This is a genomic window from Ruegeria sp. SATB045, assembly GCF_059613525.1.
This window is the reverse complement of the sequence record NZ_JBXWSR010000039.1, coordinates 54375-97177: the sequence shown is the minus strand read 5'-3', so window position 1 is coordinate 97177 and position 42803 is coordinate 54375. Positions and strand designations below refer to the sequence as shown.

General features: G+C 55.3%; 31 protein-coding genes. 19 read left to right on the top strand and 12 right to left on the bottom strand.

Translation table 11 applies throughout. The annotated features are described in order from the left end of the window. The first annotated feature begins 276 nt into the window (after positions 1–276). Genes iadA through AC2FNR_RS22500 form a run of 4 tightly spaced genes read left to right on the top strand, consistent with a single transcriptional unit; the run spans position 277 to position 6962 of the window. A complete protein-coding gene (iadA, locus tag AC2FNR_RS22515) occupies positions 277–1443 on the top strand; it encodes a beta-aspartyl-peptidase (protein ID WP_170411834.1) in 1167 nt (388 codons plus the stop codon). A gap of 55 nt (positions 1444–1498) precedes the next feature. Then, positions 1499–2389, top strand: a complete 891-nt coding sequence (locus AC2FNR_RS22510) for a cyanophycinase (RefSeq protein ID WP_170353282.1) — start codon at positions 1499–1501, stop codon at positions 2387–2389. A gap of 20 nt (positions 2390–2409) precedes the next feature. Continuing rightward, positions 2410–5211, top strand: coding sequence for a cyanophycin synthetase (gene cphA, locus AC2FNR_RS22505; protein WP_171175831.1), 2802 nt, complete (start codon positions 2410–2412; stop codon positions 5209–5211). A gap of 14 nt (positions 5212–5225) precedes the next feature. Further along, entirely contained in the window at positions 5226–6962 is a 1737-nt protein-coding gene (locus AC2FNR_RS22500) for a Mur ligase family protein (RefSeq protein ID WP_170353284.1), read from the top strand. Positions 6963–7225: 263 nt separating this feature from the next. Here AC2FNR_RS22500 and AC2FNR_RS22495 read toward each other — a convergent pair whose 3' ends face one another. From AC2FNR_RS22495 to AC2FNR_RS22485, 3 genes are all read right to left on the bottom strand, one after another. Further along, positions 7226–7933: an SDR family oxidoreductase gene (locus tag AC2FNR_RS22495; protein ID WP_496851599.1), complete on the bottom strand. Its 708-nt coding sequence runs from the start codon at positions 7931–7933 to the stop codon at positions 7226–7228. Between the two features lie 103 nt (positions 7934–8036). After that, entirely contained in the window at positions 8037–8255 is a 219-nt protein-coding gene (locus AC2FNR_RS22490; protein ID WP_083828990.1) for a GDCCVxC domain-containing (seleno)protein, read from the bottom strand. A gap of 4 nt (positions 8256–8259) precedes the next feature. After that, a complete protein-coding gene (locus AC2FNR_RS22485) occupies positions 8260–8583 on the bottom strand; it encodes a hypothetical protein (RefSeq protein ID WP_480714488.1) in 324 nt (107 codons plus the stop codon). A gap of 89 nt (positions 8584–8672) precedes the next feature. On the opposite strand from AC2FNR_RS22485, the gene AC2FNR_RS22480 reads away from it, so the two are divergent. Further along, positions 8673–9062, top strand: coding sequence for a MerR family transcriptional regulator (locus tag AC2FNR_RS22480; RefSeq protein WP_496748825.1), 390 nt, complete (start codon positions 8673–8675; stop codon positions 9060–9062). Positions 9063–9310: 248 nt separating this feature from the next. Here the strand turns inward: AC2FNR_RS22480 and AC2FNR_RS22475 are convergent, their stop codons facing one another. The 4 genes from AC2FNR_RS22475 to AC2FNR_RS22460 all read right to left on the bottom strand — a co-directional run bounded on the left by AC2FNR_RS22475 (position 9311) and on the right by AC2FNR_RS22460 (position 13039). Continuing rightward, the gene (locus tag AC2FNR_RS22475) at positions 9311–9979 is read right to left on the bottom strand and encodes a hypothetical protein (protein WP_496851597.1); all 669 of its coding nucleotides are present in this window, start codon (positions 9977–9979) and stop codon (positions 9311–9313) included. 354 nt (positions 9980–10333) lie between these two features. After that, positions 10334–11314, bottom strand: coding sequence for a CobW family GTP-binding protein (locus AC2FNR_RS22470; protein WP_496851595.1), 981 nt, complete (start codon positions 11312–11314; stop codon positions 10334–10336). Between the two features lie 14 nt (positions 11315–11328). Continuing rightward, complete coding sequence (gene gntH / locus AC2FNR_RS22465; RefSeq protein WP_496851593.1) at positions 11329–12795, bottom strand: guanitoxin biosynthesis MBL fold metallo-hydrolase GntH; 1467 nt, start codon at positions 12793–12795, stop codon at positions 11329–11331. Between the two features lie 10 nt (positions 12796–12805). Continuing rightward, positions 12806–13039 carry a hypothetical protein gene (locus AC2FNR_RS22460; RefSeq protein ID WP_496851591.1) on the bottom strand — a complete coding sequence of 78 codons (234 nt, stop codon included), beginning with the start codon at positions 13037–13039 and terminating at the stop codon, positions 12806–12808. Positions 13040–13138: 99 nt separating this feature from the next. Between AC2FNR_RS22460 and AC2FNR_RS22455 the strand changes: the two genes are divergently transcribed. Then, on the top strand, positions 13139–14473 hold the full coding sequence (locus AC2FNR_RS22455; RefSeq protein ID WP_496851589.1) for a tetratricopeptide repeat protein: 1335 nt from the start codon (positions 13139–13141) through the stop codon (positions 14471–14473). 546 nt (positions 14474–15019) lie between these two features. On the opposite strand, the gene AC2FNR_RS22450 is transcribed toward AC2FNR_RS22455, so the two are convergent. The 3 genes from AC2FNR_RS22450 to AC2FNR_RS22440 form a co-directional block, all read right to left on the bottom strand. Then, positions 15020–16306: an O-antigen ligase domain-containing protein gene (locus AC2FNR_RS22450; protein ID WP_496851587.1), complete on the bottom strand. Its 1287-nt coding sequence runs from the start codon at positions 16304–16306 to the stop codon at positions 15020–15022. After that, a complete protein-coding gene (locus AC2FNR_RS22445; protein ID WP_496851585.1) occupies positions 16306–17634 on the bottom strand; it encodes a GumC domain-containing protein in 1329 nt (442 codons plus the stop codon). The genes AC2FNR_RS22450 and AC2FNR_RS22445 overlap by 1 nt, the downstream gene beginning before the upstream one ends. A 267-nt stretch (positions 17635–17901) precedes the next feature. Beyond that, the gene (locus tag AC2FNR_RS22440; RefSeq protein ID WP_496851583.1) at positions 17902–18516 is read right to left on the bottom strand and encodes a response regulator; all 615 of its coding nucleotides are present in this window, start codon (positions 18514–18516) and stop codon (positions 17902–17904) included. A gap of 252 nt (positions 18517–18768) precedes the next feature. On the opposite strand from AC2FNR_RS22440, the gene AC2FNR_RS22435 reads away from it, so the two are divergent. The 4 genes from AC2FNR_RS22435 to AC2FNR_RS22420 all read left to right on the top strand — a co-directional run bounded on the left by AC2FNR_RS22435 (position 18769) and on the right by AC2FNR_RS22420 (position 24235). Next, positions 18769–20142: a WecB/TagA/CpsF family glycosyltransferase gene (locus AC2FNR_RS22435; protein WP_496851581.1), complete on the top strand. Its 1374-nt coding sequence runs from the start codon at positions 18769–18771 to the stop codon at positions 20140–20142. Positions 20143–20162: 20 nt separating this feature from the next. Next, entirely contained in the window at positions 20163–21044 is an 882-nt protein-coding gene (locus tag AC2FNR_RS22430; RefSeq protein ID WP_496851580.1) for a UTP--glucose-1-phosphate uridylyltransferase, read from the top strand. A gap of 101 nt (positions 21045–21145) precedes the next feature. Next, a complete protein-coding gene (locus tag AC2FNR_RS22425; protein WP_496851578.1) occupies positions 21146–21652 on the top strand; it encodes a putative pterin-binding protein in 507 nt (168 codons plus the stop codon). A gap of 45 nt (positions 21653–21697) precedes the next feature. After that, positions 21698–24235: a hybrid sensor histidine kinase/response regulator gene (locus AC2FNR_RS22420; RefSeq protein WP_496851576.1), complete on the top strand. Its 2538-nt coding sequence runs from the start codon at positions 21698–21700 to the stop codon at positions 24233–24235. A 1-nt stretch (position 24236) separates the two neighbouring features. Here AC2FNR_RS22420 and AC2FNR_RS22415 read toward each other — a convergent pair whose 3' ends face one another. Next, positions 24237–25466 carry a polysaccharide biosynthesis/export family protein gene (locus AC2FNR_RS22415; protein WP_496851574.1) on the bottom strand — a complete coding sequence of 410 codons (1230 nt, stop codon included), beginning with the start codon at positions 25464–25466 and terminating at the stop codon, positions 24237–24239. A 194-nt stretch (positions 25467–25660) separates the two neighbouring features. Here AC2FNR_RS22415 and AC2FNR_RS22410 point away from each other — a divergent pair, with 194 nt between their 5' ends. The 6 genes from AC2FNR_RS22410 to AC2FNR_RS22385 all read left to right on the top strand — a co-directional run bounded on the left by AC2FNR_RS22410 (position 25661) and on the right by AC2FNR_RS22385 (position 32833). After that, positions 25661–26899, top strand: coding sequence for an oligosaccharide flippase family protein (locus AC2FNR_RS22410; protein WP_496851572.1), 1239 nt, complete (start codon positions 25661–25663; stop codon positions 26897–26899). Continuing rightward, positions 26896–27810, top strand: coding sequence for a glycosyltransferase family 2 protein (locus AC2FNR_RS22405; RefSeq protein WP_496851570.1), 915 nt, complete (start codon positions 26896–26898; stop codon positions 27808–27810). The genes AC2FNR_RS22410 and AC2FNR_RS22405 overlap by 4 nt, the downstream gene beginning before the upstream one ends. Positions 27811–27830: 20 nt before the next feature. Next, complete coding sequence (locus tag AC2FNR_RS22400) at positions 27831–28817, top strand: glycosyltransferase family 2 protein (protein WP_496851568.1); 987 nt, start codon at positions 27831–27833, stop codon at positions 28815–28817. Positions 28818–28830: 13 nt separating this feature from the next. Continuing rightward, entirely contained in the window at positions 28831–29742 is a 912-nt protein-coding gene (locus AC2FNR_RS22395; protein ID WP_496851567.1) for a glycosyltransferase family 4 protein, read from the top strand. A 948-nt stretch (positions 29743–30690) separates the two neighbouring features. Then, on the top strand, positions 30691–32145 hold the full coding sequence (locus AC2FNR_RS22390; RefSeq protein WP_496851565.1) for a metal-dependent hydrolase family protein: 1455 nt from the start codon (positions 30691–30693) through the stop codon (positions 32143–32145). Positions 32146–32260: 115 nt separating this feature from the next. Continuing rightward, a complete protein-coding gene (locus tag AC2FNR_RS22385) occupies positions 32261–32833 on the top strand; it encodes a DUF3124 domain-containing protein (RefSeq protein ID WP_496851563.1) in 573 nt (190 codons plus the stop codon). A gap of 383 nt (positions 32834–33216) precedes the next feature. On the opposite strand, the gene AC2FNR_RS22380 is transcribed toward AC2FNR_RS22385, so the two are convergent. Beyond that, positions 33217–33924 (bottom strand): IS6 family transposase, encoded by a 708-nt coding sequence (locus AC2FNR_RS22380; RefSeq protein WP_496851561.1) that lies wholly within the window; start codon positions 33922–33924, stop codon positions 33217–33219. Positions 33925–34236: 312 nt separating this feature from the next. Here AC2FNR_RS22380 and AC2FNR_RS22375 point away from each other — a divergent pair, with 312 nt between their 5' ends. Genes AC2FNR_RS22375 through AC2FNR_RS22365 form a run of 3 tightly spaced genes read left to right on the top strand, consistent with a single transcriptional unit; the run spans position 34237 to position 42586 of the window. Continuing rightward, on the top strand, positions 34237–41223 hold the full coding sequence (locus tag AC2FNR_RS22375) for a GAF domain-containing protein (protein WP_496851559.1): 6987 nt from the start codon (positions 34237–34239) through the stop codon (positions 41221–41223). A gap of 3 nt (positions 41224–41226) precedes the next feature. Next, positions 41227–41568 (top strand): Hpt domain-containing protein, encoded by a 342-nt coding sequence (locus AC2FNR_RS22370; protein WP_496851557.1) that lies wholly within the window; start codon positions 41227–41229, stop codon positions 41566–41568. Further along, complete coding sequence (locus AC2FNR_RS22365; protein ID WP_496851555.1) at positions 41561–42586, top strand: adenylate/guanylate cyclase domain-containing protein; 1026 nt, start codon at positions 41561–41563, stop codon at positions 42584–42586. Before AC2FNR_RS22370 ends, AC2FNR_RS22365 begins: the two co-directional genes overlap by 8 nt. Positions 42587–42803: the final 217 nt, after the last annotated feature.

Genomic DNA, 42803 nt, shown 5'->3' with positions numbered 1-42803 from the left:
TTCGCAGATCAAGCGAACGCGACCGCAATATCAACGCGTCTCAAAAGCCGACTTCTTCAACACAATCAGCCCAAAGCGGTCATCCGCATTGTTTGCTCGCTCATCAGGTCTTCCAACGTCGGCATTGCGGACAACCTTGCCATCCGCTTCATTTTTCTCATTGTCTGCTAGTGGCGTACGACCGACATCTACGCTTTCCCCGAAAAAGGGGATGGTTCTTCTGCTGCCATTTGGTGCAAAGAAGGACGTCTTCGCTCCTACTGACGGATTTGCAACGTGTTGAAGCTCATCAAGAATGCGCGCCTCTATTCACCTGAACCTGTTGGTTTGGGCCATATTCTCACTGCGGGTGAACGCATCATTTACCTCGGCAGCAATAAACCCGAATTGCCTGACCAGCTTCAGGCAGAGATCATTGACGTCGAAGGCGCAGCGGTTGTTCCGGGTTTTATTGATGGGCATGCGCATATAACTGGCGGTGGCGGTGAAACCGGACCAGCCAGTCGGGTGCCGCCGCTTGTCCTGTCCTCTTTCACGCGTGCCGGTGTCACTTCAGTCGTTGGAGTATTGGGCACGGACGATCTGACCCGCAACACGCAGACGCTGGTGCAACAGGCCTATGGGTTGCGCGAAGAAGGACTTTCAGCCTGGTGTCACACCGGTGGCTATCACGTCCCACTGACCACCCTCACCGGTTCAGCCCGTGGAGACATTGTGTTCCTTGATCCGGTCATCGGTGTTGGGGAACTGGCGATCAGTGATCACCGGTCGAGCCAACCGACATTGGACGAGTTTCTGCGGATCGCAAGCGAAGCGCATGTCGCAGGCCTGATGACTGGCAAGGCGGGGATTGTGCATTGCCATATGGGAGATGGCGAGCGAGGGCTGTCAATGTTGGAACAAGCCATCGCGACCTGCGAAATGCCCGCACGCGTCTTCAATCCAACCCATGTCAATCGCAACAAACCACTCTTCGAACAGGCCGTGGCGCTAGCACGGCACGGATGTTACATCGACGCTACCGCATTCCCCTGCGGACATGTCGAGCCGGGCATCTCTGCTACTGAGGCCTACATTCAGTTTCGCGATTTGGGCGGTCACGCCGACCGGTTCACCATCAGCTCTGACGGTGGTGGATGCCTGCCCGCCTTTGACCATGAAGGCAATCTGACACGGTTTGGTGTGGGTTTGTCGGACACTTTGCCGGACACGCTGCGCGAACTCACCAACAGAGGAGTACCAATGCCCGAAGCGCTGGCTCCGCTGACCTCAAATGTCGCCGACCTGCTGAAGCTGCACCAAAAAGGTCGTCTGAACGTGGGTATGGACGCTGATTTGGTCGTTCTTGACGAAAACACTGCCGTGCGGCATGTGATGGCCCGGGGGGAATGGCATGTACGCGACGGCCAGATAGCCCGACGCGGCATGTATGAACAGGTTTGAGCGTCCGCGCGGTCCCCGGTGGCTGCCCGCTATAGCACCGGAAGGTAGTTAAGATATGTGCCCTGCACCCGTTGATGCAGAAACCCCGCGCGGGTTCATCATTCCGATCGGCGGCGGTGAAGACCGCGTCAAGGAAATGCAGATTCACCGAAAGTTCGTAGAGCTGTCCGGCGGTGCCGACGCTGATATCGTCGTGATCCCAACAGCCTCGATGCTGGAAGAAACCGGACCGGACTATAACCGCATCTTTTCCGAGCTTGGTGCAGGCAAGGTTGAATTCCTGCCTATCTCGCGCCGCGCCGATTGCGACAACCCGGATTACGCGGGGATGCTGGATCGTGCTACCGGAATTTTTATGACCGGTGGGAACCAGTTGCGCCTGTCAGCGATTCTTGGAGGCACGCTGGTCGCCCAGAAAATCCGGCGCCGAAACGCGGCAGGGGTGCCGGTTGCAGGAACATCGGCCGGTGCTTCGATCATGTCCGAGCATATGGTAGCAGGTGGCAGCAGCAACTCTGGTCCAGCCGAAGGTAACATCACGCTGGCTCCCGGTATGGGTCTGACCAACGCCGTCATCATTGATCAGCACTTCACCCAACGCAACCGCCTGGGTCGATTGCTAACCGCTTCATCTTTTAACCCTTTTCTAATCGGATTGGGCGTTGACGAAGACACGGCGGCCTTCATTGGGCCCGATAACGTCTTTGAAGTAATCGGCAGCGGAACGGTTACCGTGGTGGATGCCAGCCATTTGACCCATTCTTCGATGTGGGATGCCCGTCGCGGCGAAGCACTCAGCCTTCTTGGACTTCGGCTTGACGTTCTGGGTGAAGGGTGCCGTTATGATCTGACGGCTCGCCAGGCTTTTCCGCCGGATGAGCATATGGCGTTCTGCACATTGCCGGATCTGTCCGAGGATGAGGCCGCCAGCGGGGGAAAACAATAAGCTTACCAACGGGGAGCCTCATGAAAATAATCTCGACCAATGTCTTTGTCGGCCCGAATGTCTGGGCAAGTTTTCCGGTCATTCGCCACGTCATTGATCTGGGCGTTCTGGAAGATTGGCCTTCGGCCAAAATTGGTTCCGAGTTTATTGATGCATTGACCCAGGCCCTTCCCGGTCTGGCGGAACATGGCTGTTCCTACCGCGAACCCGGTGGTTTCATCCGCCGATTGCGCGAAGATGAAGGCACTTGGCTTGGTCATGTTTTGGAACATTGTGCCATCGAAGTGCAGAACGTGGCCGGTTCGGATGTAACCTTTGGCCGCACGCGCGGCACAGGCGAACCCGGCCAATACAACATGGTTTACGAATACCGCCAGCGCGATGTTGGACTGGACGCAGGCAAGCTTGCAATGCGGCTGCTGATGCATCTATTGCCGCAATCCCTCAAGGAACAGGTGGACTACGACTTCGACCCGGAATTCAACTGGGATGACGAGTTGCGTAGCTTTGTGCTGCGGGCACAGCGCAAGGAGTTTGGTCCCTCAACCGGCTCATTGGTTAAGGCCGCGCAAGAGCGTGACATCCCTTGGATCAGGCTGAATTCTGGGTCATTGGTTCAGTTCGGGCACGGCAAATACCAGAAACGCATTCAGGCAACCATAACCTCTGAGACCAAGCATATCTCGGTCGAGATTTCCTGCGACAAGGAAGACACCCACAATCTGCTGAACGATCTGGGCCTGCCTGTGCCGCAGCAACGCATGGTCTATTCCGCGCGTGAAGCCGTGCGCGCCGCCGCACGGATCGGGCACCCGGTGGTGGTCAAACCGCTCGATGCCAATCATGGGCGTGGTGTTTCGATCAACCTGAACTCGGACGAAGAGGTCGAGGCAGGCTTTGCCGAAGCCAAGGAACATTCCCGCAGCCGCGCCATTCTGGTGGAAAGCTTCATCACCGGGTTCGATCACCGGATGCTGGTGGTGAACAACAAGCTGGTCGCTGTAGCCAAGCGCGTGCCGGGCCATGTAGTAGGCGATGGCACGCACACGATTGCCGAACTGGTCGATATCGTGAACGAGGATCCGCGCCGCGGCATCGGGCATGAAAAAGTGCTGACCATGCTGGAGATCGACAATCAGGCCAACCGCCTGATGGAAAATGCTGGCGTGACGGAAGAAACTGTGCTGCCTGACGGCGAGGTCTTCTATCTGCGATCAACCGCGAACCTGTCGACTGGCGGCACGGCCATTGATCTGACGGATGTGGTGCACCCAGACAACCGTGACATGGCCGAGCGTGCCATCATGGCCGTCGGGCTGGATGTGGGCGGCGTCGATTTCCTGATCGACGACATCACCAAATCCTACAAGGATATCGGCGGCGCGATTGTCGAGGTGAACGCCGCCCCTGGTTTCCGGATGCACGTGGCACCGTCCGAAGGTCAGCCGCGCGACGTGGCGGGCAAAGTGATCGACATGCTGTTTCCGGCCACCGAGGAAACCCGCATTCCCATCGCGGCAATCACCGGAACCAACGGCAAGACGACCACTTCAAGGATGCTGGGGCACATCATGAAAACCAGCGGCAAGACCGTTGGCATGACCTCGACCGATGGCGTTTATGTTGACGGCAAGCTGAGCGTGAAGGGCGACATGACGGGACCTAAGTCGGCACAGATCGTTCTGCGCGACCCGGCTGTCGATTTTGCGGTGATGGAAACCGCACGCGGCGGACTTGTGCGCTCGGGTCTGGGCTATCAGCGCTCGAACGTAGCGGCCTGCCTCAACGTCTCGGCAGATCATCTGGGTCTTGGCGGCATCAACACGGTTGAGGAACTGGCCGTTGTCAAACGCGTGGTGGTGGAAAGCGCCACCGACACGGCAGTTCTGAATGCCGATGACATCAACTGTTTGAAAATGGCCGACTATGCCGGTGCGGATCAGATCTTTTATGTCACCACCAATCCGGGGCACAGCCTGGTCAAGGAACATATCAAGGCGGGCGGCAAGGCCATTGTGCTTGAAAAGGGCATGAATGGTGACATGCTGACCATTTATGACAACGGTCTTCATATCCCGGTGCTGTGGTCGCATCTGATCCCGGCGGCATTGGAAGGCAAGGCCATTTTCAACGTCCAGAACGCGATGTTCGCCGCCGCGATGGCCTATAGTTTCGGAGTGGATCTGGACAATATCCGCCATGGGCTGCGCACCTTCGACACCAGCTATTTCCAGGCACCCGGGCGGATGAATGTCTATGACGAGCATCCCTTCAAGGTGATCCTCGACTATGGCCACAACCCTGCCGCGCTCAAGGCGATGGCGGCTCTGGCCGATCAGTTGGAGGTCAAGGGCCGAAGGCTGTGCGTTGTTGCGATGCCCGGCGACCGGCGCGATGAGGATATCATCGACGGGGCCGCCGCATTGGCCGGGCATTTTGATCATTTCATCTGCAAGGCAGATGACCGCCGCCGGGGCCGTGGACACGACGAAGTACCGCAAATGATGCGGCAGGCCCTGATCGACAACGGCGTCGATGATGCCGCGATCACGATCATCCCGGATGAGGTCAAAGCGGTGACTGCAGCGTTGGAACAGGCCGCACCGGGCGATCTGCTGGTGATTTTCGGTGATGACACAACGCGCTGCTGGAAGCAGATCATCTATTTCAACTCCGATAGCGAAGCGCCGGTCACAGAGGCTGCGCCGGTGGCAAGCCCCATCGACACCTCGTTCGAGGACATGTTCGAAAGCGACCAGAACCTGATCCGGGATGCGCGCGGCGTGCGCCTGGCCCGCGACATCAGCGAAGACGCGGATTAAGCGGGGGTACCGGAATGGACCGGATCGAAGAGCTTGAAAACGCGCTGACAATTGAAAGCGCGTACGCCGATCATATCCGGGTAGACGATGCCCGACGCTTGACCGGGCCGGGACTGTTGTGGAACCGCCCCGGCGCGGTGATGGATGTGTTTTTCACCGATACCGGCACCGCGCAGGTCACTGCTTTGTGGGAAAAACACGCGCGCCGCGTGCTGGACGCACTTGGCTGGCAGGATCAGGACGTAACCCACCGCAGTTTCACCGGTGGCGTCAATCTGGCGATTTCAGCACCGATGGATCAGCTCTATTCCGCGATCTTCGCGGTGCAAACCGTCTGGCATTTCTGTGCTGCCGAACTGTTGGCATCCGAGCCCGGCGATTTCGATCAGATGGTTGCGGATGTCAAATGCGTTATGGAGAAGGAAGCCAATCCCGCGCTGATCGCCCTGATTGCGGCAGCAGAAGCGCATGGTGTGGATATCCTGTGCGATGATGACGAAGTGTCGATCGGGCACGGTACTGGCAGTCAGACCTGGCCGGTCGATGCGCTGCCTACCCCCGATGACTTGGACTGGTCGGCTCTGCACAATATCCCGGTGGCCTTCATAACCGGAACCAACGGCAAAACAACCACAACCCGTTTACTTGAGGCGATCGCCCGCGCTTCGGGCAAGGTTGCCGGGCTGACCTCGACCGAATTTGTGCGGGTGGGAGACGACATTCTCGACCGTGGCGATTATTCCGGCCCCGGCGGCGGGCGAATGCTGTTGCGTGACAAAAGGCTGGAGGTCGCCTGTCTGGAAGTCGCGCGCGGAGGTATCCTGCGCCGGGGTCTGCCGACCCGCGCGGCAACGGCAGCGGCGGTCACCAATGTGGCAAACGACCATCTGGGGCAATACGGGGTCAACACGGTGCCGGAACTGGCTCAGGCCAAATTCGCCGTGCATCGCACGCTGGCCGAGGGTGGCGTGCTGGCACTGAATGCCGATGACTTGTATGTCCGCGCAGAAGCGGAAAATACATCCGCAAATATCTGGTGGTTCTCGCTGGATGCGCAGAACAACCTTGTCCGTCAGGCGCGTGATGCGGGCAAGTGCTGCGCCTATGTGCAGGAGGGAGATATCGTCTTTTTCGACGGTGCGGTCGAACAGGTAGTCATTGCAGTTTCCGATGTTCCGCTGACCATGGGCGGCGCTGCGAATTACAATATCCTGAACGCGCTGGCGGCCCTGTGCCTTGCCTTGGCACTGGACTTGCCCGTTCAGGGGGCTCGGGATGGGTTGGCCGGGTTCAAACCCGACGCCAAGGACAACCCCGGACGCTGCAACGAGTTTAGTTACAATAATGCGCGTGTTTTTGTGGATTTTGCGCATAACCCGCACTCGATTTCGGCCGTTTGCGATGCGCTGTCAAGCCTACCGGCGAAACGGCGTTACATTATGCTCAGCCATGCTGGCGATCGGTCGGATCAGGATATTCGGGACGTTACCGCGACGGCGTTAAATTTCCAGCCCGACGTAGTCGTCGCAGCCGAACTGGAAGGGTATTTAAGAGGTCGCGAATTGGGAGAAATCCCGGACCTGATCAAAAAATCCGCCTTAGAACAGGGATATGACGCGCAACAAATCCTGAGAGCATCTTCGCCCTCTCTAGCTGCCTCGATGATATTGGAAAAGCTGGAACCGGGTGATCTTGCCTTGCTGTTGGTCCTGTCCGAACGCGACGCCGTGCTCGCGATGCTCGACGGATAAACAGAGCCGGGTGCCGGTGTCACGCAGTTGTAGCTAGCACACGGCGATGTAAGCGCGCGCAAATGCAAACAGGCAGGGAAGTATGCACCAAAAATGTTGCACCTTCGAACTAAGACCGATCGGAGGCGGACTACGGTGCAGAACCCGCCAAGTGATCGTTGCGCAGTATCCGGTACTTTGGGCTCAGTGGAGACTTTGAATGAATTCCACTCAACGACCGCAGTGCGGACGAAGCGGTCGTTGCCGATTTTGGAAGAACCTCACTAGTAGGGTGATCGTTGGGGACGGATCACTATTTCGGTCGGGCACGCACTTGGAGTGGTTTGCAGGATATACCCAACTGCGTCAGATATATCTTCTGGCTGGATCATCAAATCGGATTGAAGCCTTGGTGACGCAGACATGGCTGTAGCGACGAATCCGGGCTGGATCACGCTAACCTTTGTTCCGAACTCACGAACATCATCGAAGAGTGTCTCACAGAAACCAGTGAGTGCACGCTTGGCCGCAAGGTTCATCCCTGCACCGGCATGGGCAGGAGTGATCGAACCTATCGCTATGACAGCGCCGCGCCCGGATGCATTGATAGGATCAATACCCGCACGGACCAGATGGACGAATGAACGAAAATTCACATCCAAAACGTGATCCCAGCTTTGAAGGTCCGCTTCCGTCGTCCGACCTCGTACGTGTGCGCCGGCACAAAAGATCAGTGTATCGAGGCCGTCCATTAACTCGACGGTCTCATTCATACATTTGGCACAAGAATCCATATCCCCGAGATCAACGGTCAGGATTCTTGGCTGTTCGTGTTCGTCGCCGATCTTTTGAGCGACCTTCGACAGCTTCGAGTGATCCCGCCCGATCAGAGTAAGGACGTCCCCTTGACGTGCCCGCTCAAGAGCCACGGCACTTCCCATGCCGCCGGTCGCACCCACGACCATCGTTTTTCTTCTTGTGTTACCAGCCATGAGGCTACATTCGGATTTTTCGCTCTTAGCCGCAAGTTTTGTCCGCTTCGGGCTCGGTTCGGTCATTCGTGAAATGACTGCGCAGCGGACAAAGCAGACTTTGTCATCCGCAACAACTATCGCCATTCTGGATCGGCGGGCAAGGCACCGTGGCATAGGAGCAGTAGACACAACAGTCCCCTTCCAACGGCTTCAAGACCGCTGCGCAAGACTTGCATTCATAGAACCACTGGCAAGCATCCGTCGGCATTATTTCGGTTTCGCTGTGACCGCATTTCGGGCACGTCAGGGTGCTTTCAAGCACTACAGTTTGCTCTGTCATTGTTTCACATCTGCATTATCAGGTAATCGTTGATCCGGGCCTCGTTAAAGACGACGACCCAAGCTAACGCGGTGATTGCGGTCGTCCCCGAAAGCCACCATTTCAATTTTGTTAGGGAGCCGCGCTGATAAGATACAAGCCACGATATAGCGACAAGCGCCGTCGAAATCGTCAATACGTAGTAGCTTGCCGCCGCGATCTTTCCGAAAATGGCCAGCCAACTGCCCCCTAGTCCCAGCAACATCATAGTCATGGGTAATACACAGCAAGTCGCGACGCCGAGTGCTGACAGTGATCCCAGATAACTAACGCTAAGGTACTTCTGCATTTCTTTCCCTTGACTAGTTGGAGTTGTCGAAGTGTCAGCCTCTCGTATAATTCCTGTAGTCACTACAGGATCAAGACGGGAAAACTCACATGTTTGCGATTGGGGAAGCATCCCGGCAAAGCGGTGTCGGCATTGAAACGATCCGCTACTACGAGCGCGAAGGGATCGTGCCCAAACCAGAACGGGCACCTAATAACCGGCGAATGTACTCCGCGCACGATGTTGGAAGGCTTCGTTTCCTGAAAAAATGCCGTGATTTGGGCTTTCCACTAGCCGATACAAAGACGCTTCTCAGCCTGTCCGAAGGCGACGGAGAGGATTGCCGATCCGTAAAAGAGCTGGCTGAGCTTCATATCTTCAATGTGCGGGAAAAGATAAACGAACTGAAGCGCTTGGAAGCGGCGCTGAACGAACTCACAGTCAACTGCGACGGCGGGAATGTCTCTTGCCCCATGCTCTCAAAACTGCGTACCGACTAGTGAAACCTTGGGCTCGGTGCTGTCGTTCGTCGAATTGTGGTGAGTAACCGCAATGCGGACTTTGCAGACATCCTCAGTATTGCTCCAAAGGACCGCAATCAGCCCAAAGCGGACCTTCAAAACCGAGTTTTCAATGTCCGAGAGGCGAACAAGTCCGTTCATTCGCATTTAGCGCTGCAATACCTGCAACCGGCCCGGCCGGGCATTTTCGGCCAAAAGTCCATTCGAACAAACCTTAAAGCAGTTTGTTAATTGGGTTTTGAAACAAATACGCTGGTTTCTGGGTTTAGATCATCATTCGGATCCGTGAAAATGCCAGCTGGAAAGGAAACCGAAATGGATCGATCCTTTGTATCAAGGCAGAGCATGTGGTTATTGTCCCCGTCACCCAGATCGGCAAGCGCCGCGGGAGTTACTATGCGTTGAGATCCATCCTCGGCCTCTACGATGATCCTGTACAGATCACGCTCCGCATCGCCAGGTTCCTTGCCGTTCGCCAGCGTGACGCCACCCGCCCAAGTTACCCGAATGGCCTGTACGATGTTGTCACTTGGACAAAGGCTTCCTCTGGTTCGGCGTGGCCCCAAGTTTCCGACCAAAGTCCAATCTTCAACAACCTCGGCAAAGATCATTGACGGCCCGTCTTCCAGCGGAGTCACGGCTACAGTGGCACCTCGAAAATCAAGTGTTCCATCGATGGAATGAAGGTGTCCAATAACCTCGACTTGAACCGGTGGATCCTCGGAAGCGTTCCCAAAATCCCCGATGAGAAGCACCGTGCGCAATTCACCGGGATCGGTGGCAGGCAATACTGATGCGCAATGCATTGTTCCGATCTGGCCTGATTTTGTTACGACTCTGAAGTCGCCAGCTTGCAAAGTTTCCAGATCTACCTCGGCAGAAAAAACAACAGGCATCCCATCTTTGCCCCTAGAACCTCTGCAAATGAGATTTGCTACTCGGGGCAACGCCTCGAGCCCATGGAACGCAGAAAGCAACTCGGCATCTTGTCCTCCAGCTGAACTCGGCAATCCGAGGTTTGGGGTTGTGTCTTCAAGTTCTCGACTTGAAACGTCCTGCGCGCGCACAGCCGTTCCCGACAGGGCAATCGCAGTGGCAAGTGCAAGCAATCTGATCGCTTGGCTCCATTTCCTAAACTGCTTAAGCAATAGGGTATTTCTCCACTTTTGGTCCTCAGCGCTGTGGGCTTTCGAGCTGTTACGTGTTGGAATTCAAGAAAAACACGCAAACAAGTTTGGTCGAACTTGCCGTTATGCGGTTGCCAACAACGCATCGGAAAGCTCGTATTCCGAAAGTGCCCCAGGTGCACCTATTGCAACAAGCCTTGTTTCGGGTTTTCGGTGGCCCCATGCGCCATCCCTTGCGATGTCCATGCGCTTTCCGACAACCTGTACAAGAATGCGATGATCCGGATCCTCCTCGCTAAAAACAAAGCCCTTGAGGCGATAAACGTCGCCCGGAAGATTGCGAATTGCACTCCGAAGAGAAGACAAGCTTATCGGGCGTTCAGCTTTCATCATTGTTGTTGAGAAGCTGTCCGAGTGATCAGAGTGGTGGCAACCACAATCCGGTCCATGTTCGTGATGATCGGGTATTTCTGTTTCGAGCTGTTCGGCGGCAAAGCGGCCAACAGAAAGAAGTATATCCAGTGGGACATCTGCGTTGACGGCTTCGACCAGACGATATCGACGGAAGCGAGACCCGAGCCAATCGTGCACCCTTTGAACAGCCGCCCTGTCGACGAGGTCGACCTTGTTCAAAATAACCATGTCCGAGAACGCGATTTGACGGAGCTTCAGTTCCATTTGTTCCGGCGCAGAAAAGAGCTGTTCCGCATCGACCAGGCACATGAGGCTGTCCAAGCGGATCATGTCCCGAAACTTTTGATCGGTGAATGTCATTGCAATTGATGACGGGTCCGACACTCCACTGGCTTCAAGGACGATGTATTCCGGTTTCTCAGGCCGGGCGAGAACAGCCTCTACCGTTTCGATCAGGTCATCTCGGATCGAGCAGCAAACGCAGCCATTTGCCAGGCTCATCACATCATCTTCGAGACCGACGACCAAGTCGGCGTCTACGTTTATTGATCCAAAGTCATTCACCAGAACCGCAACCCGCAACCCGTGATTGCCGGTCAGGATGCGGTTCAAAAGTGTTGTCTTACCGGCTCCAAGAAAGCCGGTAAGGATCGTTACAGGGATTGCGGAAGTCGAACCGAATTCAATCATTGTTCAATCTCTCCTCAGTCTTCATCGCGCGAGCCGATTACATCCGAAACTTTGATGGTAAAGTCCTGTGGCCAGTCCCCGCCGGGCGCTCGGAAAACGTCGGTTGGGTAATACTCACGTGGATCAATCTCCATATCTCGGTATTTCTGATCTTGCTGATCTGCTCGAGTGAGCCTTGGGTTAGGTAGTGTGACTTCATCAGGAAGCTCAATACGCCCAGCCTCGGCTGCTGCAGCCAGTTCGCGAAATGGTGGGACAGTACCGGATTTTCCGGGCAGGGCAGCTTTCCTGTACCAGATCGCATCCTTGGTCACGTTTACAACGGCTACATCGAGACCCCATTGGAACAGACCGTCATAGTGGGCGCGAATTCCAGCCAGCATTTCAGCGTCGATGTCTTCGTCCTGAGTATAGTGCGTCACCATTCCCAAACGCGGCCTTGCGTCAGCAAAGAGCTTACCCACGGCATAGTGAGAGGTATGGTGCGTATCGATTGTGTAGTTGAACAGATCCTGTGGGATACCGTATTTGTAGGTCATCAGCTGACCAACATCCTGTCCCGACATTTCTGTTACAAAGACATCAACACCTTCGCCGTATTTCCGTGAAAGCTCGTCTGGTCGGCCATCGCCTGTCCATACAAAGCTCAGACCATTCCAATCCAGCCGATACCCAACTGCGCCATCCTTGGCGTGGCTGCGCGGCCAGGACCGAACAGTCACACCGTCTTGGTCGTAAACGATGCCGCCTTCTTGTCGAAAATCGAACTCGTTGACCTCGATCTCATAGCCGTCACCAATTGGGAACACGTCAAATGCTTCAAGGTGCCATTTGAGCATCTGCTGCATGCCTTTGACCATCCCGGCCGTTCCAAGCTCGGGTGTCCGACCAGAGGGACCGTGAATGCGCAGCGGCGTGTACCCTCCTGACCAAGCCCGGAACGGGTAGATGTAAGGGATGTCGGCATAGTGGTCGACATGCAGGTGAGAGATGAAGATGTCGTTGATCAGCTGCCCCGGCACCTGCATGGCAATGATGTTACGGACACACCCGGATCCAAAGTCGAAAAAGAACCGTTTTCCATTTCCCAACTCTACCATGATACAAGTACCCGCCTGATCTTCGCGCGGCGGATAGGGTGTTGAACCACAGAATGAGATGCGCATCTCATCTGGACCCAACTCCTCGCTAAGTGGGAAATAATTCGCGTTAGAACCCGTCATGTATTTCGTCGGGCGGAAGTACTCTGGCAAAGAGATGCCGCCTGCGGGCCGACCACCGTATGGGTTCTTGAGCGTTTCTCCCAGTGGGCCGTCTCCTTCGTGGGCCTCGGCACTCCCCGCCGCAAACCCAGCTGCCCCCGTTGCGGCTGCTCCAGTGGCTAAACCCTTAAGAACATTCCGTCGCGAGGGGTCTTCAATTTGGTCTGTCGCTTGAACCTGTTTGTTCTCCAGGTCTTTCCCATTGTCTTCCTTGGTCATGGATAGGTCCTCAGTTAGGAGTGTTACGAAGGTTGCGCTTCACCATCCGGCGAAGCTCGTTCACGAGTTCGGATCTGATGTGGTCCCATTCCGCGCGCTCTGAGGCTGTGATCGATGTGTCATCCAACAGCGCAGTAACTTTCTTTAGGTCTTCAATTGCCTCGCTGAGCAACGCATCCGTTCCGATACGCCCTGAAAGCGCATCGGAAAGTTCTGGAAGCTCGTCACTCAGTTCCCAAGTCACTGGATAATCCCCGGTTCCCACTATCTATTCTCACATCAGGATGAGTGCGGTTGACGACATGCGCCAAGTGAGTCACCGTGAGTTGGGGGTGAGTTTGCTTTGAACCAAGCTAATGAATTGCCGATAGATCAAGATGTTGCACCGCCATCGCCGGAGCTTGTCCGACAGGCACTTCAGAGCGTTGTTTCCAGCGTCGCGTTCCAAGCTTCGCCTCGACTTCAGCAGTTTCTTTCTTACGTGGTCGAAGAAACTCTTGCAGGTCGTGGTGCTCAGATTCGTGGCAAAGCAATCGCGGTCGAAGTCTACGGTCGGAGTATTGATGGCACTGGTGGTCGAAACCTTGTCCGCGTCGAAGCCAGACGGCTGCGACGACTGCTAAATGAGTTTTATGAAGATCAATGGGACGGTCAGGGAATTCGAATTTTTGTTGATTCCGGCGGATACAAGCCACGGTTTTCGCAAGGAAGTACGACAAGAAGCGACAACTCAAATGCTCAGGACAGCGAATTGCTTGGCGGGCATCGACGTCTACAGCAAGTGCTGCCACTTGGGCTGGGTTGCTTGGCGTTGATTGTGGTGACAGGCTTTTGGTTCACTCGGGATAACAAGGTGGTCTTGCCCACAACTCAATCCATCGAACAGGCTGAGCGAACTGCTCTTGGCGAGCAGTCTTTGACAAGGCTTCAAGCGGCTAATCTTGCGGATCAGGCCCGAGGAATGTTTTTTCCTGTTTTTGACGTCAAACGCCAGCAAATAGCACTGGGAATGTTTCAGCATGCCGCGGAGCTCGACCCCGCGCTCTCGGACGGTTATGCCGGATCGGCACAGGTCCTGGCGACTTTGGCCATGCTGTCCCCTGATAATGCACAGAGAGATGACCTCTTTAGCCAAGCTTCCGAGATGTCGAGAAAAGCGCTTGATCTATCTCCCACTGATGCGTGGGCAAACGGTGCAAATGGTTGGGTATTGGCCATCCAAAACAAACCAGTCGAAGCTATGAAATACGCAAGAATGTCGGTCGAGCTTGCGCCGAATGATGGTCATATTCTGGATCTTGTCGGCATCACCGCCATCATGGCGGGTGCCCCAAAACTTGCGGCTGAGGTTAGCGATCCAGAAAGATCAAGGTCAGGATCGGGCCGCTTTGGCGCACGAAACATCTGGGGTGTATCGCAACTGATGCTAGGGAAATACGAAAAGGTAGTAGACGCCTTTAAAGGAGCGCCCGCAGCCGGTGCGCCTGTGAGTGCTCCTTCTCTCCTGTTCCAAGCCGTTGCGCAGGATCAGTTGGGACATGCCGAAGAAGCTCAGCGACTTATCACCGAAATGCGCAAAACGTGGCCGGAGTTTCCATCTGAGTTTCTCGCCGGCAGGATTTTCCAGAATGATGACGCAACGCGGCAAGCGATAGTGGATACTCTGATCAGATACTGATGAAACGCGTCGCATGGTTGTCGACGCAAAGTCTGCTTTCTACGCATTGCTATCATTGGGCAACGCGCAGCACCGGCCAAAGTGGGCTCTCAACAGACTTTGGCCGTAGCTTCAATGAATGGCGGCTACTGGTATTGGGTCAGAAATGCTTGACGTATGGGTCGGAATTGAAAGACGTGGTTGACCGATTTATTGAGGTGGTGGCTGTCGATTGAGTCAAATATCAGTGACGTTCCACATATCCATGTAAAACGCCAAGGATGTTTGACTTTTCCGTCACAACATTGACCCAACCGCCTGTTAAATCTGACAAGGCATGGGCCGGTCGCTTCATCTTGGTAGCAGACGCAGATACGGCGGAGAGACTGCTGCGATAGGGCGATCTAAATTAACTTCTACGAAGCAAGCACGGGCCTTGCTTAAATTTCTCATTATCCGATCAGTTCCAGTTACTCGTCGCGGCTAGGGTTTGTTTTCCTTTTGTGTCGGAGAAAAGCTGAGGGAATATTTGCTTGAGTTCGCTTGCTGCCATCGCATGCTTAGACCCTAGCCAGTACATCTTTTATTCAAACACACCGATTTGATCTCTCTCAGGTGACACCCAAGCATCAAAAGTGCTGGCCATAGCAAGTAGGTTTGGATCTCAATATTCTCTCCAAAAGTCAGCAGGAGTACAGTGAGCATTAGCCCAAGTGGCAGCCTCCCTCTTTCCGATTTGGTGGCGTCCAGAGCGACGATCGCAAAATGCATGAGGAAAGGGATCAGGAACGCTGCAAATCCGGTCAACCCTTTGACAAATAACAAGCCGTACCAAGTGTGATGGCTTCCAATCGGCATGTATTCAACAAGATGCGCTCCGGGCCTGACTGTGCCGTGCCCGAAAACCATCGCATCCGATTGCCAGCGTTCATACGCAATGCGCTGCAGAGTTTCGCGTACGCGTGTACTGTCGGCGCGCGCGGATTTGAAACTGTAGAGGGCTCGGTGCCCGAACTCGGCAAAGGTAGTGCCCCAAACGGCTATGGCTGTGGTGGCTGTAGACAATAACAGCCATCCCAAGCTGCGAGCGACAAGCGGCAATAGGCGGGGTGACAGCGAGCAGACTACTAATCCAACCAAGCCCATACGGGACTTGGACATCAGGATCATCAGAACTCCGGCAGCCAAGCCGATGGCGCTCCAGTTGCGGTGTTTTTCCTCCAACGCAAACAAGACCATACAGACGCCCAACAAGGCCACGAATGGTGACCAGGGCGCAAAGAACTGCCAACGCGGCGTTCCGCTGGCGGGGTCGATTGTATACAGGTAAACCGAGAAATATTCAGGTCCCGGACCGCCCACCGCTTTCAACGGAGACGTAAACAGCAGATGCGGCAGACCGGCATAGGGGGCGAAAACTAGCAGCGGCACAAGGCACAGGGTCCAAAGGCCCAGCATGCATTGCCCTCGGACCAGAACCTCGCGACGGATGGGCAGGACCGCTCCGGCAAGGACAAACAACGGGATCAGTGCCCAACCCTTGGCCCAACCGATGCTTGATTTGATCGTTTTGGTGGTGCCGAGGTTCCAGTCTGCATGGCCTGCCCAAAGTGAGATCAGCATCACCAGCATGCCAACGCCCCAGACCCAGACCAAGGTGGGGACGGGGCCCGTTGCGCGCATATCCGAGCGGATCGCCGGGCCGAGATAAAGGGACAAACCGGCCATCGCAGCCAACATCCAACCCAGTACCGGACCGACAACATAAAGCGCGCCCATCCCGTAGAACGGCCATGTGCAGATCAGCGTGTACCAGACAATCTTTTCGGCCGGGCGTTGAGGGGCCACATGCATTAAACTGCGGCCTCTTTCTGGTCTTTCAGAAGCTTTGAGATCAGCGGGTTTCGGATCCATGCCAGAACCAAACCCATCAGCAGCATAAGGCTTGCAACGATCCCGGCGGCAATCGAGATTTTCTTGTTCGGCGAAGACGGGCTAGTCGGCAGAGACGGGTTCTCCAGCACTTGGATCAAGGGATAGGAGGCATAGACATCGGTCTTTTTCGACTCGGACCGCGCGATGGCAGAGGCGAACACGGCTTCTGCCACGGCGAAATCTCTCTGCCGGTCCTCCAATTCAGCGGCGATGGGGGCGAGGTCTGACAGGCGCAGGGTTTCCAAACGAACTTGCGCGCGCTGTGTCGCGACAAGCTCTTCCAATCCGGCGCGCAAGGCATCTTCGCGCACCAACTCGCTGAGCAACTGCGCCCGTTGCCCTTCCGGCGCGCGATCCAGTCCACCGAGCTGCTCGAACTCAAGACCAGTCACCTGCGCCGCGCGTTTTAAAGCAACCGAACGCGCCCCTTCATATTCGTTTTGGGCATTCACATAGATTGGGTGGCGCGATCCGTAGGTCGCGTCGGCTTGCGCCAGCTTTGCAGCCCCCGCCGACACATCCGCAAGCAACGATAGGTACTGCGCATCAGCATAGAGTTTCAGCGTTGCCGCCGCTGCGTCAGAGGGCAGATTCAACGCGACTTGAAGCGCGGCGACACGTTCCGATTGGCGTGCCAGCTCGCTCTCCTGCGTTCGCAGCTCCTGCTTTGCACGGTCATTAGCGGCGACCTGCTCTTGGTATTGCGCGACTGATATCAGACCGCTTTGCGATTGCAGCTGTTTGATCTCGGCCCGCGTGGCCTGAATTGCGCTCGTGTAGTCTTCGATCGCGCCGGTATTGCTGGCCTCACGGGTGGCAATTTCATCGGCGCGCAGGGCGTCAATCTCAGCGAAAAAGGCGGCCACCAAGGCGTCTCCATATTGCTGAGCGTCTGCCGGAGAGGCCGCCTGAAGCTCGATATGGATCAGGCTGGTTTGATCGACCAGTTGCACCCGCGGCTTTCCAAACGCGTCCCGGTCAGCCACTACCGCCTTGGCTGCCGCGTCGAGTATACGGTCGGCCGACAACAAACGTTTATACGTCTCGGTCGGGCTGATTGACCCGTTGGCAAAGGCGGAATTCGCGTATGAGGATGCCTGACCGATATTGGCCAGATTGACCGATGCCGAAGCGCCAGATCCTGGCAGGATGAATGATGCGTGAGAGGTGTATTTGACAGGCGCGGTCGCCAAATAGCCGCTGATCGGGGCCCAGATGCAACTCGCCCCAAGAAGGTATAATGCCACGTAACGAGGCAGGCGGCCTAGATCGCTAAGGCGCCCACCCTTTAAGATGCGACGCCACCCCAGCGTTCTAAAATTGGATCGGGAAATGCGCACCCAATGCAGAAATTGCATGTCGCGCGTGGAATCAGAGAAGTTCGAAATCTGTTGCGGCATGGAAAAACCCTTTCTTGCAAGGGTGATACACCGCATCTGAACGCTGATCATTCGCTCAGCAGGTTAGGGGCCGAGGGGATTGGGAGCGCCCCCTATCCCTTTGGATAGTGACGCTTAGAACAACCCCGCCTCGCGCGCGGCCAAGGCGGCCTGGGTTCGATTGCTGACACCAACTTTGCGATAGAGCGTCTTCATATGTAGTTTGATTGTCGGCTCGGACAGCTCCAGATCACGAGCGATTTCCTTGTTGGATTTGCCCTCAGTCAGCCCTTTCAGAACCTGCCGCTCGCGCTCGGTCAGTTTTTGAGCCATGGGATGGGAGTCTTCTGGCTGCTCTGCGTTCATGAAGCCCGCAGGAAGATACTGTTCCCCCATCGCCATGAAGCGGATCGCATTGACCAGGGATTTGGCCGGTAGAGTCTTGGGGATGAAACCTGCGGCCCCAAGCTCCAGCGCGCGTTGCGCCAGATCGCGCGAGGTGTCGCCGGTAAACAGGGCCACATGCTGGGCGCCGTCCATAGCGATGCAGGTTTCAAGCCCGCTCAACCCGTTCATGCCGGGCATGTTCAGGTCCAGAAGGACCAGATCAAAGGCTCCGTCGTTCTCAATCAAATTTTTCGCGGCGGGGAAATCCGGCGCGGTCTCAACCTCAATCCCGCCTGCGGCGTCAATGAAGGCGACGAGGGTATTTAAAATAAGCTCGTGGTCGTCAGCAATAAGAATTTTCATCTCAAATCTCCGTCTGTCCCCAACCACACGCAAATGCGTTAATAAATCATTGAAGGCATGGCATGAAGCCTGCCTTACGGACAGGTGAATATCCAATCGGATAGGTCAGCGGGCCGTTTCCGCCACGCTATGTGCTGCAGGGTCGTTTGAATAGACCTATTCTCTGATCTTTCTCCGGATGCTCGCCTATCGGTTGCGGGGTTTCGACGGCAGACTGAAACCACAGATTGTCATCGTTGATCGGAGAGTCCCATGCAGTTCCTGCCAGTCCAAGATATGTACAAAGGTGCGCAGCCAACCCTAGGGCCATCGCTTAAAAAGACCGAGATTTTGGGTTTGCCAGTTGTGAATGCCCGATCCGGGCAAGTGATCTCAAAACTGCTGGATGGGACCCACCAGACGGTATTTTTTCTGAATGCACATTGCGCAAACATACGGGCTCGTAACCATACCTATCGAGCAGAATTGGCCCGGGCAGATATGATCCTACCCGACGGAATTGGGGTAGAGGTCGCGGCAAAGTTGCAGGGCGTCCAGTTGGCCGAGAATCTGAACGGCACGGATTTTGTGCCCAAACTGCTGAAGCAAGCAGCGCGTCTTGGGCAGTCGGTCTACCTTTTGGGGGGACGTCCCGGAACAGCTCAGGCAGCGGCGGCGCGGTTGCAGCACATGACCCCCAATTTGGTCGTGGCTGGTACACGCGATGGCTATGAAGGTGCCTCGCGGGTTGATGAGGCGATCGACGATATCAACCAGTCCGGCGCAGACATCTTGTTGGTCGCGATGGGCGTCCCGCTGCAGGAGCTGTGGATCATGCAGAACCGCCGCAGACTGAACCCGCGCATTACGCTTGGCGTAGGCGCTTTGTTCGACTTCCTTGCCGGGAATGTGCGCCGGGCACCGCGGATCGTTCGCCGCGCCCGGATGGAATGGGCATGGCGGTTGGCGATGGAGCCCCGCCGGATGGCCCGCAGATATTTACTGGGCAATTTCGAATTCCTCGGGCGTGCCGCACACAATGCGCTTCCCAAGTTCTCAGCATGTCGCCTGCTGGACCTCACTTTGGCGGTGGTCGTGATGTCGGTTTTGGCCCTGCCCATGGCCACAATCGCCGCAGTGGTGCGATTGGACAGTCGCGGCCCCGCCTTTTTTCGGCAGACACGTATTGGTCGAAACGGGGTGCCCTTCACGATGTACAAGTTCCGCTCGATGACGCAGGACGCCGAAGCGCGGCGTGCCGACCTGCTCGCCCAGTCAGATCGTGAGGGCGTGTGCTTCAAAGCCAAAAACGACCCGCGCATCACCCGTGTCGGGAAAGTTCTGCGTCGGCTTTCATTGGATGAACTGCCGCAAATTTTCAACGTGCTCAAAGGAGATATGTCGTTGGTCGGCCCGCGCCCAGCCTTGCCCGAAGAGGTTGCCACTTATCCAGAACAAGCACTGGAGCGCCTGCAGGTGCGTCCGGGTATCACCGGCCTCTGGCAAGTTTCGGGCCGCGCGGGCATTGGCTTTGACCGCATGATCGAGCTGGATACGGCCTATGTCCGATCCCGTTCGCCCCTTTTGAACGTCATCCTTATCGCAATGACCGTGCGCGCCGTTGTGTCGGGTCGCGGTGCTTACTGATCAAACCTAGGAGTATTGAAATGACACGTATTCGCAAAGCTGTTTTCCCGGTAGCGGGTCTGGGCACAAGGTTTCTGCCCGCCACCAAATCTGTGGCAAAGGAAATGTTGCCGTTGATCGACCGCCCCTTGATCCAATACGCTGTGGACGAGGCTCGCGCCGCCGGGATTGATGAATTCATCTTCGTCACCTCAACCGGCCAATCCGTGCTTGAGGCGTATTTCGGGCGCAACTCGGGGCTGGAGCGCAAACTGAAGGATGGCGGCAAAACCAACCTGCTGAACCGTTTGCGCCGATCGAATCTTGATGATGAGACATACAACTTTGTCCAACAAGACAGCCCACTTGGTTTGGGCCACGCGGTGTCTCTGGCGCGCGACTTTGTCGGTGACGATCCCTTCGCGGTGATACTGCCGGATGATGTGATCCACGCGCGGCGCCCGGTCCTGGCGCAAATGGTCCAGAACTTCCAAGGCAGCCACATGATCGCGACAGAAGCCGTTCCATCCGACCGGATCAGCGCCTATGGCGTGGTCGATATCGCGCATGGGACAGGGCAGGTACAGCATCTGAAAGGGTTGGTGGAAAAGCCCTCGGTGGATCAGGCCCCGTCGGAGTTTGGCATTGTCGGGAGGTATCTGCTGCACCCCTGGATCTTCGATCAGCTGGACGGTTTGGCACCCGGCGCTGGTAATGAAATTCAACTCACTGATGCGATTGCGGCGGATATCGAAAGGACCGGATGCCAAGGCTTCGCCTTTCAAGGAGAACGCTTCGATTGTGGGTCAGTCGCCGGATATCTTGAGGCAACCACCGTCTTTGCGCTGGAACGTGCCGAGCTGCGTGACGGTTTCAAATCCATGTTGCGTCAGCGCATGAACCTCCTGTCTGCCGCCGCATGAGATCGAGGCACCTATCCGTTCGGATAGGTGCTTATCCCCATGCCCATCTGTCATTACAGACCTCTTTCTGGTTTCTTAAGGTCAACGAAATGGAGACTAAGATGCGTCTGTTTTTTGCGGTTCTCACAGCGGTGTTCACCTTTTGCCTGACGTCTGCGCAAGCCCAAGACTTGGCAACCCCGACAGGACAGGTCATCCTGACCATTTCGGGCAACATCGGGCAGACCGGGCCTGAAGGTACGGCACAATTCGATATGGAGATGCTGCAAGCCCTGCCACAGCGCAGCTTTGAAACCTCGACAATATGGACTGAAGGCGAAACCAGCTTTGTCGGCGTCCCGCTGTCGGTTTTGCTGGAACAGATAAACGCACAGGGCGAGACGATCCGGGCAACGGCGATTAACGACTACGCGGTTGAGATACCTTTGAACTCAATCTCGGCGCTGGACCCCATTGTCGCTTATGAGATGGACGGCGCAGCGATGTCCAGACGGCAGAAAGGTCCGCTGTGGATCGTCTATCCTTATGACAGCGATACCCAGTACCAGACCGAGGTGATTTACTCTCGCAGTATTTGGCAACTCGACAGGTTGGAAATCGTTAAATAGCGTTGGGTTACACTACAGCATGAAGTGGGTGATACGGGCCAGACTTTGACAAGAAATTACCAATACCACTCGCGGCGCCGGTGGGCTTTCGGGCTCATCGGTATCGCCGTTATGGGTGCCTTTGCCTTGGTCGTGATGCTGTCCGTCAAGGTGATATCCGACCTGCGCGACCGGCAGTCAGCCCGGACAGATAACGTGCAATGGACGCTGACGCAGGTCGAGGTCGAATTCCTGTTCTACCTCAACGCGCTTGAGGCGGGTGTTTCGGATGCGAGGCCAAGCCCTGAAAATCTGGACCTTGTACGACGCCGATTCGATCTTTTGTACAGTCGGATTGATATTTTGAGCACCTCGCGCTTGTTTGAAACGCTGCGCAGTGATCCGAAATTCGCCGAACCCCTGAACGACGTTTCCGCCTATCTGGAGGCGTCCGTTCCGACAATCGACGCCGGAGATTCTGACCTGATTGCGGGGTTGCCGGATCTCTATGAGACGGCCCAAGAGATATCTACGCAGGTGCGTGAGCTTTCGGTTTCGGCAATTTCGTACTTCGCAAGCCAGTCGGATCAGCGGCGTGAGGAAACCGCGCTCAGCCTGTTTCAACTGGCCGTCTTGTCCGGTGGCTTGTTTCTGACGCTGACCGCGGTCAGCGCGTATCTCTTGGTGGTCAACCGCAAAGCTGATCGGCGGGGGCAAGCGATCCGGCAGGCAAACCAGCGTATGAATACGATCCTGTCGACCTCATTGGACGCCGTCATCGTGGTAAACGCCGCCGGAAAAGTGCTGGAATTCAACGCGGCTGCACAGGCGATTTTCGGGTATTCAGAGGATGAGACCAAAGGGCATTCGATCGGTGAATTGATTGTACCTTCGCATCTGCGCGCGGCCCATAACGAAGGCATGCAGCGGATGCAGAACGGAGGCGACCGCCACGTCGTCGGCAAGGGCCGCGTCCAGCTTGAGGCGATGCGCAAGAATGGTGATGTCTTTCCCGTCGAACTTGCGTTGCAATCCGCCCAAGCCGGGGACGAGGAAATCGTCATCGGTTTTGTCCGCGATATATCGCAAAGCGTGTCGGATCAGAAAGAGCTTGTTTCGGCCCGCGACCGCGCGCTTGCCGGGGAAAAGGCCAAGTCGGATTTTCTGACGGTTATGAGCCATGAGATCAGAACGCCATTGAACGGGCTGCTGGGCAACCTCGCCCTTCTCAAGAATACACGCACGACCAAACAGCAGTCTCAGTTTGTCCGAAACATGGAAATCTCGGGCCAAATTCTGCAAAACCATGTGGACGCGGTTCTGGATATTGCCCGGTTCGAGGCCGGCAAGCTGTCGGTCGCGCACGAGCCAACCGACCTGAACGCGATGCTGCAGGACCTGGTGGATGGCCAAAGCGGCAATGCGGCCTCGCGCGGCAACTCAATCTCGTGGCAATGGGTGGGCGGTGCCTATCCGCATGTCGCGACGGATGCGCAAAGGTTGCGGCAAATTCTGCTGAATCTTGTGGGTAATGCGATCAAGTTTACCGAAAATGGCCGTGTGTCGATCGAGGTCGAAAGATGTGAACGTTCGGGTCATGGTGATGCACATGTCTACGAAGTGCGTGTGATCGACACCGGGACTGGCATCGCCGAGGATGAGATCGACGCCATCTTTGATGACTTCTACACCAGCGATTCCTCAATCGGTCGCACGGCCGAGGGGACTGGGCTTGGCCTGGGAATTGCCCGCAGGTTCGCGCAGGCCATGGGCGGTGAAGTTGGGACGGAAAGTACGTTGGGCGAAGGCAGCGTTTTCTGGCTACGGATACCGTTGCGGCCGTCAGCGCGCGACCAACTGCGAGAAGCTGCTCAGATCAATACCGAGATCGCTCTCCCGCTGAGCTTGTTGGTGGTAGAAGACAATGAGATCAACCGCGAGGTCATCTGCAACATGCTGGCGCTGGACGGTCACCGTGTCACGACAGCGGAAAATGGGCAGGTTGGCGTCGATAAGGCCAGCAATCAGCGGTTCGACGCGATCCTGATGGATATCAGTATGCCGGTTATGGATGGGCCAACCGCTGCGCGGCATATTCGCAAGGGTCGGGGGCGGTCGGCAGATGTGCCGATCATCGCAGTGTCGGCCAATGTCCTGCCAGACGCGGTTGAAACCTTTCGCGCCGCTGGCATGACAGCTTTCATCGGTAAACCGATCTCGGTTGACGCCCTGCGAAAGGCGCTTTCGGTGGTTACGCATACCAGGGGGCAGGTTTCGCAAAGCGTGCCGCCTAATTCCTTGTCAGAGTTGAGAAACAGCGTCAGGCCCGAAGTTTTTGCCCGCTTGTACGCCAAGTTCATTGCCGAAGGGGATGAATTAGTTGGGCAGTTCGAGGCCGGTGCATTTGATCAGTCAGAGTTGTCCGAGATCGCTCAGGCCTGTCATAAACTGGCTGGCAGCGCGGCGACCTTCGGGGCGGCGGAGTTTCGAGAGGCGTTAATTGCGGTAGAGACTGCAGCAAAGGAAAACCAAGATATCAAAGACAAACTCGCTGCAGTCTCCGCCGTTTGGGCACAGGCGAAAGCGTCACCCGCTGGGGATTGATTCAGGGGGCCAGCAGCGCCGCTGCGCCGACGATGCCAACCGCACGGGCGACCTCGGTAAGACCGGTCACCTTGCTGTCGTAGCAGGCAATCGCGTCACCCGGCAGAACATAGGGGTCATAGTCATCCCGATCCCCGCGCCGCAGCAGCTTTTCGATGTTGCGTTCAATGACGATCGAGTTCCCAGTCATCGGGTTGCGTGTAAACAGGACCGCACTGCGATTGGCATTGGTCGTCTTGGCCCCGCCGACGCAGTTGGTGTCGACCACGGCCTGTAGATAGCGCGTGCCATAGGGAACCTCTCGCACGTCGCGTCCAATAGCGGATTGCGCGTTGCCCGTGGCTGGTTGCGTAAGGTTGGACATGTACAGCGTCACACCGGGCGGGCTGATCGGGCTGGGTCGCATCAGATCGTCCTGAAAACACCCGCGGCTATTGACCACGATCTGGTCCCCAGTCAGCAGCATGATGTCGGTCGGGTCCGAGCCTTCAAACACTCCGCGCAGGTCCATCCGATAGATCGTGCCCTGCCGGTGCAACTCGACCGCTGACAAATCCGCATCCGGGCGTACCCCTCCGGCGGCGCGAATGGCGACCGATAGATTGCGCGCCTCGGTCGAGGCCCCCAGCACGCCTTGGCGCCCTTGATCGAGCGCATCGCCGGGGGTGCCTCCGATCTCGACCGAGTGGGGTTCGAACACTGCGCCTTTCACACCGACAGTGACCGAGGCGAAATCGCTGATGCGTGCCGTGACGCGTGGGGAGCTGTCGTAGAACTGCGCCGCCACCAGAACGCGGGCGACGTCCCGCTCCACCTGTTCGGTTGTTCGGCCCTGCGCGCGCACCGGCGGCAGGTAGGGCAGTTTCAGGTCGCCATCGCGGGACACAACATAAGTGTCGCTAAGAAGCTCATCCCCGTCGATGGTAATCTGGACCATGTCATTGCGCGAAAGCTTCTCGCCCAGCAGAGGGCTCAGCGTTGGCTGTGACCATTTGGCAAAGGCGTTTGCGCCCTGATCCTCGGTTTGAGGCATACAGGCGCGCCCGTTCAGATTTTCCGCTTGCAGCAGGGCCGCATTTGCCCTTCGCCGCGATAGGGCACGGTACTGCGCCTGATAACTATCGCCTTTCGCGACGGGTTCGATGTTGCGCGGGGTTTTCATACTGCTGCAACCCGACAGTGCAATCGCGCTGACGGCCCCTAAAGCCAATACTTTGAAATGTCGTGTCATTTTGAACTCTCCTGAACTGCATCCACAGATACAGCAGTGTCTTGACGTGCGTCAGACCGGCATCGGGATTGCCGTTTATCCCATTCGGATAGGTCGCTCGCCCGATGGCCCGGCCGGCTGTCCTCCCGCGTCTGGGACAGGGATATCGCGGCCAATTAGAACTGATCCCGACACTGCTTTGGACATTTGGCGACATGACTCAGCGATTGGCACATACCAGTTTCTTGCGGCACCTGCTGGCCTATGCTGCGTCCGAAGTGGCTGCAAAGGCGTCGCGTCTTGTGGTCGTTGTCGTCGTGGCCCGCAGCCTCAGCCCCGAGGCGATCGGTCTGGCCGCCGCTGCCCTTGCAGCGGGGGAAATTCTAAAGGCTCTGACCGAAAACGGCGTGGGGCAGATGATCATCCAAGCCCCGCCGGCCGAGTTGGAACAACGCTGCAACACCGCGTATCGCATCTTCTGGGTCTGGTGCGGGGCGCTGTTTTTGTTGCAACTGGCTATCGCTGCGTTCCTCTACGCGATAGGGCACGAGACGCTGGCACTGTTGCTCGCCATTCTGGCCGGAGAGTACTTGTTCATGCCTGCCGGTCTGGTGCAGGCCGCGCTTGCGATGCGCGAGGGTAAGTTGCAACAGACCGCCGCCATTGCCGGGGGGCAGGTGGTTGGTGCGAATGTCACGGCGGCGCTACTGGCGCTGCTCTGGGCCTCGCCATTGGCTTTGGTACTGCCCCGTTTGCTGGCCGCGCCAATCTGGCTGGTCCTGATGCGCCGCCTGCGTCCCTGGGCACCTGACGCCAAACAAGGGTTTGCCGCCCTTCGCCCCTTTGTTGGCTTCGGCTGGGCTGTACTGGGGGTTGAGCTTGTCAAAGTTCTGCGTCTGCAGGCTGACAAGCTTGTGGTCGGCGTGATGCTGGGGGCTGAGAGCCTTGGTATCTACTTCATGGCCTTCAACGCCGGGCTCGGCTTGGCGACTTCGTTCACCCAGGCCTTTTCAGTCGTTCTTTTCCCACATCTGTGCGCAGCCCCGGACAAAACCAAGGCTCTGCGTCACGGGCTCGGCACGTCCCTCCTGTTGCTGAGCCCGCTGGTTTTGCTGCAAGCCGCGCTCGCGCCGGTCTATGTGCCACTGCTGCTGGGAGCCGAGTGGCAGCAGATTTCACCCGTGGTCTCGGTGCTGTGCCTTGCCGCATTGCCCAGTGTTATCTGGTCCGCCGTGGCCGGTTGGCTGCGGTCCGAAAACCGCGCGTTTATCGAGCTACGGGTCAGCGCAGCCTTGGCTTTCGCACTGATCCTTAACACCGCGATCATGGCGCCGTTCGGGCTGATGCCAGTGGCGATCGGTAACTTGCTAACCAGTGCTGCCCTGATGCTGACTGCCTCATGGATGCTGCTGCCTCGGGATCACAAAACAACAGAAAGGCTCGGCTTCCTATGACCCGTTTTACGATCATCGTGCCGTTTCACACCGACGCGGATACAATCGCCGACACGCTGACCAGCATTCGCGCGCAAAGCTTCGCGAATTGGGAGGCGATCTGCGTCGGCGATCGTCCCTCAAGTGTGTGCTTGTCCATCGTGTTGGAGCAGATCGCGCAAGACCCCCGTATCCGGGTCGTAAGTAACCCCTTATATGGCCCAAGTGCCGCGCGTAACTATGGGGCGGAACTGGCCAAGGGTGACATACTGGCATTCTGCGACGCGGACGACTTGTGGCACAAGGACAAGCTGGCGCAACTAAACGAAGCCTTCCAACCTTCCTCTACGGACGCGGTTTTCGGACAGATCCGGTTCTTTGCCGATCAGCCCGGAGATTCTCAGACATACTCGACCGTTCCTGGTGCCCCCCTGACCGTTCAGGACCTGTTGGCGGAAAACCCAGTCTGCACCATGTCAAATCTTTCGATCCGCGGTGAAGTCTTCAACGCAGTGGGCGGTTTGGACACCAGAACGGTTCATAACGAAGACTTGGAGCTGTTGATCCGCCTCGCAGGCGAAGGGTTCACAATCAAAGGGGTCAATCATTTTCAGGTCTGGTATCGCACCAGTGCTGGGGGATTGTCTTCGGATTTGGCCGCAATGCGCGCTGGGCGGGCCTACGCGGTCAAAACGGCTGCGTCTTATGGCGTGTTCCCGTCCCGATCGTCCGAGGCCGTCTATTTGCGTTATCTCGCGCGTCGGGCATTGCGGCTGGGGCATCAAGATCAGGCCCTGTCTTACACACGCAACGGTTTGAGTCTGGATGCGCGCAGTTTCCTGCTGCCCCTGCGCCGAGGTCTGCCCACCGCAGCAGGGGCCGCACTGGCTCCGATCCTGCCGCAAGAACTCAAAAGCGCGTTGTTTTCATGAGAATTCTGAAGGAGATCACCATGCCCACAGTATCTATTGTTGTACCTGCCTACAACGCCCAAGCAACACTGGCGGACACGCTCGCCTCACTGCAGTCGCAAACCTATGACGATTTCGAAATCGTCATCGTCGACGACGGATCGCAGGACGGGACCTCCGAGATTGCCCGCGCGCACCAATGCGACCCACGCGTCCGACTAGTCCAGCAAGCCAATCGTGGGCTGGCGGGGGCCAGAAACACCGGCATCGCTGCCGCGCGTGGTACGTTTATAGGCTTTTGCGACGCCGACGATCTGTGGATGCCCGAGAAGCTGGCGGCCCATATCCAACATCTCAAGGCCGAACCGGATGTGGGGATTAGTTATTCCGGCAGTGTCTTGATCGACGAGGCGGGGTGCATGATGGGGATCAAGCAAGCACCCCGCCTGAAGGATGTGACCGCTGCCCATGTTCTGAACCGCAACCCAATCGGCAACGGATCGGCGGCCGTTATTCGAAAGACGGTGCTGGAAGCTCTGGCTTACCGCCCGAGTTTTGAGGCCGAGCGGGATTGGGTCTTTGATGAGACCTTCAGGCAGTCCGAAGATATAGAATGCTGGATGCGGTTGATGTTGAAGACCGATTGGCAGATCGAAGGCGTACCAGGGCTGCTGACCCATTACCGGATCAGCGCAGGCGGGCTGTCCGCAGCGTTGGATCGCCAGTTAGAGGCGTGGGAGCGGATGGTCGCGAAACTACGTCCGCTGAACCCTGAATTCTTCGCCCTGCACGAACCCTCGGCCCGCGCTTATCAGCTGCGCTATCTGGCGCGGCGGGCCATCACCAACCTCGACCGGGAAACAGCTTGGGATTTGTTTGCGCGAAGCGTCCAAGAAAGCCTTCGCCCGGTGTTGGAGGAACCTATGAAATCGTTGAGCACCTGCGCCGCAGCCCTTGTGCTGAAAACGTTTGGTCCGGGCCCGATCACCCGGCTGGGGCAAATGAAATCCAAAGTGCAATCGATCTGAGAAGGAGATAATCATGGAACAGAAAAAGATCCTCCATCTTGTAGATGACACTACAGCGGGCGGCGTAATGCGAATGCTCGACCATCTTTTGGCGCGGTCAGACTTGTCCGCCGCAGTCGAACAAGAGGTGCTGAAGGTCAAACGGACCGCGTTTTCGTGGGGCAAACTGAATGCGGATGTCATCGTGTCCCACGTCGTACCAAGCTGGAGAAGCTTACCCGCGTTCTCGGCGCTTCGTGCAATGCATCTGGACACTCGACTGGTCCATGTCGAACACAGTTACACCCGAGCATTCACCACTCTGAATGTCCCACACAAACGTCGGTTCTTTGCAATGCTTAGGGTGATCTATTCCTTCTTCGATCAGGTGGTCGCGGTCAGCCACGCGCAGTCGGACTGGATGCAAGAACGCCGTTTGGTCACTTCGGAAAAGCTGACAGTCATTCCTCCGACCGTTGATCTTGAGCAATTGTCGCGAAAGACGATGCTTCCCAAGTCAAAGACCACAATTGGTGCCATCGGGCGTTTGGAGCGGCAGAAAGGGTTCGACATCCTAATCCGGGGCTTTCGGTCAACCCATATCCCCGAGGCCCGCTTGCTGATCTTTGGCGAAGGCAGTCAGCGCTCACACCTAGAGGAGCTCGCAAAGGGTGATCCGCGTATTGAATTTCGCGGCCACGCGGAAGACCCGGCAGATGCCTATCAAGCTGTTGATATAGTCGCAATTCCGTCACGGTGGGAGGCCTACGGGCTTGTGCTGGACGAAGCCCTTGCCGCAGGGCGCGCGGTCATCGCCAGTAAAGTTGACGGGCTGAGTGACCGAGAAGGCGATGCACGCGTATCATTCTGTGACCAGGACTCGGCATCTTGGCGAAGTGCCATTAACGAGTGCTTGCGACCTGCGATTGCTGCGACGCGCAACTGAACCCGTGCCGGTTTTGCGATGTTCACGTTGTGGCCGAGGTATGCCAAGTACGGGCTCTCAGCAGACCTTAGCCGCAACGTCAATGAATGGCTGCAATCGTTATTGGGTCAGAAATGCTTGACGTTTGGGTCAGAATTGAATGACGTGATTTCCCCATTTATTGGGTTTTTGTGCGTCGATTGAGTCAGAAATTAGTGACGCTCCATAGTGATTTGTCAGGCGACACATATTTCTGCCACCAGCGACAGAACCTTGCCATTTTCGCCTCACTTCCTTCATCCAGCACCTTACCCCTGATGGCCAGAGGCGTTTGGCTCGTCCAAATCCAGCTGGCCCTAAAACAAGTGCGGCGGAGCAGGCTGCGCCGTTACTTTTCCGCCACAACACGTTGCTTTTCAAAAGTATCGTAGGCAATTTCCAAAACGGGGGCGGTCGGATGACAAAAAGTGACGACAACCTCATGGACCCTACGAAAAGACTCAATGATGCACCCAAGTGCACAGCAACGGCACAGTCCACCGGCAAGCGGCCAAAGCTCCGGCGGTTCGAGGCTGGCGTGTTTGCCGAGTTCATGGTGTAGGCGGCGGGCATGCATCAGGACCTGACCATCCGTCCTGGAGACATGGACAAAGGTCCAGAGAAGCTGAGGAACTGCGCAAGACCATCAATGAATTGATCCGAACAGACAAGGCGCTGCAGAAGCTGATCCATTGATTGGGCAAGGGCTGGTAACCGACACAAAGTAGTCATTCGACAGAACTAGTCGGATGTCTGCACCGAGCCCAAAGCGGTAAAAAAATACCGTCGTCCATCCACGAGATTTTACCCTTTGGAGCGCACGTCAGGCGATTTCTCTTTTGCGCGGCACGTCGCCTGACATGCCAATCATTTATTGTTTGGTCGAACAGGCGCATGCTACTCGTAAGAGGGACGGGGGAGAAAACTATCATGACCTTTTCAAAATCAGGTTTTCTGGTCGCTCTTGCAGCCAGCGTTTCGCTAACAGCACTGGAGGCCACTGCGCAGTCGGACATTTCCAGTGCATATGCGCCCGGCGAATTGCCTGCGATGATTTTCGACGCAGAGCGGCCTGAGAAAACGCTTATTACAAACATCAATATCTTCGATGGCGTTAACGATGGCTTGAAAGCAGGAAGTGTGCTTGTCGAAGGCAGCCTAATCAGTGAGGTTTCAGAGGGAACCATCGATGCACCGGATGCTGTTGTCATCGATGGCGGTGGTCGCACTCTCATGCCGGGTATGATAGATGGCCATGCTCATGTCATGATCAACGATGACTTCGGGCCAGTAGAGCGCGACCTCGACATTACTGACATCAGCTACAACGCGGTCATCGTTTCTGAACGTTTTGTCAGAGATGGGTTCACGACCGTGAGGGACATGGGAGGTCCTGCGTTTGGCTTGGCCAGAGCAATAAATCTAGGTCGCGTAGTCGGCCCGCGCTTGTATCCATCTGGCGCTTTCATCTCACAGACTTCTGGTCACGGTGATTTCCGTGACCGCGCTGACGCAGGTTTTTCGATCAACGATGCTGGCGACCTGTCGAATTTTGAACGTATGGGTATTGGTAATGTTGTAGACGGAGTTCCCGAGGCTCTGAAGGCCACACGCCTGAACCTGCGTAACGGTGCCACACAAATTAAGATCATGGGCGGCGGCGGGGGCTCATCGCGTTTTGACCCAATCGACACGACGCAATTTACCGAAGATGAAATCTGCGCAATTACCGGCGCGGCGGCGGATTGGGGAACATACGTCGCGGCACATACTTTTACTGACCGCGCCGTTAACCGACTTCTTGATTGCGGCGTCAAAACTTTTGAACACGGGTTCTTCATTTCCGAAGAGACCATGCAGCGTATCGCAGCGGAAGGCGGGTACATGGTCCCACAAATGTGGGGTATATCTCCTGACCTTGCACGCAACCCTCTTATACCAGCAGATAAAATCCCGTTGGTGGAAGAACTCGGCCAACAGTACGCTGATTTTGGTCGCAACCTTCTCAAGAACGGCGTCAAAGTCGTCTTTGCCTCTGACTACGTCGGCAAGTTCGCCGATGCAGAACGAGCGCGACGCTATGAAATCTGGTGGCGGACGCAGACATTCGACAGCAATTTTGAAGTGTTAAAGCAGTTGACCTCGACCGCCGGGGAAATGATCGCCATGTCTGGGCCAAGGAACCCATATCAGGCTGGTAAGCTCGGTGTGATCGAGGCTGGAGCCTACGCTGATCTTATTCTGGTGGATGGAAACCCGCTCGAGGACATCACTGTAATTGGCGGTACTGATCAATGGTTCGACGCACCAGAGGAATGGGAACCAATCGACACGATTGACTTCGTCATGCTCAATGGGGCGGTGTACGTGAACGAATTGGATTAGAGTGTCCGCCGACTGACCAATTTGGTGGCGGTACGCAGCCTGCTTTCACTTCGATTGTATATGGCTGTTTTGTCCGCAAAGCAGACAATGGAGCCCGATGCAGTGAAGGTCAGCTATGCGGACAAAGCGGACATATTCTTGCGCCGAATCTTGTCATCCGTATGCTCATTTTGAAGGCAGAAGAAACGGAGCATGCGCCTACATGAAGTTTTTCTCCCGCAGATCTTTCTGGTCAATCTCAATGGTTTTGGTTTCGTTGACGACCGTACCAAGCCTTTCATTCGCACAAGTTTCGGAGAGTGTTACATCTCAAGTCATCTATGTTCCCTCTTATTCGCGAGTTTTCACGCAGGAGGGGCGCAGCGAACCGCTCGCGTCTACGCTAGTTGTACCCAACATTAGTCTTCAATCAGAGATCAAAGTTGAGCGTGTCGAATATTACGACAGAGCGGGGCAACTTCTGGAAACTCTCATAAATGAGCCCGTTCAATTGATGCCATTTGGGTCGATGAGTGCGCTTGTACCTATTGGTAGCGTCGGAGACGGGATTGGCGCGAATTTCATAGTCACCTGGTCGGCAGAAGTTCCGGTACTACCCCCTATCGTAGAAGCGATCATGGTTGGAGGAAGCGGCACTCAAGGAATCTCGTTTACAAGCCGAGGTCAGGTGTTGACTCAAAAACCCTAACACCGACCACCACTTTGCTTCTATGTATCCAGCTCAATCATCAAAGTAATACTCAAGCACCAGTAACTGGCGTTGGCTTTGGGTTCCAGGCAGACATTGGTGCATTTACTCAGAGGGCTATTCAGGACGGAAAGCAGTAAGAGCAGACCCAGGCAAAACAATAAATTGATCTGCTCCTTTATCGCCTTACGCTGGAAACACGGAGGTCAAGCTCATGTACCGCACATTTGTTTCTGCAATCTTTGTGGCTATTGCCACGACCTGCTCAGCGCAGGACTACGATATAGTCATAACGAACGGGCGGGTCATCGATCCGGAGACAGGTTTGGAGGTGCCGTCAGACGAATTCGAACCAGTCTCAGTTTGCCGCGGAAACTGCGAACCTATCCGGAACAAAGTTGACGCCACTCGGCGAGAGCAGCGCTGCGGGTCAGCTTGAAGATGTCTCGGCTGGTGAGTGATCGTTCCTGGTTGAAGTGATTGTAGACGGAGGAATGGACGGAGGCGAATTTCTGTAAACTTCGCAAGCACCTGAAACGCTGAATCGCGCGTTCGTGTCGTCGGAAAGGTAGGTGCGAGTTCTCGACGCGGTTGTTGAGCCACCTGCCCTTCTGCTGTTTTTCCAGAGCGCCCAAATCTCTGAGCGCCGCCTTGTAGGATGCTAAGCGATCTGTGACTACTTCTTCAGCTTTGCCGTGGCGTTTCACTAATTTCTTAAGAAATTTCAACGCTGCAGCTTTGTTTCGGCGTTTTGTAACAATCGCTTCCAGCACTTCACCTTCGTGATCGACCGCACGCCAGAGATAGTGGCGTTTGCCATTCACCTTCACAAAGACCTCGTCCACGTGCCACTTCCAATTCGAGAATGCGCGCTGTTGTTGAACACGCGTTCGTCGGATCTCAGCGGCAAACACCGGCCCGAACCTGCGCCAAGAATATCGGACAGTTTCATGGCTGACATCGATCCCGCGTTCATGCAGTAGGTCTTCAACATTCCGAAGCGAGAGCGGAAATCGGATGTACAACATCACCGCAAGGCGGATGATCTCAGGGCTGGTTTTGAAGTATTTGTAAGAGGCAGGTCTGGTCATAGGCAAAAACTACGAGAGCCCCCTACCCGTCTCAACCTAAGTTCTTCTGACAAGACCCTTCAGGTTGAGCGTAGCGGTTACGGGCTCATCATCCCTATCGCGCCGGAACCAGCTTTGATCACCTGCGAAAGGAGTTTCAAAGCTGCCCTCATCATCGGTTTGACCGCGCCTTTTGCGCCCATGATAACTCCATACAATCATTAATTGAAGCGCATGGAGCATACCCCTCAAAGAAACTCTGTGACTTCTATGGTATGCCATCTAAACTCTAATCGCGTGTGTTTTATTAGTTTGCTTGGGAGCGGAACGCGGGTGGCTAGAAAGAAGGCATCGGGAGGAACTACCGGTTCAGTGCCGTCGTCCGTGCAAAGTGCCGGGCTCAGCGCGGATGATCAACAGGCGCGGTTCGAAGCTACTACGCGGATTTTGCAAGCAATTTCTGAGACCAAGGATGACGTTCAGCCAGTATTCGACCTGATTGTTACGCTGGCAAAAGATCTCTGTGACGCTGTTTTTGCTGGTCTGGTTCTCGGACGAGAGGGGGATACTCTTCAGCGACTGATTGCCAGCGTCAACCTGCACCCGGATATTCAACAGCTGTGGCTGGACGGCAAATACACTATGGAGCCAGGCAACTCCATCGTGACTGACACTATTCTAAGTGGCGAGACAAAACGTGTTGTCGACATGGGCAATACCGATTTTCATAAATCGGGAGATGAGCGCTTTAAACTCATTGTCGACACGCATGGGTGCAGGAGCAATCTCTTTGTCCCATTGAAAGTGGGTGGTAGCGCAATCGGATGCCTGATGTTGGCACGGGATGAGGTGCGACCTTATTCCGACGATCAGGTCCAGCTGGTTGAAACTTTCGCTGCACAAGCGGTCATTGCAATCGAGAATGTTCGACAGTTTAGCGAGTTGCAGGTTCGTCTGGCGCGTGAAGGTGCCACGCGTGATGTTCTGGAGACGATCAGCCGGTCTCGGGATGATGAAGCGCCGGTATTTCAGACGATCTTGGAAAACACGGCCCGGCTTTGCGAAACAGATGTAGCCACGTTGAGCCTGCTAAATGAGGCAGGAACATATTTGGAGTACGCGGCCCATTTTGGTGATCAATTGGCTACATACAAGGTTGGCGTGGATCGCTGGTCTCTGGACTCAAATTTACAAATTGCCGAGTCTGTGCGGGAAGCGCGCGTCATTCACAACGTCGATTTGCGCGAGACAGACCACTACATCAACGGGGATCCCTGGCGCCGGCAATTGGTTGATGAGGAAGGTGTTCGTTCCTTTCTGACGGTTCCTTTAATGTCAGCAAATGGTGACCCTGTAGGTGTCATCGGGATCTACCGGCGCGAAGTGCGACCCTTTTCCGATGACGAGATTTCTTTAGTCGAGAGCTTTGCCGCGCAAGCCGTCATTGCCCTCGATAACACTCGTCAAATGAATGAGCTGCACACTCAGCTGGAACGGCAAGCTGCGACGCAGGAGGTTCTAAGTGTTATCAGCAAAAGCCGGGACAATGACACACGAGTCTTTGAAGCCGTGCTTCAGCAGGCCACTGAAATCTGTGACGCAGATCAGGCAGCGCTGGTTTTGGTCAACGCTGCGGGAACCCATATTCAATTGGCCGGAGCATGGGGGCACGATAGAACCGACGTCGAATTGGGAGAAGAGTGGCCTCTTGATGGTTCGGTCACGGCGGCGGCGGCGATACGAAATTGCAAGGTTGTACGCGTCGAAGACATCGCCGATACTGAGTTCTACCGCTCGGGTGATCCTACTGCTGTTACAATGGTCGAGGTAGAAGGCATCAGGTCGCGCGTTGTCGTCCCGTTGATGCAAGGCGAGCAGGCGATAGGTGCTATTGCGGTTAGCCGCCGCGAAGTCCGCCCGTTTTCTGATCCCGACGTGCAATTCATCGAAGAGTTCGCCAAACACGCAGTCATAGCGATAGAAAACACGCGCCAATTTCGAGAGGTTCAGGAACGACTGGAGCGCGAAAAAGCATCGCGAGAAATCCTCGAAGTCATCAGCCGTAGCCGCGACGACGAAAGACCTGTGTTCCAAAGCATTCTCGAAAACTCCAGCCGCTTGTGCAAAGCCCCGCTCGCTTTTTTATGCGTCGCTGATAACGAACGGGGGCTCGCAACGATCCCGGCCAATATCGGCGCAAGAACCGACTTTGACGAAGCGCTCAAAAATTTTGTGGAGCCGCTAACACGAACGGAATTAGTTGCGATCAAACCAATGATTGATGGCGAGGTCATTCGCCAAAACGATATCGCGGACGATCCACTGTACTTCAGGGATCGTGACCCGAAACGGGTTCAGATGGTTGAGATTGAAGGAGCCCGCTCGGTTCTGGCAGTTCCGTTGATGAAGGATGGCCTAGGTCTCGGTGTAATTGTCCTCTACCGCCGTGAAGTTGAACCTTTCTCTGACGACGATGTCGCTTTGGTTCAAACCTTTGCAGCTCAAGCCGTGATCGCAATGGAAAACGTCCGTCAGTTCCGCGAAATCCAGGATCGTACAGCGGAAGTGACGCAAGCTTTAGAATACCAGACTTCTGCGTCTGAAGTTCTGCGGGTTATTTCAGCGTCACCAAATGAGCTGGCACCCGTTCTCGACGCTATCCTCCAAGAGGCCTCCCGTATCTGCGAATTGCAGGATGCCTATGTTGCGATGCTGAACCCTGACGATCAGCTTTTCCATGTGCATTCGACGCTCACGCAGGACACGACTTTTGCGGAATATGTCAAATCTCACGCTATTTCGCCAAGTCAGAGCGGTGTAAGTGGGCGGGCTATTCTGTCGAAACGAACGATCTATATTAAAGATGTTGAAGCGGATTCATCCTACACATGGATGGAAGAAAGCGGCGTCGGTGAATATAGATCTTTGCTCGGCGTGCCGCTGCTAAAAAACAACGAAGTCGTGGGGGTGATTTCTCTAGGGTCACCCGATGTTTCGGGATTTTCCACTAAGCAGATTCAACTGCTCGAAACATTTGCCGATCAGGCCACTATCGCAATTACGAATGCGAACCTTTTCCACGAAGTCGGGAAACGGACGGCCGAAGTAGAACAATCACTCGAATACCAGACTGCCACCTCTGATGTCTTGTCGGTTATTTCCCGGTCTCCGAACGAGCTGGAGCCGGTTCTGGAAGAAATCTTGCGGGTTGCAAGCCGGATTTGTGAACCAAAATACGCTGCGATTTCGATCCTAAATCCGGAGGACAATCTTTACCACACTGACATCATGCTAGATTTTGATAGTGATTTCATGAAATTCATGAAGGCTAACCCTGTTCCAGCCGGTCACGGGAGCGGAATTGGCCAAACCGCAGCACGAGGAGAAACAGTATACTACGAGGATACAGAGGCTGGCGAGTATGCATGGAAAGAAGCGGCCCGCATTGGAAAATATCGTTCGCTGTTAGGTGTCCCTCTGATCAAGGGCGAAACAGTAGTTGGTGTTATAGTCCTCTGCCACGACAAAGTCGCACCATTCAATTCAAAGCAAATTTCACTCTTAGAGACTTTTGCGGCTCAGGCCGTGATTGCGATCAACAACACTCAGTTGTTCAAAGAAGTTCAAGCCCGTACAGCCGAAGCTGAAGAGACATTAAAGTATCAGAAAGCAACGTCTGAAGTCCTGGATGTTATCTCCCGTTCGCCAAATGACCTGCCGCCGGTGTTGGACGCCATCCTAGAGGTTTCTTCGCGCATCTGCGCGCCGGAGTACGCATTCTTTGCTATGCGGGATGCAGAGGATGGGCTTTATCGTGTTGTGATGTCTCATAACGTAAGCGAGGCGTTTCTGAAGTTTCTGACGGACAATCCCATAGCTCCCGAGGAAGGCTCGTGCATCGGGCGAACTGCGTTGCATGGAAAGACAGTCTACATAGAAGATACTCGCAACGACCCAACATACACCTGGAAACAGGCTGCTGAGATAGGCGATTACCTCACCACTCTCGGAGTTCCGCTTGTCAAAAATGGTCGCACGCTTGGCGTTATCGTCATGGCACACCGGCAGGCCTCGGCGTTTAACGATAAACAAATCAGCCTGCTGGAAACCTTTGCGTCGCAGGCTTTGATCGCGATCAATAACACGCGGTTATTCGAGGAAGTACAGAAACGAACCGCCGAAGTTGAGGAGTCTTTAGAGTACCAAAAAGCCACAAGCGAGGTACTCGAAGTTATTTCCCGATCTCCTGACGCATTGGAGCCTGTACTGGAGGCGTTGCTGGCCGTTTCGTCCCGCATATGTCGCCTGCAGGATGCCTTCGTGGCGCTTAAGACACCCGAAGACGGGAAGTACCATTATTTTGCTGGGCACAATTTGTCGGGCAAATTCGCGGATTTTTTGAAGGCGCATCCTTTTGAGCCCGGGGAAACTTCGGCTACGGCACGTGCGCTTCTGCATGGACGGGCCGACTATGTTGAAGATACGCAAGCTGACCCCAACTACGATCCGCTGCTCAAATCCAATCTCGAAGGTTATCGATCCGTCCTTTCCGTGCCACTGATCCGAGATGGTGACACAATTGGCGTTATCAGCATGGGAAGCCGAACCACTGCGGCTTTTGACGAAAAGCAAATCAAGCAGATGGAGACTTTTGCGTCACAGGCGATAATTGCAATTCAGAACTCGCAACTCTTCAACGATACGCAAACCGCACTTGCCCGCCAGACCGCCAGTGCGGACGTTCTAAGAGTTATTTCTGAATCCCCAACCGATACGAAGCCGGTTTTCGAGAAGATTGTCGCGCTGGCGACGACCCTCATAGATTGCGACCTGTCGATTGCTATTCAGGCGAACAAGACTGAACTCTGGCAAATCGCCGCCGCGACGCCCGATGGCGTCGAAGAAATCACGTGGACCGAGCGCCTGCCAATTGATCCCGAAGACAATTTGCCGTCCAAGGCAATCAAGAATGGCAAGACCTTGCATTTGCCCGAGTGGCGGTCCGATGAGCTACCCCCGCGCGATCAAGAAATCATCCGCAGGAAAGGGTTCAAGTCTTCGCTGACAGTGCCTTTGATGCGGGGGACGGAATGTTTCGGTGCTTTGGTGTTCATCCGAAAAACGGCCAAAGTTTTCAGCGAAGATGAAGTCGCCATTGCCGAGTCCTTCGCTGATCAGGCCATCATCGCGCTGGAAAATGTTCGCCTGTTTAATGAAACTCAGGCGTCCTTGGCACGTCAGACTGCGAGCGCTGATGTATTGCGGGTGATCAGCCAATCGCCCTCGGATACAACGCCTGTTTTTGAGGTGATCGTAGATTCCGCGACACGGCTTGTTTCGTGCGACATGGCCGGTGCGGCGTTGTCGGATGAGAGTTTCTGGTGGCAAGTGGCTTTGGCCTCGCCCAAAGGGCTGATACGTGATTTCGGAAGAACCCGGCACCCGCTGGATCCGCACGACAATTTTTTGTCGTCCGTATTACTGTCTGGAAAAACCATGCATGTGCATGATTTGTCGTCGGGTGACCTGCCGCGGTTGGCAAAGAAGCTCCACGAAGAAAGCGGGTTTGAAGCTTTCCTAGGCGTACCATTGATGCGCGGAGGCAAGTGTCTGGGCGGCCTCTATTTCATCAGGAAATCCAAAACACCCTTCTCGGACGACGATGTTGCAATGGCCGAGTCATTTGCCGATCAATCTGTTATTGCCATCGAAAACGTACGCCTTTTCCGCGAAGCTGAGGAAGCGCGCGAGGCTGCTGAAACTGCCAACGAAGCAAAAAGCGCATTCCTTGCCACCATGTCACATGAGATCCGTACGCCGATGAATGCGGTAATCGGGATGAGCGGCCTGTTGATGGACACAGAGTTGGATGCCGAGCAAAGCGACTATGCAAACACCATCCGCGATAGTGGTGACGCGCTGTTGGGTATCATCAATGAGATCCTCGACTTCTCGAAAATTGAAGCGGGGCAGATGGATATCGAAAACCATCCGTTCGACCTGCGCGAATGCATAGAAAGCGCACTCGATTTAGTCAGCGGTAAAGCTGCCGAGAAACAGCTCGATTTGGCTTATGAGTTCGATGACACACTGCCCCTGGCGATTAGCGCAGATCTGACCAGATTACGGCAAATTCTGCTAAATCTCCTTTCTAACGCAGTGAAGTTTACCGAAAGCGGCGAAGTGGTTCTGTCTGTTGAACAATCCGCCGAGGTACAGGGATCGCTCGAACTGACGTTCAAAGTTCGAGATACTGGAATCGGCCTGTCCCAAAAGGGTATGAGCCGATTATTTCAGTCTTTCAGTCAGGCAGATAGTTCCACGACAAGAAAATACGGCGGCACTGGTCTGGGTCTTGCGATCTCGAAACGCCTCTCCGAACTTATGGGTGGGACCATGTGGGCTGAAAGCGAGGGCGAGGGGAGCGGTTCCACCTTTGTTTTCAAAATCCAGGCAAAACCTGCAAAGCCAGTTAAGTCTTCTTCCCGCAGTCTTGTCGGCGTTCAAGCTGAACTCGAAGGCAAGCGAATTTTGATGGTGGACGACAATGCCACCAATCGTAAAATCCTTGCTCTTCAAACTGAGAAATGGGGCATGCAGACCACGACGCGTGAATCTCCGTCAGAGGCGCTGAGCATACTTGAACAAGGCGTCGAGTTCGATTTAGCCATTCTCGACATGCATATGCCCGAAATGGATGGAGTAGAGCTCGCCACAAAGGTTCGCGCCAAGAAGCTGGGTTTGCCACTAATCCTTTTCAGTTCAATTGGCCCACGCGAAGTAGATCTGGAGGAAGAGCTCTTTGCCGCAAACCTTGCCAAACCTTTGCGCCAATCCCACCTGTTCGATACCTTGGTTACAGTGTTCGCGACTGAAAAAGTACGAGCAAAGCCGTCCAAACTACAGGACAAACCCCAAACAGATCCGGATATGGCAACGCGACATCCACTGCGAATTTTGCTGGCCGAGGACAATTTGGTAAACCAGAAACTTGCACTCCGGCTGCTTGAGCAGATGGGATATCGCGCGGATTTGGCCAGCAATGGTGCTGAGGCAGTCGAAAGCTTAAACCGGCAAATATACGATGTCGTTTTTATGGATGTGCAAATGCCCGAGATGGACGGTCTTGAAGCGTCTCGCCGCATCAACAAAGCGCATTCGGATGGAAGTCGCCCTCGTATAATCGCGATGACCGCGAACGCAATGCAGGGGGACCGTGAGATGTGCCTGGATGCAGGGATGGACGACTATATCACCAAACCGATCCGCGTACCTGTCCTAATCGAAGCCCTTTTAAATTCCCCGAGAATAAGAAGGTGATCCATGACAGACAGCCCAATTAATCAAGAAATATTCATGGAACTAAAAGATGCCACAGGCGAAGACTTTGCAGCTGAGCTTGTAAACACCTTTCTCGATGAAGCGCCGAGTATGATAGTTGAATTGAAAGCGGCCGCGGGAGCAGCCGATGCCGACCGATACCGCCGTGCTGCACATTCTATCAAGTCGAACGCTAACACATTTGGTGCGACGGCTCTTGCCGAACTGGCCAGGAACGTCGAACTCGGAGAATTGCCTGAGGCCGGAGATCTGACAGATGCGACGGCGCTGGAGGCGGCCCTTACCACTGCCGCCGCGGCTTTACGGAGTCTGATTGATGACTGACGCCCGTGGCCACCTGCTCATCGTCGACGACAACAAGGTGAACCGATTGCTTTTGTCACGCAGCGTAGAACTATTGGGTCACCAAGCATCTGTCGCGGAAAACGGCCGGGTTGCGATGGAGATGTTGTCTAACCAGCCGTTTGACTTGCTTTTACTGGATATCGAAATGCCGGAAATGGACGGTTTCCAGGTTCTGGAGGCCGTCAAATCGGACACTGAACTGCGCGATTTGCCGGTGATAGTGACGTCATCCGTTGAGGGCCTGGACAATGTCGTGCGGTGCATTGAATTGGGTGCAGAAGACTACCTGCCAAAACCAGTCAATAAGACACTTCTCAGTGCGCGCGTCTCCAGCGGCCTTGAAAAGAAAAGACTCAGGGACGAGCAAAAGCGACTGCTGGAGCGCTTTGCGACAACTGAGGTTGCTCAAGACCTGCAAGAGTCTGGCTTTGCTATAGGTGGCAAGCGTGCCAACGCTTCGGTCCTCTTCTGTGATATTCGCGGCTTTACGGCCCTATCGGAGAACCTCGCTCCCGAGGAAACAATTGACCTTCTCAACACCTTCTACACGTTGATGTTCGAGGCTGTTACTAGCAACGGCGGAATTGTCAGCCTGATGCTGGGAGACGGTTTGATGGCTCTTTTCGGAGTTCCGCAACCGCTGCCAAACTCCGCGCAAAGTGCGGTGGCGGCAGGGCATGAAATGCACAACATGATTGAGATTTTGAATCTCGAACGGCGCTCAGAAGGGAAAAGTAACCTAAAAATCGGTATCGGAATAGCTACTGGAGAAGTGGTCGCCGGCTATGCCGGTACGGACAATCGAGCGACGTATACTTGTATCGGATCGACCGTGAACCTTGCTGCTCGCCTCGAGGCAGAAACGCAGAAAAACGGAAGCCGTATTTTGATTGATCAAGAAACCTTCGATCTGTTGGAAGGGGCAAATGTGTTGGAGACATTTGGTAGAACAAAGATCAAAGGTTTCTCCGATCTGTTCGATATCCATGCACTATGACCATTCGTGCAACCTGACAAGCGCATCTACATCGGGCGTAGTTGCGCTCGTTGCTTTGCTTTTCGCCCGATGATTTTCGTTTTTGACTCAGGGCTTGGAGGCTAGATATTGTCAGACTTTGCAAAATCCACTTTCTGCGCATTGCTGTAATTGGGGTATCGCGCAGCATCGGTCAAAGTGGACTCCGAATTAGACAGTCGCCGCACTCGGTGTGAGC

Coding starts and splice junctions, on each gene's coding strand:
- AC2FNR_RS22510 (WP_170353282.1), top strand. CDS start 1,499: ATGTGCCCTGCACCCGTTGATGCAGAAACCCCGCGCGGGTTCATCATT.
- cphA (WP_171175831.1), top strand. CDS start 2,410: ATGAAAATAATCTCGACCAATGTCTTTGTCGGCCCGAATGTCTGGGCA.
- AC2FNR_RS22500 (WP_170353284.1), top strand. CDS start 5,226: ATGGACCGGATCGAAGAGCTTGAAAACGCGCTGACAATTGAAAGCGCG.
- AC2FNR_RS22495 (WP_496851599.1), bottom strand. CDS start 7,933: ATGGCTGGTAACACAAGAAGAAAAACGATGGTCGTGGGTGCGACCGGC.
- AC2FNR_RS22490 (WP_083828990.1), bottom strand. CDS start 8,255: ATGACAGAGCAAACTGTAGTGCTTGAAAGCACCCTGACGTGCCCGAAA.
- AC2FNR_RS22485 (WP_480714488.1), bottom strand. CDS start 8,583: ATGCAGAAGTACCTTAGCGTTAGTTATCTGGGATCACTGTCAGCACTC.
- AC2FNR_RS22480 (WP_496748825.1), top strand. CDS start 8,673: ATGTTTGCGATTGGGGAAGCATCCCGGCAAAGCGGTGTCGGCATTGAA.
- AC2FNR_RS22475 (WP_496851597.1), bottom strand. CDS start 9,979: ATGCCTGTTGTTTTTTCTGCCGAGGTAGATCTGGAAACTTTGCAAGCT.
- AC2FNR_RS22470 (WP_496851595.1), bottom strand. CDS start 11,314: ATGATTGAATTCGGTTCGACTTCCGCAATCCCTGTAACGATCCTTACC.
- gntH (WP_496851593.1), bottom strand. CDS start 12,795: ATGACCAAGGAAGACAATGGGAAAGACCTGGAGAACAAACAGGTTCAA.
- AC2FNR_RS22450 (WP_496851587.1), bottom strand. CDS start 16,306: ATGCATGTGGCCCCTCAACGCCCGGCCGAAAAGATTGTCTGGTACACG.
- AC2FNR_RS22440 (WP_496851583.1), bottom strand. CDS start 18,516: ATGAAAATTCTTATTGCTGACGACCACGAGCTTATTTTAAATACCCTC.
- AC2FNR_RS22435 (WP_496851581.1), top strand. CDS start 18,769: ATGCAGTTCCTGCCAGTCCAAGATATGTACAAAGGTGCGCAGCCAACC.
- AC2FNR_RS22430 (WP_496851580.1), top strand. CDS start 20,163: ATGACACGTATTCGCAAAGCTGTTTTCCCGGTAGCGGGTCTGGGCACA.
- AC2FNR_RS22425 (WP_496851578.1), top strand. CDS start 21,146: ATGCGTCTGTTTTTTGCGGTTCTCACAGCGGTGTTCACCTTTTGCCTG.
- AC2FNR_RS22415 (WP_496851574.1), bottom strand. CDS start 25,466: ATGACACGACATTTCAAAGTATTGGCTTTAGGGGCCGTCAGCGCGATT.
- AC2FNR_RS22410 (WP_496851572.1), top strand. CDS start 25,661: ATGACTCAGCGATTGGCACATACCAGTTTCTTGCGGCACCTGCTGGCC.
- AC2FNR_RS22405 (WP_496851570.1), top strand. CDS start 26,896: ATGACCCGTTTTACGATCATCGTGCCGTTTCACACCGACGCGGATACA.
- AC2FNR_RS22400 (WP_496851568.1), top strand. CDS start 27,831: ATGCCCACAGTATCTATTGTTGTACCTGCCTACAACGCCCAAGCAACA.
- AC2FNR_RS22395 (WP_496851567.1), top strand. CDS start 28,831: ATGGAACAGAAAAAGATCCTCCATCTTGTAGATGACACTACAGCGGGC.
- AC2FNR_RS22390 (WP_496851565.1), top strand. CDS start 30,691: ATGACCTTTTCAAAATCAGGTTTTCTGGTCGCTCTTGCAGCCAGCGTT.
- AC2FNR_RS22385 (WP_496851563.1), top strand. CDS start 32,261: ATGCGGACAAAGCGGACATATTCTTGCGCCGAATCTTGTCATCCGTAT.
- AC2FNR_RS22380 (WP_496851561.1), bottom strand. CDS start 33,924: ATGACCAGACCTGCCTCTTACAAATACTTCAAAACCAGCCCTGAGATC.
- AC2FNR_RS22370 (WP_496851557.1), top strand. CDS start 41,227: ATGACAGACAGCCCAATTAATCAAGAAATATTCATGGAACTAAAAGAT.
- AC2FNR_RS22365 (WP_496851555.1), top strand. CDS start 41,561: ATGACTGACGCCCGTGGCCACCTGCTCATCGTCGACGACAACAAGGTG.